This window comes from Devosia sp. (genome assembly GCF_036676215.1).
GTDB lineage: Bacteria > Pseudomonadota > Alphaproteobacteria > Rhizobiales > Devosiaceae > Devosia.
On record NZ_JAKFDJ010000077.1, the window covers coordinates 1 to 45,358 of the forward strand.

Sequence of the window (45,358 nt, forward strand, 5' to 3'; positions counted from 1 at the left end):
ATGATGCTGCCCATGGCCATGTTGGGATCGGACAGCCAGCCGAGCGGACGATCGATGATGCCGACGCCCTGCAGAATGGGATTGAGGCCACCGAACATCGGATCGTAGATGCTTTTCCAGGCCAGGGCCGTGACAATCTCGGGAACGATCCAGGGCAGAAGCATGATGCCGCTGAGCAGGCTGCGGAAAGGCAGGCGGCTGTTGAGGATCAGCGCCACAGTCATGCCGACGACGAATTTCAGGACGAGCGACCAGAAGGTGAACTGGATGGTATTCTGAATGGATTGCAGGAAGTCGCTGCTGGTCCATAGGCGCTGGTAATTGCGGAACCCTACATCGGTGGTTTCGCCGGTCAGGAAGTTCAGCGACGTGGTGCTGATGAAAATGGCACTGACGAAGGGCCAGAAGATCAGCAGCCCCATGATAAGCACCATAGGCAGTACAAACAGATAGCCGACCTTCCAGTCGCGGCCGAAAAGGTTCTCCAGACGTTTTTTGCGCGTCGTCCGCGGCTGTGCCAACCCTACCGTCAAGGTCATCCGATCTTCCATGCCCACACTCCATCGGGGCAATGTCCCCGGTCGAAAACGAGAAAGCGGCTGCACGGCCCGAGAGCAGCGCAGACACTGGTCGGTCGATAGCCGCGACGGGGCGGTGCATTCCAGCCCCGTCGCGCTGCCCCTATGGCTACATGATACCGCCTTCTTCGAAGATCTGGACGATCTTGTTGTGCGCGTCGGTCACGGCTTCCTGAGGCGTCATTCGACCGGCAATCACATTGCCCATCGACTGTTCCAGCACACCCTGAGCGCGGATGGCGTCGATCTGCGCGGCCGGCTGGGCTGGCCAAGAAGCGCCGATAAACGGCTCGGCAACGCTCACCTGGTCCTTGATGATCGCGTAGTTCGGATCGGCCGCGATCAGCTCGTCCGTCCACAGGCTTTCATAGGCAGGCATGAACAGCCCGCCGGCCAGCGCCGACATCGGGGTGAAGTTGGCCGGATCGAGCAGTTCGAGGGCCAGTTTCTTGGCCAGGTCGGCGTTGGGCGCACCCTTGAAGATGGTCAGCCAACCGCCGACCGCACCGCCGTCACGGCTGTCGCCGTTATTCGCATTGGGCTGACGCAACAGAACGGTGCCCGGGAAGACCGGGTTGTTGTCGCGCTTGGCCGCCGCATAGACCGAGAAGGCGTTGTGCGTATAGCCGATACTGCCGGCGAGATAGGCTTCGTTGTTGGAAATGTCGCCCCAGCTTTCAACGCCTGGGGGCAGCATGGCGGCATATTTGCCATTGCGATCATAGGTTTCGCGAATGAACTCGTAAGCCGCGACCGTCTCTGGCGAGTCGAACTCCACCTTGGTGCCGGTTTCGTCGGTAAAGTGCCCGCCAAAGGCGTTCAGAATACCAGACGCCACGCCCCAGCCGTCGCCGGACTGATTGACAGTGAGACCCCAGCCCCAGAATTCGTTGTCCGGATCGGAAATGGCAAGGGCCGCCTCGCGCCGCTTTTCCCAGGTGTCCAGGGTCTGCGGATCAATCCCCTTTTCCGCCAGCTTGTCGCCACGGAAGAAGGTGCCGGTGGTATTGGCAATGAAGGGGATTGCCATCCAGCGGCCGTCGACCTTGCCGATCTTTTCGGCATTGATGCCGCGCATGACGTTGCCGTACTTGCTGATGGCTTCCTCAACCACGTCGTTGACGTCCTCAAGCAAGCCCAGAAGGTGCATCTGGGGCACTGAAACGTTGCTGGTATAGGCCAGATCAGGCGGATTGCCGGCCTTAACGGCGGCCGACATCTTGCCCAGGAAATCGCCGAACGATTCCGGATTGGTGGTCGAGATATCGAGCTCGGTATTGTTGGCCGCAGCGAACTTGGTGACCGTGTCGCGGAACAGGTTCTGCGCCGCCTCGAAATATTCGGTGCGGTGAATGACCGTCAGCTTGCCGGCGGCGCCCTGCGGCAGATCCAGCTCTGGGGCAGGGGCGTCCTGCCCGAATACGGGCAAGCCATTACCTGCGGCCAATAGGCCAAGACCCGCAGCCCCGCCGGTCCTCAACACGTCACGGCGATTGAATTTATTCGACGTCATGCTTCCGTCTCCTCCTGTTGGAACATGGCGGCTGGGCGCGTGCGAACCCGTTGGGTGGGCGTAAAAACTGTCGCAATGCGCCTCGTCCTCCCGGGTGAGGGAGCCTCCCGCTCCGTCACACGCTCCACCCACCAAGCGGGTCTTTTGTCCCATCATTGGCGGTGGATAGACAAAGAACTAGGAGATGTACGGGCAACGAGTCAACCTTTTGTCCCACAAAAGACTTGATGAGGCTTTGCCATCGCATTAGACACAGGTCGGGATGCGGTGGCCTGCGCGATCTGCCGGGAGGGCGGAGGGCGATACTGGTGATTGCGTTGCATGCTGTTGAGCTCACCGGCCACGCCGGGGCGGGTGAGTGTCGACCATCGATCTGGGGAGGAAAAGATGGGTGCCGTGACGATCCGAGACGTTCGCAAGAACTATGGCAGCCTGGAAGTGCTGCACGGGGTATCCATTGACATTGCGGACGGGGAGTTCGTCATTCTGGTCGGACCGTCCGGCTGCGGAAAATCCACCCTGTTGCGGATGATAGCCGGGCTTGAGGACATCACCGGCGGCGAGATTGAAATCGCCGGGATGGTCGTCAACGATCTGGCGCCGAAGGACCGGGATATCGCCATGGTCTTCCAGTCCTACGCGCTCTATCCCCATATGACCGTCGAAGAAAACATGGCGTTTTCGCTGCGCCTCGCCCGGGTGCCCAAGGACGAAATCAAGCGCCGCGTGGCCAGCGCCGCGGTTATTCTTGGCCTCGATCCCTATCTCGAGCGCTATCCGCGCCACCTGTCCGGCGGGCAGCGCCAGCGCGTCGCCATGGGCCGCGCCATCGTGCGTAATCCAACAGTGTTCCTGTTCGATGAACCACTGAGCAATCTCGACGCCAAGCTGCGGGTGCAGATGCGCAGCGAGATCAAGCTCAACCACCAGCGCCTCAAGACCACCACGGTCTATGTGACCCACGACCAGGTCGAAGCGATGACCATGGCCGACCGGATCGTGGTCATGCATTCAGGCAATATCGAACAGATCGGCACTCCACTGGAGCTTTACGATCATCCCGCAAACCTTTTCGTCGCGGGCTTCATCGGCTCACCCGCAATGAATATCATCGGCGGCTCAATTGCCGGATCCGAGTTCCGCTTTGCCGACGGGACGAGTATCGATCTGGGAACCTTGCCACCCGGCGTAAAGGATGGCCCCATCACGCTGGGGGTGCGCCCCGAGCATTTGCGTCTCGATCCCACCGGAACCATGGCAGAAGTTGTCGTCATCGAACCGACGGGCTCTGAAACCCAGGTGACCCTTAGCCTGGGGGGGCAGGACCTTGTTGGGGTGTTCCGGGAGCGTATCAGCGCTCGTCCCGGTCAATCTATCGGCATTGCCTTCGACAATAGCCTGCTGCACCTGTTCGACGTTAAAACCGGAAGGCGCATCGTCCGCTGACGGCAGTCGGGTGCCGATGAATCTGCATTCTACACGGACCATCCCAGCAAGCATCGGGGTGGCCCCCCAATCTACCTACGCGTTTGGCAGCCTACGACAACCCACCGAGAGAACGGTACGGGCTGGCTTGCTGAATTGATCTGGCAAGCGGGGCGTTGGCCGCAACAGATCTCAGATCGCAAGCCGCGTTGCACCAAGACCGCCCCGCATCGTCAGGTGGGACGCCAAGCTGACGCCCCATGCTTTCGTTCGATGTCAGTGCGTTGCGGCAACAGGCGCACCGATGGTTGCTGGCTCGTGGAAGAGTGGGCAGATGAACTGGCCGAGATTCAACCGCGATAGCCGTCCGGCACTTTGCTCATGGTGCGAAACAGCTCTCTTGTCAAAACCACATTAGATGATAACGTTTCAACTTACTTGATGAAAACCGATGGGAAACGTCGGATCAAGGGAGGAGACATCAATGACCAAGTTTAGTCGTGATCTACGACGCCGGACGCTTTTGGCCGGTGTGGCACTGGCTGCGATGGCAGGCCTTGTGCCGACTGTGCTCGCTCAGGATCTCAGTGGTGAGCTAGTGATTCTGCAGTGGCAGGGCGGCACCGACGCCGAGATGTGGCAGAAGCTCGAAGCCGACTTCATCGCCCAGAACCCCGACGTCACCATCCGTGAGCTGGCGATCACCGCGCAGGGTGACGCCCGCGGTGGCATCCGCACCGCCATTCTCGGCGGCGAAAAGGTCGATCTGATCATCAACACCTGGCCGGCCTTCCGCAAGGAACTGGCCGATGCCGGCGTACTGCGGCCGCTCGATGAGCAGTGGGCTGCGCTCGGCCTCGATGCGGCGCTCAACCAGTCTTGGCGTGATCTCGGCACCACCGACGGCGTCACCTATGGCGTGCAGTATACCTACGGTGACCGCTCGGGCATCTGGTACAAGACCAGCCACCTCGCCGATGCGGGCGTCGAGCCGCCCAAGACCTGGGAGGAGTTCATCGCCGCCATCGAAACCCTCAAGGCCGCCGGCTACGAAACCCCGATCCCGATGCCCGGCAAGTATTGGGCGCATGGCGAATGGTTCGAGTCGCTGCTGCTGCGCGTTGGTGGCGTTGAAGCCGCCGCCAAACTCGCCACCCACGAAATCCCGTGGACCGACGACGTCGTCAAGACCACGTTGCGCAAGTATGCCGAAATGCTCAATGCCGGCTGCTGCGGCACGCCCGAGCAGATGTTCGCGGGCGACTGGGACCTCTCGGCCGACCAGATATTCAAGGCTGATGCCGGCAATTTCCTGCTGATCGGCATGTGGATGAATGCCCGGGCCATCGGCGACTACGGCCTGACCGAAGGCGTTGACTATTCGCTGTTCCAGTTTCCCGCCTTGGGTCTGGGCCATGACGACACCTCGAGCGTCGATGCCAAGGAGCTGCTGGCCACCGCAAATGGAGACAACCCGGCGGCGGCCGATGCCTTCATTGAATATATCGTCTCGCCCGAAGCAACCAAGATCCTGGCCGACTACGGCTACGCCTCGCCCAGCAACCATGCCGACCCGGCGCTGCTCGGGCCGGTGCAGCAGCAGGCGACCGCAGCCGTCGCAGCCAGCCAGGTACAGTTCGTGCTGGGTGACCTGCTGCCGGGCGATCTGGTCGATGAATACCGGGTTCAATTGCAGAAGTTCCTGCAAGATCCGTCCGACGCCAATATCGATGCGGTCACGGCCGCCATCGAAGCCAAGGCAGCGGAATCGTACTGATGAGCGTGTCCGCCGCAGATGCGGCGGCACGTCCGCCCCAGGTCTCCTCCCCCGTGGGCGGTGGCCGGCGTCAGCCGGTCGCCGTCCGCAGGTGGCGGCTGGGCGATGTGCCGGCTGCCTGGCTCCTGATCATTCCGGTGCTGATCCTTTTCGCGATCACGGTGATCTATCCACTGGTCGAGACCATCCGGCTGAGCTTTTTCGACATCAAGGGCCTGGGCAAGCCGAAATTCGTCGGCATCGGCAACTACATCAAGCTGTTCACCGACCCGGCCTTCCGCAACACGCTATGGACCACGCTGGTCTTCACGCTGGGGACCACCGCAATCACGGTGAGCCTGGGCTGGTTCCTAGCCATGCTCTGCTCGTTTGCGCCGCGACGGACACTGCCGTTTCGCGTCATGATCTTTTCCGCCTTCGGCGTCTCCGAGGCCGTCAGTGGCTATATGTGGATTTCCATGCTGCGCCCAGATCGGGCGGGGCTGCTCAATTCGGTCGTCGGCATCTTCTCGCCCGGCTTCGCCCATCCCTGGCTGGGTGACCCCGACACGGCTCTGTGGATGATCATCGTCGCCGCCTCCTGGAGCGGGGTTGGTCTGCCGCTGATGCTGTGCTTTGCCGCAGTGCAGTCAATTCAGCGCAGCGTGCTCGAGGCGGCCTACATGGACGGCGCCAAGCCGCTCTCCATCATGCGCTTCATCATGGTGCCGCTTTCCATGCCCGGCGTTCGCGTCGCGGTGTTCATCAACCTGTTGGGGAGCCTCCGCGCCTTCGACATCATCTATGTGCTGACCGGCGGTGGGCCCGTGCGCTCGACCGAGACCGTGGGCTATTTCATGTATCGGGAATCCATGACGCAGTTCAAACTAGGCTACGGCGCCGCCGCGACGGTGATCCTGCTAGTCGCAGTGCTGGTCATCTCCATTCCCGCCATCATCCAGCGCACGGCAGGTGCCAGATGATCGGCCGCGTTCCCAGTTGGACGGTCTGGGTGGTCGGCGTCATTGCCGTCATCTGGATCATCCCGATCCTGGGTATTGTCGTAACCTCGGTCCGCCCGCCACAGGACGTGACGCTGGGCTGGTGGCGGCCGGAAAACCTGCGTTTCACCCTCGATGCCTGGCAGCGTGTATGGGATGAATATCCTCTGGCTGACGCCTTCTGGACGACACTGATCGTCACCAGCATCGCCACGGTGGCGACCATGCTGCTGACGCCGGCTGCAGCCTACGCATTCCACTTTCTGAATTTCCCCTTCCGCAGGCTGATCCTGATCATCATCATCAATGCCTTCGTACTGCCGGTGCAGGTGGTGGTAATCCCGCTATTCCAGCTCTGGCGTGACACCGGGCTGATCGACAATATCCTCGCCGTCCTCATTCCCTATGTGGGCCTCTCGTTCGCCTGGTCGATCTTCCTCGTGAAGAACTTCATGGAGGATTTTCCCAAGGAGCTGATCGAGGCGGCACGGATCGACGGCTGCGGGCCGATCGCCACCTTCTGGTTCGTGGTGCTGCCCAACAGTCTCTCGGCGATCTTCGCGGTGGGCATCCTGCAATTTCTGTGGTGCTGGAACTCGTTGCTGCTGCCGATGCTTTATCTGCGCACCAACATTCCGCTGCCGGTGCTGCTGACCCGGGTGTCGGGCACCTATGACCTCAACTGGGACCTGCGCAGCGTGGCGGCCATCGTCACCACAATTGTCCCGCTCGTCGTGTTCCTCGTCTTCCAACGCCAATTCGCCTCCGGCTCGCAAACTCGCGCCGGCGCCAAGGACTAATTATGCAACGCACCAACAAGCCGCTCCGCTACCGGCAGATTCACCTCGACTTCCACACCTCGGAGCACATTCCGGGCGTCGGCGCGGCCTTCAATCCGGACGATTTCGTGCGGACGCTCAAGGCGGCGCACGTGGACTCGATTACTATCTTTGCCAAGTGCCACCACGGCTGGTCCTACTACCCCACCAGGGCCGGCGCGCCACACCCGCAACTGGCACGTCCGGACCTGTTGGGCGACATGGTCACGGCGCTGACGGCGGCCGATATCGAGTGCCCCATCTATATTTCGGTGCAGTGGGATGAACGGAATGCGCGACTGCATCCCGAGTGGAGGGTGCGCTCGGCCACCGAGAACCGCTTTGATCCCGGCCAGATGCAGGCGGGCTGGCACACGCTCTGTCTCAACCACAAGGCCTATCGCGACGAGCTGCTGGCGCAGGCGCGCGAAGTCGCCAGCGCCTACGATACGCCGGGCATCTTCTTCGACATCGTTCTGACACCCGATTGCGTCTGCCAGGAATGTCTCGACACGATGGCAGCGCAGGGGCTCGATCCGGCCAACCCCGAGCATCGCCTGCAGAAGGACGAGTGGGTCAACGAGGTGTTCCGCAGCGAAATGAGCGCGGTGCTCAATGCGGAATTCCCCGGCCTGCGCGTCTTCTACAATTGCGGTCACATCCACAAACAGGGCCCAAGGCGCTTCGCGCCCTATAGCCATCTCGAGCTCGAGAGCCTGCCGACCGGTGGCTGGGGCTATGACCATTTCCCGTCAAGCGCCCGTTACGCCGCGACGCTGGGTCTCGACTTCGTCGCCCATACCGGCAAATTCCACACCTCATGGGGCGAATTCGGCGGCTTCAAGCATCCCGACGCGCTCGAATATGAGGCGGCGCAGATGGTGGCGCTTGGCTCAAAGTGCCTGGTGGGCGACCAGCTTCACCCCAACGGCGCAATCAACCTCGACACCTATGCCTCGATCGGTCCTGCTTATGCACGCGTAGAGAAGCTCGAACCCTATCTTGAAGACGCCAGGCAAGTGTCCGAGGTGGCGATCCTGTCGGCCGAGTATTTCCACCCAATCGGCGCGCGCAACAACCATGCTGACGATGGCGCGGCGCAGATGCTGCAGGAGTTGAAGCGCCCATTCGACGTGATCGACCCTAGTGCCGATTTTGCCGCCTATCGCGTCATAGTCCTGCCCGACGAAATTCCGGTGGAGGGCAAGATCGCACAGCGGCTCAATGCCTTTGTCACTGCTGGCGGCAAGCTGCTGCTGTCGGGAACGTCGGCGATGGATGCCGATGGACGGTTCGCCGTGCCGGCCGGCATCCGCAGTACCGGGCAGGTGGCTTTCGATCCATCATATCTCCGGGCGAGCGCGGCACTGGACGTGGGAATGACAGCTTCCCCCTTCGTGGTCTATGGCACGGCGCAAGCTATCGTCAGCGAAGGCGCGTCCGTTCTGGCAGACGTGGTGCCATCCTATTTCAACCGGACCTATCAGCATTTTTCGTCGCATCAGCACGCCCCCGATAATCCGGATGCCGAACCGCTCGGCGCGGGCGTGACCCTCAATGGCGGCGTCGCCTACATCGCCTACCCGATCTTCACGATATACCACGCCATGGGGCAGCCACTCTATAAGTACCTCGTGCGCGGTTTGCTGGACAAACTGCTGCCCAGGCCGGCGCTCGAGACCGATCTTCCCTCAGCCGGCCGGGCGACGTTGACCTGGCAGGAGCCCAAGTCCCGCCACATCCTTCACTTGCTGTATGGTCCGCCGCAGGTTCGCGGCAAGTCTGTCCCATTGCCCAATGGCGAGGGAATCCGGATCATGGAGATGATAGAGGACATTCCCGCGATCGGGCCGGTGAGCGCCAGGGTGCGCCTGCCCGCCCGGCCGGCCCGCGCCTATGATGCGATATCGGGTGCGCCAGTGGCGATCGAGGACCTGGGAGATGGCCAATATGGCGTGACGCTCGACCGGCTGCGCATCCATGCCGCCGTGGTGTTCGAGCAAAATGCCTGAACTGAAGCGGGCACAAGGGCCGCGTGCTGTGGCATGCGGCCGTCGGGCCAGATATCTATGCGAACGGCGCCCGGCCAGTCCCGGACGGGCGCGTTTTCGCGGGACCACTTCATCTATGTCGGAACAGACCAGCAAATCGGAGATCCGGAGCCGGCGCCAAGCCACCATCGTGGACGTAGCGATGGCGGCGGGCGTCGCCATCGGCACCGTCTCGCGCTACCTCAACGGCCTCCCGGTGCGTAGCGGCAATCGCGAGCCGATCGAGCGCGCCATCGCTGAACTGGGCTATCGCCGCAACTCCATTGCCGTGTCGATGAAGACCAACACCACCCAGATCGTGGGGCTGATGGTGCCGTCACTGGGCGAATTCCATGCGGCCCTGCTCGACCACTTGACCCGCAAGATGCGGCAGGCCGGGCGAGCGGTGCTCTGCTACTGCCACGACATGGAACCGCGCTCGTTCATGGAAGGGCTCGAATTTTTCGCCAGCCATCGCGTCGATGCGGTGGTGATGGATGGCAATGAGGATCTACGCGCGGGTATGGCGCCCTATATCGACCAGGGCCTGATCGTCGTGCTCTACGACAATGACCTGCCGGGCCTCGCGGCCGACCGCGTGTTCGTTGAAAACCGCAAGGCCAGCAAGCGCCTGGTCGACCATGTGCTCGACCTCGGCCATACGCGGGTCGCCACGATTCACGGCAATCTCAAGAACTCGGTGGCGCGGGAACGCCTCGCCGGCTACCGCGACGCCTTCAAGGACCACGGGATTGAGGAAATCCCCGAGCTCATCGTCGACGGCGGCTGGAGCGAGACTGGCGGCTATGCCGGCATGCGCGACCTGTTGGCGCTGCCCGAGCCGCCGACAGCCTTGTTCGGCGCCAACTACAACATGACGATCGGCGCCCTGCGCTGGTTGCGCGAGCACGAACTGTCCATCCCGCGCGACCTGTCGCTGGTGAGCTTTGACGATGTACCGGCCTTCACTGTGCACCAGCCAGGGATCACCGCGGTGGGCCAGCCGGTAGAAAAGCTCGCCGAGGCGATTACTAGCGTCCTGGCGGAACGCCTCGACGATCCGGGCGCGCTGGGTCGCCGGACCCTGCGCATCGACAACGACATCATATTGCGAGGCTCGGCCCGCCGGCTGCGGCGGTAATCGGCTCGAAGGAGGATCAGTGGCCAAGGTTGAACTGGAAAATGTCAGCAAGTCCTATGGGACCGTCGAGGTCATCGAGGGGCTGAACCTGACCATCGAGGATGGGTCTTTCACGGTCTTTGTCGGCCCCTCTGGCTGCGGCAAATCCACCCTGCTTCGCATGATCGCCGGGCTTGAACCGATCACCCACGGCGAGCTGCAGATCGACGGGGCCCGCATGAACGACGCCGACCCCATCGAGCGCGGCGTGGCCATGGTGTTCCAGAACTACGCACTCTATCCCCACATGACAGTAGAGCAGAATATCGGCTTTTCGTTGCGCATGGCCGGGCTCGACAAGGCGGCGATCGCGGCGCGGGTGGCAGCGGCAGCGCAGACCCTGCAGATCGAACCGCTGATGGCCCGCAAGCCGGGACAACTGTCGGGCGGGCAGCGCCAGCGTGTCGCCATCGGCCGCGCCATCGTGCGTGATCCCGAAGTGTTCCTGTTTGACGAACCGCTCAGCAATCTGGACGCCGAACTGCGCGTCTCCATGCGGGTCGAGATTGCCAAGCTGCACAACAAGCTCGGCTCGACCATGATCTATGTGACGCACGACCAGACCGAAGCGATGACGCTTGCCGACAAGATCGTCGTCATGCGCGCCGGCAAGGTCGAGCAGTCCGGCACGCCCGAAGAGCTCTACGACAATCCGGACAATCTCTTCGTCGCCGGCTTCATCGGTTCGCCGCGCATGAACTTCCTGCGCGGACGGTTCGAGGGCGGGGCGCTCAGGCTTGATGCCGGCGGACAATTGGCCAATGCGCAGCAGGATGTCGGAGAGGTCGTGGTCGGCATCAGGCCAGAGCATTTTGCGGTTTCCGAACCCGGCGATGGACAATTGTCCGTGTTGGTCGATGTCGTCGAAAACCTGGGCGGCACCCGCTACCTCTATGGCAGCGTCGCCTCGGGCGAGCCGGTGGTGATCGAGGTACGCGACCGGCCGGGCATCAAGGCCGGCGACACTGTCAACATCGGCATTCGGGCCGACCGGGCCATGCTGTTCCACCCCAACGGCGAGCGACTGCGCCGGGCGCCCTGACTGGATCTCCAATGCACGACAATGAACTCTGGTACCGGGCTCCGGCTCGGGAATGGACTGATGCGCTGCCGCTCGGCAATGGTCGCTTGGGCGCCATGGTCTTTGGCGGGGTGGGTCGCGAGGAACTGCAACTCAATGAATCCACGCTCTGGTCGGGCGGGCCGTACCAGCCCACCAATCCGGACGCGCTCCCCAACCTGGCGGCGGTGCGCGAGCTGATCCTTGCCGGGCGCTATGCCGAGGCAGAGGCGCTGGCCAACCAGCATTCCATGGCCGTGCCGCTTCTGCAGATGAGCTACCAGCCGGCGGGCAGCCTGTTTCTCGATTTCGGCCACGAGGCTGTCGCAGGAAGCTATCGGCGCTCACTCGACCTGGACACCGCCATTGCCCGGTCCAGCTATGTGGCCAGGGGAATGGGCGGTGCCGACCGGTCATATGAGCGCGAGGCTTTCGTGTCGGCCGACGACGACGTGCTGGTCACTCGCGTAACTGGCTCGCGGCCAGGCACGCTGAGCTTTGATATCTGGCTTGACAGCCCGCAACTGGGCGCGATTGTGCCGGGCGAACCCACTGCCATTTCCTTTGCAGGGCAGAATTTCGGCACGCACGGCGTTGCGGGCCAATTGACCTTCGGCATCGGCGTCGACCTGCGCATCGAGGGTGGCAGCAACGAGCGACGCGGCAATCGGCTGGTGGTGCGCGACGCCGACGCGGCGGTGATCATCGTCGATATCGCCACCAGCTTCCGCCGCTTCGATGACGTTTCGGGCGACCCGGCTACGCTGCTGGCCGCGCGTCGCTCGGCCGTCGCTGGCAAATCCTACGCCGATCTTCGCGCCGCGCACATTGCCGAGCACCAACGGCTATTCCACCGCCTGTCCATCGACCTGGGAAGAACGCCGGCCGCCGACCTGCCGACCGATGGGCGCATCGCCAATTTCGCCATGGGCGACGATCCAGCACTTGCCGCGCTTTATGTGCAGTATGGCCGCTATTTGATGATTGCGTCGAGCCGCCCTGGCACCCAGCCGGCCACTCTGCAGGGCATCTGGAACAAGGAAACGCAGCCGCCCTGGGGCAGCAAGTACACCGCCAATATCAACCTGCAGATGAATTACTGGTTGCCCGATGCGGCCAATCTTGCCGAGTGCTTCGAGCCCTTGCTGTCGCTGGCCGAAGACCTGACCGTGACGGGGGCAGAAATGGCCCGCGCGCACTACGACGCGCGCGGCTGGGTACTGCATCACAATACCGACCTGTGGCGAGCTACAGGCCCGGTCGACGGCGCGCAATGGGGGCTGTGGCCGACAGGCGGCGCCTGGCTCTGCGCGCAGCTCTGGGACCATGCGGAATTCGCGGGGCGCCCTGAGGCCCTGGTGCGCCGCTTGCTGTCAGTGCTCGAAGGCGCCACGCGTTTTATCCTGGACATCCTGCAACCCTTGCCCGGAACCAACCACCTCGTCACCGTGCCGTCGCTGTCCCCCGAAAACGTCCACCCGCATGGCGCCGCGCTCTGCGCCGGGCCGACCATGGACAACCAGCTGATCCGCGACCTGTTCGATGCCTATCTCGCTGCGACGTCCCAACTGGGCGAGACCGACCCGATGCGGGACGAGGTGGCAGCGGCCCGCGAACGGCTGGTGCCGCACCGGATTGGCACGGCGGGCCAATTGCAGGAATGGATGGAAGACTGGGACATGGACGTTCCCGAAATTCACCACCGGCATGTCTCGCACCTCTATGGCCTTTATCCGAGCCAGCAAATCGAGCCCGGCACAGCGCTCGCGGCGGCGGCGCAGCGCTCGCTCGAAATCCGTGGCGACGACGCCACCGGCTGGGGCATTGGCTGGCGCATCAACCTGTGGGCGCGGCTCGGCGATGGCAACCATGCCCATGACGTCCTGGCTTTGCTGCTCAACCCCGATCGCAGCTACGCCAACCTGTTCGACGCGCATCCGCCGTTCCAGATCGACGGCAATTTTGGCGGGGCGGCTGGCATTCTCGAAATGCTGGTGCAGTCCCGCAATGGCGAAATCATCCTGCTGCCAGCCCTGCCGGACCTATGGCCGGAGGGGGCGGTCTGCGGCATGCGTGTGCGCGGCGGAATCGAAGTTGACCTGAAATGGTCCGGCGGGCGCAGCACCTCTATCGGCTTGCGGTCCGAGACGACGCAGCACGTCGTCGTAAGGGAAGCGGGTCGCAGGGTAGCGATAGTGCTACAGGCAGGGATGTCGACGGAGATTGCGATGCGTTAGCAATAGCTGGCGCATCGCAGTCCTTGCGTTCGTAGGCGCAGGTGGGAGGTAAAACTCCTGATTGTTGTCGACCCGACGTCCCCGGTCACAGAATGCGTGCCTCTAGTGACCCTGACAAATGAAGTCGGCCGCGCGTTCGGCGATCATGATCACCGGGGAATTGGTATTTCCCGAGACGATCGTGGGCATGATCGAGGCATCCACAATCCTGATTCCGCCCAGGCCATGGACGCGCAATTGGGCATCCACCACCGCCATGGGATCAGATCCCATTTTGCAGGTGCCAACAGGATGGAAGATTGTGGTAGCGATGTCGCCGGCCTTGGCCGCCAGCTCGGTGTCGCTGGCAAATTGCGGCCCCGGCAGCATTTCCTCCGGTTCATATCGAGCAATGGCTTTGGTCTGCATCAGGCTGCGGGCATGGCGGATTGAATTCGCCGCGACATGCCGGTCCGCTTCCGTCGAGAGGTAGTTGGGCCTGATCCTTGGGGCGTCGCCAGGGTCCGGGGTCGCCATATGGATACTGCCCCGGCTTTCCGGCCGCAGGTTGCAGACCGAGACCGTGACAGCGTCGAACTTGTGCAGCGGTTCGCCCAGGCGGTCCGTGGACAGCGGCTGGACATGATATTCGAGATCGGGCGTGGCCATGCGCGCGTCGGACTTGGCAAAGATCCCGAGTTGGCTGGGGGCCATGGAAAGCGGGCCGCTGCGTCGGAATGCATATTCGAGCCCCATGCCGGCGCGCGTCAGAAGATTGTGGTATCGCGTGTTGAGGGTGCGCGTGCTGCGCACCTTGAAGACAGTGCGGATCTGCAGGTGATCCTGCAGGTTTTCGCCCACGCCTTTGAGCTGATGCCGCACGGTAATGCCCAGGGCACCCAGTATGTCGGGCCGGCCTATGCCGGAGAGTTCGAGCAGCTTGGGGGAATTAACGGCCCCGGCCGCCAGGATCACTTCGCGCCCCGCGCTGGCGGTAACGCGCCTGCCGCCATGCTGGAAGACAATGCCGGTCACCCTTTTGCCGTCCATCAGGAGGCTTTCGGCTTCTGCGCCGGTCAGCACGCGCAGGTTGGGGCGCTGCATGGCGGGGCGCAAGAAGGCCTTGGAGGTGTTCCAGCGCACGCCGCTGCGCTGGTTGACCTCGAAATAACCCGAGCCGAAATTGTCGCCGCCATTGAAATCGGCGACGCGCGGAATGCCCATTTCCTCGGCCGCGGCCTGGAAGGCATCGAGAATGGGCCAGGAAAGGCGCTGCTTTTCCACCCGCCACTCGCCGCCGGCGTGATGTCCCTCGGAGGTGCCGGCATGGTGGTCCTCGGATTTGAGGAACCAGGGCAGCACATCATCCCAGCCCCAGCCCTGGTTGCCCTGCTGGCGCCAGCCGTCATAGTCGGCAGCCTGGCCGCGCATGTAGATCATGCCATTGATCGAGGAGCACCCGCCCAGCACCTTGCCGCGGGGATAGGGCAATGCCCTGCCGTTGAGACCCGGTTCCGGTTCGGTCTTCATCATCCAGTCGGTGCGCGGATTGCCCATGCAATAGAGGTAGCCGATCGGGATATCGACCCAGTGATAACGGTCGCTGCCGCCCGCTTCGAGCAGCAGCACGGAATGCCGCGGGTCTTCGCTCAGCCGGTTGGCCAGCACACAGCCGGCCGACCCAGCGCCGACGATGATGAAGTCATACTGGCCCAGTTCGGGGGTCATGGCTGGCCCATTTTGGCCCAGACTGGCGTCATGGCCTGCATCAGCTCGGTGTAGATGTGCCTGCGCGCTGCATAATGCGAGCGGCTTTCCGGTTGTGGCGCGTAGTGGCGGGCCGGCGCGGTCATCGCTCTGGTGCCCGCGGCATAGTCAGCGAAGAGGCCGATGCCAGTCCCGGCCGCTATGGCCGCACCCAGAGCGCCCGTCTCGCGACTGCGCGACACGGTGACCGGCACTTCAAGCACATCGGCGAAGATCTGCGGCCAAATGGAGCTGCGCGATCCACCGCCCGAGAGGGTTGCCGAGGAAATTATAGCACCGGCGCGCCGCAGCACGTCGATATGGCGCGCATGCTCGAAAACGACGCCCTCGAACAGGGCGCGCAGCATGTGCGCCCGGCTGTGCCAGCCACCAATGCCGTAGAAGCCGGCCCGCGCCCGTCCATCCTGCTGCGCCCCATAGAGGAAGGGGTGGTAGATCGGTGTGTCCTCTGATGGATCAACCGATGCGACCAGGTCGCTGGCCATCCCGAAGCGATCGCCTTGCACCTCGCCCATGAACTGGTGCACCAGCCATTCGAGGTTTGCCGCCGAGGTCGCGCTGGATTCAATGGCCAGCCACCGGGTGCGGTCAAAGCTCGACTGCATGAAGACGGGGGGCTGGTCGATGGGCTGGTCCAACACCACCTGATTGATGCTCCAGCTGCCGGCGATGATCGAGGCCTGGCCGGTTTCAGACACACCCGAACCGAGGGCACTCGCCACCACGTCGAACAGGCCGGCAACCACCGGCGTTCCGGCGACCAAACCGGTCAGCGCCGCGACGTCCGGCCTGACATGCCCGGCAATGTCGGCACTTTCGAGCAGGTCCGGCAGCATGGGCATGGCATCGCCCAGGCCGTAGAGCTCCATGAGATCGGCGTCATAGGTTCGTCCCGGTACAGAAAGCAGGCCGCAGCCGGACATATCGGTGGTTTCGCTGACGCGCGCGCCGGTCAATTGCCCGACAACGAAATCCTTGCACAGCAGCACCGTGCCGATCTGGCCATAGAGCTCGGGCCGGTGGCGCTTCACCCAGGCCAGCAGCGTCGGCGTTTGTGCCGACCACGGCCCCTGGCGGCATATCGCATAGGTGCGGGCACCCAGCTCCTGCGCCGCCCATTCACCCACCAGGTCGACGGCCCGCGTATCGAGCGACTGGATACCGATCAGCGGCTTGCCTGATCGGTCCAGGGCATAGAGCCCGTTGCCATGGCCAGCACAGCCGATGGCGCGGATATGGGCCGGATCAATGCCGGCCTTGGCGATGCAGGCCGAAATCACCGTGACCGCATTGGCCCAGAGTTCGTCGAGATCACGCTCGACATGGCCGGGGGCCGGCAGGCTGGCATGGCCATCCTGGGCAACGACGGCCAGTTCGCGTCCATCGGCAGCGTCGAACAGGGCGGCCTTGATGACCGTATTGCCCGCATCGAGTCCCAGCAGATAATCGGGCATCGTCCTATCCTCGCTCGTAGATTGACCAGGCATCGGCGCCGCTGGCGCCGTCATGAATCAGCGCCATCAGGCCCCGCACCACGGCGCCGGGATTGGCGTGCTGGTAGATATTGCGGCCGTAAACCATGCCCATGGCACCCTGCCCCATCAGCGCCGCCGACTTGTCGAACACGGCGCGGAGGTCTTCCTTGCCGCCGCCGCGCACCAGAACCGGGCAGCGCGCGGCCTCGACGACGCGATGGAAGTCTTCCGGGTTGGTGGTCGGGTCGGCCTTGACGATGTCGGCGCCCATCTCGCGGGCCAGTCGGGTCAGCGTCACGATCTTTTCGGCGTCGCCGTCGACCATGTAGCCGCCGCGGTCGGAATTGGGCAGCATCACCAGCGGTTCGATCATCAGCGGCATGCCGTAGCGATCACAATCGGCGCGTACGCGGGCGATATTGCTCACGCACTGCCGGAACAGGTCCGGCTCGTCGGGAAGCATGAAGAGGTTCACCACCACGCAGGCAGCATCCATCTGCAGGGCGCCGATCAGCGGATCCGCCTCGTTCTGCAGCAAAGCCCACATGGCGCGATGACGCTGGCGGTTATAGGGATTGCCCATGTCGATGCGCATGACCAAAGCGGGCTTGTCCCTGCCGGGTAGTGATTGCAGCAGGTCGGCCTGGCCGTAGTTCATCTGGATGGCGTCGGGTTGTGCTGCGACCAGGGCCCCGACCACGCCGGGCATGTCCTCGAGTCCGTCGAGAAAGCTTGGCTCGTTGCAGACACCGTGATCGATGGCGATGTCGAGGCACTTGCCCTGGCCAAAAAGGCGGTTGAAGCGAAATTTTTGGCTCATGCAGGGGTCCTTTGGTCACGGCGGGATAGGGATTCGACGCTCAACCCGTGGCGTGTGGTCAGCAGGGTGAGAAAGCTCTGCCGCTCGGCGTCGGCACGCTCCACCGTCCAGCCCCTGGCCGCTGACAACAGGTCGAGGCAACTGGCGATGACCGACAGCGACAGAGCGCCAGTGATGGCAATGGTGGTGCGCCGGATGAGCAGATCGGCCAGTGTCTCGACCTGCTCATGGGCAATGAGGTGGGCGAGTTCGGCCGCCGAGTGGCCGGCAATGTCCGCCTCGGGACCGAAGCCTTGCGCCAGTTCGGCGGCCCGGGTGCCGTAGCGGTCGAGCAGTGCGGAAATGCGTGGTTCCGGCAGCCCGGTCCTTGCGGCGAGGTCGGCAATCCAGCGCGTCGGGTCCTTGGGATAGTCGCGTCCGCCACCGATGGGCAGCGATGCGGTATCGAGGGTACGGGAGACGCCCAGCCGGTCCATGGCCGTGTCCGCGGCCAGAGCCCCGAAGGAGCGAAAGGTCGTCCACTTGCCGCCGATCATGCACAGCACCGGCGGGCTGCCCTCGATCACTTCACAGAAATGATCGCGCGGGATCCGCCCGGTCACCGCGGTAGCGCTGGCCGGAAGCGGCCGTACACCGGCAAAGCGGAAGACGATTTCGTCCGGCGCTACGACGATGCTGGGGAAGATCAGCGAGAGCGAGGCGAGGATATAGTCCTGCTCGGCCGGGCTGGCGATGGCCGCGTCCGGGTCGTCGATGCGGACATCGGTGGAGCCGACCAGCACTTTGCCGAGATAGGGAAAGACGATGCAGATGCGCCCGTCCTCGTTCTCGTAATAGATCATCTGCCCGTTCAGTGCCCGGTAGAGTGCGGGATTGTCGACGATCAGGTGCGAGCCCATCGTTCCGCCGATCAGACGCGGGGCGTCGGTGGCGATGGAGGCGTTGGTGAGATCGATCCAGCCGCCCGTTGCATTGATGACGAGGCGGGGGCGGATCGGGATGGCGGCGCCGTCGATCCCGTTGCGCAGCACCAGCCCCAAACCGTCCTGGCCAATCGACGCATGGTTGAGTGCCAGTCCACCAGCGGCGACACCTTCGCCGAGCATTTCGAGCGCCAGCCGTTCAGGGCGGCTGACCCAGGCGTCGTAGTAGGTCGCAGAGGCGCGGGCGCCGGGGTTGAGGGCGGGGAACAGCGCTCGGGTTTTGGCGCGGCCGTGAAAGGCGTGGGTGGGCAGTGCCCGGCGGCCAGCGGTGAAAAGGTCATATAGGGACAGCCCCAGCTTGATCAGCACGGCGCCGCGCCGGCCCTGCCGGCGAGACAGCCGCAGGAAGCGCAGGGCGCCGCTGGTCAGCCCGGAAAACACTCCGAAGATCGGCACCGTCGTCGGCAAGGGGCGCACATAATGGGGGGCATTGGCCAGCAGCAGGTCCCGTTCAAGCAGGCTTTCGCGGACCAGCTTGAACTCGCCGTTTTCCAGGTAACGCAAGCCACCATGCACCATGCGCGACAGCGCGCCGCTGGCGCCCGAGCAATAATCGGCCTTTTCGGCCAGAACTACATCGACGCCGTTGAGCGCCAGCTCGCGGAACACCGAAATGCCGTTGATCCCCCCGCCGATGATGAGCACGGCGGGCTCGGGCCGCGCCTTGAGCCGCTCTATTATGGTCTGGCGGTTCATGGAATGGCGGCGAGGTGAGTGGCGCGGGCAGCATCGATCTGGGCGAGGTCGGCGGCGTCAAGGCTGAGGCGGGCGGCCTTGGCATTGTCGAGCGCCTGCGCCGGGTCGCGGGCGCCGCAGAGGGCGAAGGTGATGCCGGGTTGGGCCAGCGTCCAGGCGATGACGAGCTGGGCGACACTGGCATTGTGCTGGTCAGCAAGCGGCAAGATTGCTTGTGCAAAGCTTGCAGCATGCTGGCGGTTTTCTGGTGAAAAGCGCGGATCGGCGGCGCGCTGGTCATCGCCCGCGAAGACACGCGAGGCGGAGACCTTGCCAGTCAGCAGACCGAGCGCGAGCGATGAGTAGCTCAGCGTGGCGACACCGGCCGGTTTGGTCATGGGCAGCAACGTCTCCGCGATGCCCAGGTCGAGCATCGAGTAGCGTTCCTGGATGGCGTCGAGTTGTCCGGCTGCGAGGTATGCCGCGAGGTCGTCCGGCGCGACATTGCTGGCGCCGATGGCGCGGATCTTGCCCTGCTGCTTGAGGCGCAGCAGCGCTTCCATGGTTTCGGCAATCGGCGTCGTCGGATCCTGCCAATGGGTGATGTAGAGATCGATATGGTCGGTGCCGAGGCGTTTCAGACTCCGTTCGACTTCGTGGGCGATGCCGTCGGCCCCCAGGTAGCGATGGACCGGGACGCCGTCTTCCTCGAAGAAGCGATTGCCCTTGCCGCTGTGCCAGTCGAGACCGCATTTGGTGGCGATCACCACCTTGTCGCGCTTGCCGGCAATGGCCTGGCCCACCAGTTCCTCACTGCGCCCCAGGCCATAGGCCGGGGCGGTGTCGATGAGGGAGATGCCGGCGTCGATCGAGGCTTCGATGGCCCGGACGGAAACGGCCTCGTCGGTGCCGCCCCACATCCAGCCGCCGATGGCCCAGGTGCCGAGGCCGACCGCAGATGCCTTTATGCCGGATCGGCCGATTTCGCGCGTCAGCACATCAGGCGACATTCTGTTTGCTTTCCATGGCAGTCAGCACCGCCGCAGCGGTCACTTCGTCAACGACAAGGGACTTGAGGAAGCGACCGTTCAGTGCCGCCTGGATCGGCAACACTTTCTCGGTGCCTGCCGCGACCCCGATGACCTGCGGACAGCGGATCAGTTCGGTCGGGTCGAGCGCCACCAGCCGCGAATTGAGCGGAAAATCGGCCACGCTGCCGTCGGCATGGATGAGATGGGCCATCATCTCGCCGCTGACGCCCTGGCTGAACAATGCATCCCGGTCGGCGGCGGAAATGGGGTGCAGGTCGTAGTAGCTCGAGCCGGGCGTGCGGATGGAGCCGATGCCGACCAGCGCTACGGAGGCCTTGCGGGCGAGATCGAACACCTCGCGGATCGAGGCCATATCCATGAGCATGTCGCGCTGCTCGCGGCTTTCGGCAAAGAGCGGCGCGTGGACCAGCATGGTCCGGCCGCCCAGTCGGTCGGCCAGTTGCGTCGCAAGGTGATTGACGTCGGTATAGAACTTGCCCTGCACACCGCCCGTGAGCGGCACGACCGTGACATCGAAGGCGCGTTCGGGCTGCAGGTTGTCGACAACCGCACTCACCGCCTTGCCGCCTGTGATGGCAATGATGTCCCCGTCCCGCAGGGTTTCGAGCAACTGGTTGGCGGCGGCGCGCCCGACCTGTTGCAGGGTCGATTCTGCGCTGCCCGGCACGGTGGGGGTAACCACGGTGCTGACCAGTCGCGCGATATCCATCAGGCGCTGCTCCAGTTCGACGAGCCGCTGAAACGGGCTTTCGATGTCGATCCGCACCATGCCCAGCTTGCGCCCCTGGGTGATCAGCCGATTGACCTTGGAGGTGGACAGATTGAGTTGGCTTGCAATGGCCTGCTGTGTCAGCCCATCCATGAAATGGAGCACCAGCACCGTGTAGATCTGGCGGATGGCTTCGAAGTCTTCTTTTTTCTCGGTCATGAAAATACCCACAGCTGTCGCCCGATAGAACAGAACTAGCCGCGTCTCTTGTTGAGGTAATGGTCGATGGTTACGGCGCTGAGCAGGATGGAGCCGCGGATGATGTCCTGCCAGTAGACCGAGACATCGAGCAGGGCGAGGGAACTGGAAACCACCGAGAGCAGGATGGTGCCCAGGATGGCACCAAAGATCGTCCCCGTCCCGCCCGACAGACTCGCCCCGCCGATCACGGCCGCAGCGATGACATTGAGTTCCATGCCGATGCCGAAGGTCGGCTGGGCCGAGCCGAAGCGGGCCATGTAGATGATGCCGGCAATGCCGCATAGCGCCGAACACAGCGTGGTGGTGACAAAGACCACCTGCTTGGTCTGGATGCCGGAATAGGCGGCAGCCTTGGGATTGGAGCCGGTGTAGAACACCTTGCGGAACATGGTGGTGCGCCGCAGCATGAAGTCGAAGGCCACCACGACGACCACGAAAATCACCAGCACGATGGGGATGACGCCGATCGAGCCCTGACCGATGAACTTGAAGCTCTCGGGCAGTTCGAACAGACCCAGTGGCCGTCCACCGGTCCCCAGCAGGCAAAGACCCCGCGCGATCACCATCACGGCAAGCGACACGATGAAGTGGTGCAGGCCCACCTTGGTGACGAAGAAGCCCATGATGGCGCCGGTGGCCGTGCAGGCCGCGATGGCAATGCCGGATGCCAGCCAGGGGTCCATGCCGTTGAGAAACAGCAGGCCCGCGATGACCATGGCCAAGGCCGTCACCGAGCCGACCGACAGGTCGATACCGCCCGAGATCAGCAGGATGGTCATGCCCACCACCACGATGCCTTCCACGGCAAAGGCCATCGCCATGGCGCGCATGTTGGTCCAGGTCAGGAAATAGGGCGAGGCGAAGGACATGGCGATAAAGAGCGCCAGGATGATCAGGATCAACCCGGTTTCGCGCATTCGCAGCGCCTTGCCTGCCACGCCCAGCACGCCGGATGTCCCCCCGTATTCGGTCTGGGACGGCACCTGCGCCAATGCCACGGGCTTTTCCATCATCACGCCACCTGCTGCTGTTCGTTGCCGACGGAGGCCAGATAGATAATCCGGTCTTCCGTCATGTCATCTCCGGATACCTCGCCGGCAATCCGCCCCTCGCGCACCACCAGCACCCGGTCACAGACCCCGATCAGTTCGGGGAGCTCCGAGGAGATGACGACGACGCCCACGCCCCTGGTTGCCAGTTCGCGGATGATGCGGTGAATTTCGGCCTTTGCGCCCACATCGACGCCACGCGTCGGTTCATCGAGAAAGATCACCTTGGGATCGACCGACAGCATCTTGGCAATCGCCACCTTCTGCTGGTTGCCGCCCGAAAGGGCAGATACCGGCTGCCCGATATCGCCATATTTGAGACTGAGCCGGGCGCCCAGGCGTTGCGCCTGTGCCGCCTCGCGCCCGTCATCGATGATACCGGCGGCGCTGGCGACCTGCCGCAGCCGCAAGGCAGAGACATTCGATGCAATAGACATGTCCAGAAACAGGCCATCACCCTTGCGGTCTTCGGATAGGTAGACCAGCCCTTCGGCAATGCTGTCGCCGTAATGACGCAGGGCCAGCGGACGTCCCATCAGGCTCACCTCGCCAGTGACCTCGCCCTCGAGGCGGCAGATGCCCTTGACGATCTCGCTGCGACCAGCGCCGATGAGCCCAGCCAGCCCCACAATCTCTCCCTTGCGCACTGCAAAGGAAATGTCCCGGAAGCGTCTGGCTTCAGTCAGTCCGCGCACATCGAGGATGATGTCGTCAGAGCGATCCTCGGGACGCTGCTTGGGCGGATAGAGATCGTCGATCACCCGGCCAACCATGGCGCTGACCACCGCGCCGGGCGAGGTTTCGGCCACATTCATGGTGGTGATGTACTGCCCATCGCGGAACACGGTCACCCGGTCGCAATTATCGAATATCTCGGCCATGCGATGCGTGATGTAAATGATCGAGATGCCCTGCACGGCGAGCTTGTGCATGATCTCGAACAGGACCTTGGCCTCGCGCTCGGTGAGAGCGGCGGTGGGCTCGTCCAGGATCAGCACCCGACAATCCAGCGTCAGCGCCTTGGCGATCTCGACCAATTGCTGCTGGGAAATCGAGAGCGTGCGCACCATTGCGGCGGGATCGATATCCCCCAACCGGCGCAGGATCTCGGCCGCCTTTGCCTGCAGCGCCGAATAGTTCATCAGCGGCGCGCGGCTGGAATTGGTGGTGGCCATGAAGATGTTTTCAGCCACGGTAACATCGGGGCAGAGGGCAATTTCCTGGTGCACGAAACCGATGCCCAGCTTTTGCGCCATGGAAGGGGACTTGATCGTCACGACCTGCCCATCCAGCTGGATTTCGCCGCTGTCCGGCGCGAGGATGCCGTCGATGACATTCATCAGCGTCGACTTGCCGGCACCGTTCTCGCCGGCCAACGCATGGATTTCGCCCCGGCGCAGTTCGAAGTTGACGCCGCGCAGCGCGCGGATCGGCCCGAAGGATTTGACCAGGCCAGTGATCTTGAGGATCGGTACTTGTGCTGCGTCCGCAGACATGTCCGCTGACCTTGTTCTGGTGGATATTGGGGACCGCGCCGCCCAGAGGCGACGCGGCAGCTCGGATATTGAGCGTCAGGTGGGGTCGCGGCCATCCATATAGGTGTTGAGGTCGAAGGAGTCGGCATTCTCCTTGGTGATGACCGCAAAACCGTTGTCGACGAAGGGCACCTGCATGGGGTTGAAGCCCGACACCTTGTAGTCGTTGAACGGATCGAACAGCTCGGGATGCGCGCCCATGAAGGTGACCATGAAGCCCATGAAGCCCTGCACGCCCTGGTTGGGGTTGAGGGCCATGTGGATATTGCCGGCCTTGATGTGTTCGAGTGTCGTCGGCGTCACGTCGGCATGCATGATCAGCACATCGGCATTGGCCTCGAGCACTGCAGTGACGGCGCCTTCAGCCGAGCCGGCCTCGGGAATCCAGAGGGCAGCCAGTTCGGGATTGGCCTGCAACATGGACGCGGTAGCGCGATAAGCCGCATTGCTGTCCTGGTTGCTGGCCTGGCGACCAACCAGCTTCATATTGGGATAGTTGGCTTCCATGTAGTCGATCAGTGCGGTGACGCGCAGGTCGTGGTTGGACTGCCCCGGGTTTTCCAGCACGGCATATTCGGCCGCGTCCCCGACCTGGGCGACAATCTCCTCGGCTGCGAACTTGGCTTCGGCCAGATTGTCCGACGTAATATAAGCGGTGCGCTTGGAATTGGGCGAATCCGCTGCAAAGGTCGTGACCGACACCCCGCTGTCGATAGCGCGATTGATCGGCTCGATGAACGGGTCCGACTGCATGGGATGCAGCAGAACGCCTGCCGGGCTTTTCACCAGGTCCTGCTCGAACGAAGCGATCTGCTTGGTGATGTCATAGTCCGGCGTGCCCGAGAAAATGGTCTCGCAGCCCATGGCTTCGGCGGCCTGCTTGAAGCCCTGGTAGACAGGCACCCAATAGGGGTGCGCCGACACCATGACATTCATGATGTAGGTCTCACCCGGCGCGCACTTGAACCCCTCCTGCGCGGCTGCGCCGCTGGGTGCCAAGGCAAGGCTCATCAACACCGTGGCTGCGGCCCCGGTCAATCCGATGGTCTTCATACGTGTCCTCCTCTTTCCTCTGCGCCCAGGCCGACCTTGCGGTTCATGTCCTGCTACGCAAGAAATTTCATATCGCGAATTTTTTCGCAATGAACGGATACAAGCAGGCGTTCGTGGCAGAGTCAACAACCTTGCAAGAAAATTGCTGCACTGAAATTAATCTCACCGTTGGCCCTGGATGCTGAGCAAGGCGATCCAGTTGCGGTCACACGGCTCTCGCCCAAGCGTGACGAATCCGTGCACTCGACAGGCACCACAGGTCACGGCGGTGATCATGATTTGCTAATATCACTAATAATTCCCCTTGCTGGAAGCAAAACTGTGCTTTATTGATAAAATACATGTTCAGGGAGCGACGCAGGTCGATAGACGGTGAGCGGACACGAAACCATACTAGCGGGACAATCGCGGGAGCCTGCAGCCGCCTTGTCGATCTGGCTCAAGGTGCTCAGCGCCGGCCCTATCGCCATTCTGATCATCCTGCTTGTCGTGCTCAGCATCGCTTCGCCGCATTTCCTGACACCACGCAATGTCTCCAACATCCTGGCGCAGACGGCAGTCATTGCCGTCGTGGCCATGGGGCAACACCTGGTGATCCTGACCCGCGGCATCGATCTGTCGGTGGGTTCAAACCTTGCGCTGGCCACTGTGGTCGGTGCGCTGGTTTACAAGGCCACCGGATCCGACGTTTTGACGGTCCTGGCCATGCTGGTCAGCGGCGCAGGCGTCGGCGCCATCAACGGCCTGATCTACACTTTCGGGCGCCTGCCTCATCCCTTCATCATCACCCTGGCAACACTCAGCATCGCCAAGGGGACGGCCCTGCAACTGGCCGATGGGCGGGCCATTCCCGGCATGCCCGAGGCCATAAGGTTTCTCGGGGGCGGTGCATTCCTGGGCGTGCCGGCCTCGTTCTTCGTCGTCGCCGGAGTGGCGGCGCTGATTCTGGTCATGGCGCGGTACCTGGTCTGGGGCCGCTGGATCTACGCGGTAGGTGGCCAGCCTGAAGCGGCAGCCCGAATGGGCATTCCGGTGCGCGGCGTCCTGATCTCGAGCTATGTCATCGCCGGGCTCTGTGCCGGAGTCGGCGCGGTCCTGCTGGCCGGACGAACCGATGCTGGCTCGCCGCTGTTCGGCAACCTGCTCGAGCTCGACACGATCGCCGCGGTGATCATCGGAGGCGCGAGCTTTCTGGGCGGACGGGGCCATATCGGGCATGCCCTGGTGGGCGCCATGATGATCGGTGTCATCCGGAACGCGCTCAACCTGCTCAATGTGGACATCTTCTTCCAGCTCATCGCCATCGGTGTGGTGATCGTGCTGGCGGTCGAGGCTGATGTGCTGCGCAACTATCTTGAAAGTCGCGTCCGCACCCTGCGCGCTGCGAGGCTGCAATGACCAATCCTGTTATTCTCAGCGTCCGCAATGCCACCAAAAGGTTCGGCCCGGTCCTGGCGCTCGACGATGTCAGCCTGGAAGCTCGCCGCGGCGAGGTGCTGGCGCTGCTCGGCGACAATGGCGCGGGCAAATCCACGCTGATCAAGTGCATCAGCGGCGTACACCAGATCGATAGCGGGAACATTGCGATCGATGGCGTGGCCACCCTGCTCCGCTCGCCTGCCGACGCTCGGTCGGCCGGCATCGAGACGGTCTATCAGGACCTTGCGCTGTTCGACAATCTGACCCCCGCGCAGAACTTCTATGCCGGCCGCGAAATCGCGGTGCCCGCCTGGTTGCCGCGCGGATTGCGCTTCCTCAAGTCACGCCAGATGGATGAGAAAACCGCCCGCGTGCTCGACCGGCTCAAGGTGATCCTGCCCAAGCAGGACGCGACCGTCGCTCTCATGTCGGGCGGCCAGCGACAGGCCGTTGCCGTGGCGCGGGCCAGCGTTTTCGCCCGCAAGGTGGTGATCCTGGACGAACCCACGGCCGCCCTCGGCCTGCGCGAGGCCCGCAAGGTGCTCGATCTGGTGGCGCAGCTGCGCGACGAGGGCAATGCGGTGATCCTCATTACCCACAATATGGAGCACGTCACCGAGCTGGCCAGCCGCGCCGTGGTGCTGCGGCAGGGGCGCAAGGTCGGCGAGATCGTACCCACCAAGACCAACCAGCAGGAGCTCGTGGCGATGATCGTCGGAGCCTGACGCTGTCAGCAAATCGGCGCTCCGGGAGGGAGCGTTGATATCGGCCGGTTGCCTTCGCGACGGGCCTCAAGGAGGACACAATGAAACTTAGACGCATAGTAGCGGGAGCGCTGGCCCTGGCTTTGGCCGGCATTTCCCCGGTCATCGCACAGGACAGTATCAAGATCGGCTTTATCACCAAATTCCCGGTCGAGTTCTTTTCGACCATGGAGAATGCAGCCAAGGCTTACGCCGAGACCAATCCGGGCGTGGACATCATCTATGGCCAGGGCGCATCGGGTACCGACATCGAAGGGCAGATCGCCCTGATCGAATCGATGGTCACCCAGGGCGTGCAGGGCATCGCCATCACTCCGGTCGATCCGACTGTGGCACCAGCCCTTCAGAACGCCGTGGACGCCGGCATCAAGGTCGTGCTGATGGACAACGATATCCCCGACTGGACCGGCAAGACAGCGCTTGCCACCACCGACAACTACAATGCCGGCCGGATCGCGGGCGAGTACCTCAAGACCGTGCTGAAGGATGGCGACACGCTGGGTATTCTCGAGGGCGTTCCTGGCGTTCCGGCGCTTGATGACCGCGTCACCGGCATGCTAAAGGGGCTGGCAGGTGGACCCAGTATCGAGATCGTTGGCAAGAACAGCACCAATTGCACCCAGGAATTGGGCGTATCGGCCGCTGAGGATCTGCTGACGGCCAATCCCGATCTGAAGGCCATCTATGCAGCCTGCGGCCCGCCGGCCGTTGGCGCCAGCCAGGCCATCGCGAATGCAGGCATTGCCAATGACGCCATCGTTCTGGTCGGGTTCGACGCCTGCTGTGGCGAGCTCGACAAGATCGTTTCCGGACAGGAAGACGCCACCGTCGCCCAGTACCCCGCCAAAATGGGCGAGCTGGGCGTGGATACCCTGGTCAGGGCCATCCGCGGCGATGAAGTTCAACCTCTCGTCGATACTGGCGCCGGGCTGGTGACCACCGCCAACGTGGCCGACTTCCAGTAGGTCAGTTCGTTTGCGGAGGACGGGACACCCCTGCCCTCCGCATCTCTCCTTCCACGCACTAGGAATAAGCCACATGGACTTTATGGAAGCGCTCGAATGCACCGAGCCCGGCATACTCAACCTCGTCCGCCGACCGGTGCCGGTTCGCGGGGCCGATGAAGTGCTGGTCCGCCCCCGCCGTATGGGCATTTGTGGCACCGATTTCCATATTTACGAAGGCAAGCATCCCTTCCTCGCCTATCCGAGGATCATGGGGCATGAACTGGCCGTCGAAGTTGTCGAGGCGCCTAGCGCCTCCGGCTTTGCGCGCGGCGAAATGCTGGTCGTCAACCCTTACATTGCCTGCGGCTCCTGCGTGGCGTGCCGCCGCGGCAAGCCCAATTGCTGCACCTCCATCTCGGTACTCGGTGTGCACCGGGACGGCGGGATGGCAGGTCTGCTGACCCTGCCCGCCGTCAACTTGATACGCGCCGAGGGGCTGAGCCTCGATGCCTGCGCCACCGTGGAATTCCTGGCTATCGGCGCCCATGCCATTCGCCGCGCCAGACTGGACGGCGGCGAACGCGTGCTGGTGATCGGGGCCGGCCCCATTGGCCTCGGTGTTTCCCTGTTCGCCGCGCAAAAGGGCGTCCACCTCACCGTCATGGACCGTGACCAGGCTCGCCTCAACGTAGCCTCAGGCATTGTCGCCGGGATTTCGACCATCGTGGCCGGTGACGAGTCATTGGCAGCGATCCACACGCTCACTGATGGCGACGGCTTCGATGTGGTGTTCGACGCCACGGGCAACGCACAGTCGATCGAGAGCGGCTTCAACTTCGTGGCCCATGGGGGCAGCTACGTATTGGTCAGCGTCGTCAAGGGTGACATCCGCTTCGTCGACGCCGATTTCCACCGTCGGGAGATGTCCCTGCTGGGCAGCCGCAACGCCACCGACGAGGATTTCACCACCGTAATCAGCGCAATCCGGGACGGATCGGTGAACCCCGATGCGCTTATCACCCACCGCACGACTTTGGCTGCAGCAGCGCAGGATATGCCGCGCTGGGCGTCCGACAAGACCGGATTGATCAAGGCTATTGTCGAGATAGACTGAGCGACGGGTGGTGCGGCGATCAAGCCGCGCTCGCGTCGGCCGCAGGTGTTGGTCTTCGATCGCGAGCGACGACGCGGTCAATGCCCGACAGCTGCGGCAGTGGTCTTTTAGGGGACAAGATGAAAAGCGATGCGGTCTTCAAGGCGGCCTTCAATGATGCCCTTGGGATTGTCGCGGCCGCCGGGGCAGGCGCTTCAGTCCCCGCAGAGACCGAATTGAGCCAGCGCCTCGGTGTGAGCCGAACCACGGTTCGCAAAGTGCTGGTGACCATGACGGAGCGCGGCTACCTGGTTGGCGAGGGTCGCAATCGTGTCGTCGCCCGGGATGTGCAAATCGACGCGGGATTCCCCGTCGAGGAAACGATGGCGGCCTCCACGCAGGTGGAGCGGCAATTCATGGAATGGATGCTGCGCGGGGACACCAAGCCCGGCACGCTGATCAACGAACTCGAACTGGCGCGCGTCTTTGGCGTGGGGACCACCGGCATCCGCGAGTTTCTCAACCGCTTCAGCCGCTTCGGCCTGATCGAGAAGCGCCCCAATTCCGGTTGGCTGTTCAAGGGCTTCACGACGGCGTTCGCATCTGAACTGTTCGAAATCCGGGAAATGTTCGAACAGAGGTCGGCAATGGCCCTGCTATCGCTTCCCCCGACAGCGCCCATCTGGACCCGACTGCGGGCCATGGAGCGCGAACACCTCGATCTGCTGCGTGACATCGATGAGCGCTTTCATGACTTTTCCGATCTCGACAACCGGTTTCACAGGCTGATCAACTCGGCCGCCCCAAACCGCTTCATCGACGACTTCTACGATATCATCACGCTGATCTTTCACTATCACTACCAGTGGAACAAGCGCGACGAGCGGCACCGAAACGAGATCGCCATCGGCGAGCACCTGGACTATATAACCGCGTTTTTTACCCGCGATCCGGGGGCTATTCGGCGGGCTTGCGCCCGACATCTGGCGTCGGCTCAGCGGACGATGATGGGTTCACTCACGCCCTCAGACCAATAGCCCTGTCGCTTAGCCGGCTGCGGCTTTGGATGTGACGGCGTATCCATGGCGGGTCGAGTCTCGTTCGACCAGCTTGCACTCTACCTTGATGCTGCTTGGCGAGGAGTGCAGGCCACTTGCGTCGTCCAGCAATAGCTCGACGGCCACCCGTCCCATTTCATAGAGGGGGAGGACCAGGGTACTCAGCGGCGGGTGCATGTATTGGGCAATTTCGCGGTCGTCGAAACCGATGACGGCTACGTCGCTCGGCACGTCCAGACCCAACTGCCTCAGCGCGTCGTAGCACCCGAGAGCCATCATGTCGTTAGCGCAGAAGATCGCGTCAGGCGGATTGGCCAGCGCCATGAGTTCAAGCGTCATGTCGTAGCCCGCTGATGGCTCCCAATTGCCGGGACGCACGAGCGCTGCGTCAAAGGGAATGTCGTTGCTTGCCAGCGCCTGTTTGTAGCCCTTTAGACGGTCTCGCGCGCCATCAACGCCTTGTTGGCCATTGATGAACCCAACACGCTTTCGCCCCGCCTTCAGCAAGTGCTCAGTGGCTGTTCGCCCTCCCAGCACATCCCCGGGCAGGACGGAATGATGGGCGCGGCCCTCGTCGTAGCAGTTCAATAGAACCATCCGCCGACTGGCCAGCGCAGCGGGAACCTGCACCAGCCGGGTCAGGATGGTCCCGTAAACCAAGCCCAGTATGGGCACTTTATCAAAGCCGGCCAGGATATTGGTCTCGACGTCCGCGTCGGCGTGACTGACGCACATCAGCACATTGATTCCGACCTCGAGGGCCTTGTCGCGAGCGCCTTCGAATGCCAGCGACATCCAGGGGTCGGTGATTATCTCGTCGGCCACAAAGATGATGGTGCCCTGTCCGCCTTGTTCCACGCGCGTGCCGCGGCGCACGAACTTGTAACCGAGGTCCTGGGCGGCCTGCAGTACCCGACGGCGGGTTTCGTCGGTGAGCCTGGCTCCCTTGCTGCCGCTCAACACCAGGGAGACGGTGGCTTGGGAAACCCCGGCCGCGGCGGCCACCGCCATCATTGTGGGCCGGCCACGCGCTGGTCGCTTCAAACCTGTCACGGGCCAATTCCCACAAGATGGGACAATGTCAGCAGGCCTGCTTGGCCGAACGGTCTTGAATTCATCATAGTTCGCCTCGGCGTCGACGCACTCTCGACTGCAAAAGCGGGGTGATCCGGAGCTTGGCAGCAAGAAAAGTTGTTACAGATCATAGCCATCCCGGACGTCAGGCTCAATGGCGCCGCTGCCCGATGGGGCGTATGGGCCGCATTGTTCACTTTTTCTTTTTTGGATCCGGAGGAACGGCAGCGCCATCTGTCCGACCCCGATCCTGCACCTCGCAACGCGTGATAGTAATTAGTAATATCATTGATAATTATCTTGATGGCAGCGGCACGGCGCTTTATTGACAAAGTACATTCAGGGGGCGACGCAGACAGCCGAGGGAGTAGCTGCTGCGGCATAGCGGCTTGGCCTGAATTCTTGGGAGGAAACCGATGAATTTGTCTGCATTGCTCAAACTTGCCGGCGGCACCGCTTCTGCGCTTGTGCTGTCCACGGCTCTCAGCACCGTCGCCATGGCCGAGCCCGCCGTCGTGGCCGGCCCCGCCAGCGACCCCGAATGCCATGTGCCGTGGGCAGAAGACACCCAGTTCTTCCAGTTCCCGGCCAAGGAAGGCCCGTACCGCGTCGCCCTGGCCAACGGCTATATCGCCAATACCTGGCGCATCCAGATGATCCAGACGGCCAAGGCCTATGCCGCCCAGCCCGAGGTGGCCGCACTGCTGTCCGAGTTCAAGGTGGTCTCGACCGGCGAAGATGTCGCCGCCCAGATCTCGGCCATCAACAACTTCATCGACAGCGGCTATGATGCCATCGTCGTCAACGCGCAGAACCCGCAGGCTTTCGCCCCGGTGATCAAACGGGCAAAGGAAGCGGGGGTCGTGCTGGTCGCGTTCGACAACATCCTCGACACGACTGACGCGATCAACGTCAACGTGGACCAAAAGGGTCTGGGCGCCCTGTGGGCCGATTGGCTGGTGAACCACCTGCCCGATGGCGGCAAGATCCTCGAAGTGCGCGGCGTGGCCGGCACATCGGTCGATACCGACCGTCACAATGGCATCCACGAGACGCTGACGGCCAGCGGCAAGCCCTTCGAGATCTTCGAAGTGGTCGGCAAGTGGGATGACGGCACGGCGCAGAAAGCCACGGCCGACGCCATCGCCGTGCAGGGTGCCTTCGACGGCATCACCGCGCAGGGCGGCGATACCGGCGTGGTGCAGGCCATGATCGACGCCGGTCATGCCTTCGTGCCGTTTGGTGGCGAAACCGAAAACGGCTTCCGCAAGTTCTGCGCCGCCCACTCGGCCGATGGGCTCAAGTGCTCGTCTGCTGGTACCGGCCCGGCCCAGGTGGCCGTCGCCATCAAGACCGCTATCGATGCCCTCCAGGGCAAGGTCGTGCCCCAGTCGGTCAAGTTGCCGCTGGCCATCGTCGAAGACCCGGACTTCAAGGACGGCGAGAACTTCTACGCCGACCAGTCCGACAACTTCTTCGTCGGGAACGCCTTCCCCACCTGCGGCATCAACTTCACCGCCCAGGAAATCATGGGCCAGTCGGAGGCCAACCAGTAGGCTTGCGGACGGAACACGGCCGCGGGGGCATCTCCGCGGCCAACAGGGCAAAGGTATCTCTGGTATGAGCGATGCAGCTCCGCTCTTCCGCATGGAAGGCATTTCCAAGCGCTATGGGGGTGTGCACGCCCTCGACAAGGCGGACCTGGTGGTCCGGGCCGGCAAGGTGCACGCGATCCTTGGCGAAAACGGCGCCGGCAAATCGACACTGATCAAGATCATGTCGGGCGTCGTGGCCCCGGATGAAGGCCGCATGCTGCTTGATGGGCAGGAGGTCAGCTTCGCCGATCCCGCCGCGGCCAATGCCGCCGGCATCGTCTGCATCTTCCAGGAATTGTCGCTGATCCCCGATCTCTCGGTGGCCGACAATATCGTCATTTCCAATCCGCCGACCCGCTTCGGCATGATCGACCGCAAGGCGCAGCTGGCCATTGCCATGGAGGCACTGGAGCGCGCCGGCGGCGGTGACATCCATCCAATGGAACTGGTCAAGAACCTGCCGCTGTCGCGCCGGCAGATCGTCGAGATCGCCAAAGCGCTGGCGCGCAAGCCGCGGGTATTGATTCTCGATGAAGCGACCTCGGCGCTGACGGCGGCCGATGTCGAGACTGTGTTCGGTGTGCTCAAGCGTCTGCGCAGCGAAGGCATCGCCCTGCTCTACATTTCCCACCGCATGCACGAGATAGCCGAACTGGCCGATGACTGCACGGTGTTCCGCAACGGCCGCAAGATCGCCACCTACCCTGCCGGCAGCAAGACCGACGACGAGGTGGTCGAGCTGATGATCGGCCGCGAATACAATTCCGTCTTCCCGCCCAAGGCCGATAATGTCGACCGGACAGCGACCCCGGTGCTGGAGGCGCGAGACCTCACCTGGATGCAACGGCTCAACGGTGTGTCGCTGACGGCGCGAGCCGGCGAGGTGGTGGGCCTGGGCGGGCTCGATGGACAGGGGCAGCGCGAATTGCTGCTGGCTTTGTTCGGCGTGCTGCGCGGGGTCTCGGGCGAAGTGCTGATCGACGGCAAGCCGCGGGTGATCAACGGGCCGCGGACGGCCAAGGCGCCAGCTATCGGCATGGCGCTGATCCCGGAAGATCGCAAGACCGAGGGGCTGATGCTGCCCATGTCGGTGCGCGACAATCTCTCGTTTGCCGCGATGAGCCAGATTTCGCGCGGCGGCATCGTCGACCGGCGCGCCGAGAGTGCCGCTATCGACCGAATGATCAAGCTGCTCGCCATCAAGGCGGCGAGCCCCGCCAGTCCGGTGGGATCGCTGTCGGGCGGCAATCAGCAGAAGGTGGTGATCGCCAAATGGCTGATGGTGGAGCCGCGCATCATCCTGCTCAACGATCCGACGCGCGGTATCGATGTCGGCACCAAGCAGGAGATCTATGCCCTCCTGCGGCAGCTCGCGGCAGAGGGTGCGGCAATCATCCTCTATTCGACCGATTATGACGAACTGATCGGCTGCTGCGACCGCGTGCTGGTGCTCTATAATGGGGCGGTCAAGCGCGAGCTGGTCGGGAGCGAGATCACCGAACATGCGCTGATCGCATCGGCGCTCAATATCGACCATCAGGAGGCCGTGGCATGAACGGGCTGCGTTACGGCTTCGTCGAGCAGCGCGGCATGCTGCTGGCGCTGGCCATCTTCATCATCATGTTCGCACTCTATGTCGCCAACCACCCAGCGGGGTTCACGCCCAACGTGGTGCAGACCGCGGCCAACAAGGGGGTGCTGTTGGCGCTAGTCGCCATGGCGCAGACCTTCGTGGTGTTGACCGCAGGCATCGATCTCTCGGTGGGCATGATCTTCATCCTCGCCAATTGTCTCGCCTCCTACCTGCTGGTGGGCACGCCGCTGACGGTGGCCCTGGGCGTAGGCGGCGTACTGCTGACCGGCCTTGCCTGTGGCGCACTTAATGGCCTGCTGGTCATCTATGGGCGGCTGCAGCCCATCGTCATCACCATCGCCACCGGAGCGGTGTTCTTTGGCATCGCGCTATGGATCAGGCCCTATCCAGGGAGCGCGGACGCGTTTTCGTCGGACTTGGCGGATGCGCTGACCGGCAAGGTGTTCGGCGTGTTTCCGGCCAGCCTGCTGGTCCTCATAGTGCTGGTTCTCGTGGTCTGGATGCCGTTCCGCCGCTCGGTGATCGGCCGGGCCGTCTATGCGGTAGGCTCGTCCGAACAAGCCGCCTATATGTCCGGCGTGCCGGTGATGCGGGCCAAGTTCACTGCCTATGTGCTGAGTGGCCTGTTTGCCGCCATGGGCGGGTTGTTCATGACCTTCTTCACCTATTCAGGCGAGGCGTCGCTGGCCAATGGCAATACCTACACGCTGAGCTCGATCGCTGCGGTGGTGCTGGGCGGCGTGTCGCTATTCGGTGGGCGCGGCAGCGCCATCGGTGCCATCTTTGGCGCGCTGGCCTTCCGCGCCATCGGCGACCTGCTCTTCGTCTTTGACTTTGACCCGCTGTGGCAGCCCTTGTTCCAGGGTGTGGTGCTGCTGCTGGCCGTATCGCTGGGTTCGGCCCGCCTGTTCCAGGTGCGCAACCGGCTCGACCTGTTCTCCTGAGGCCTTGATGACCACCGAAAAACTCGACGCCACTCCAGTGCCCCGCTCCAGCTGGACCAGCCGCATCGATCTGCCGGTGGCGACCGCCTTTGGCTGCATCATCCTGCTGCTGCTGATCGGCAGCCTCTATTCTCCGAACTTCCTGTCGCCCGAATACCTGCTGCAACAGCTCAAGGTCGGCGCCTTTCTCGGCGTCATCGCCACCGGCATGATGCTGGTGATTCTCTTGGGCCAGATCGACCTGTCTGTGCCGTGGGCGGTGACACTGGGCGCCATGATGGCTTCGGCCGCCACGGCCTATGGGCCGATGGGCGAGGTCTTCGCCATTCCGTTCGGCGTGCTCTGCGGCGTGCTGATGGGTCTGGTCAACGGTATCGGCGTCGCCTATCTGCGCATCCCCTCCATGATCATCACACTGGCGGTCAACGCGGTCGCGCAGGGACTGATGGTGGCCTATACCGGTGGCTTCGCCCCGCAGGACAGCGCCTCGCCCGCCATGCGCTATCTCGCAGCTGGCACGATACTGGGCGTTCCCAACGCCGTCATCGTCTGGGCCATCACCGGTGCCCTGGCGGTGTTCCTGCTCGGCCGCACCACCTTTGGCCGCGCCATCTATGGCATCGGCAACAAGGAGGCCGCCGCCTACCTTTCGGGCGTGCCGACCCAGCGGGTGGTGATGCTCACCTTTGCCCTCTGCGGTGGCCTCGCGGCATTCGGCGGCGTGCTGCTGGCCGGCTATGCCGGCAAGGCCGCGCAATCGATGGGTGATGCGTATCTATTGCCGGCCATTGCCGCCGTGGTGCTGGGGGGCACCTCGATCCTGGGTGGGCGGGGCAACTATCTCGGCACCATCGCCGGGGTAGTCCTCATCACCCTGCTGCAATCGATCCTTTCGGTGATGCAGATCGCCGAGTTCGGCCGTCAGATCATCTATGGCGGGGTGATCATCGTCATGCTGCTGCTCTATGGGCGAGAGAAGTCCGGCAGATAATTCAACAGTGACCTGATTGCCCTGTGGGGGCGACCTAGTTGTCGTTTCCAAGAAGAGGCGCCCAGGCTGATGGCCTCCCCCAGGTCTGGTTTTGGGGAGACCCCGACAACTTAACGTCCGACTCGGGGTCGGTATCTGCCCTACGGTCTCGCACGCCCGTCTGCGCCGATGTCGTTTACTGCCCCGCACAGCCCCACCACCGTCGAGCTGGCCGGACAGAATACCCCTACATGCGCGCTGCCGACCCCGATCTCCGAGCTAAATTCTACGTCTGCTTTCGCTTTGTTGAGCCAACAACAGGAGGAACAGTTGTCCAAGTTTACAGCTCTCAAGTCCAGCGTCGCACTGGCAAGCCTCATGGTACCTCTCGCCTGGGGCGGCACCGCCTAGGCGCAGGATGCCGTCAATCTGCGCATGACGATCTGAAGCGCTAACGAGGCGCACCTGGCCATGTTCACCGAGATCGCCGAGGGCTTCAAGGCGAGCCACCCCAATGTGTTCCCGGTCATCGTGTCCCTGGCGCGGCACGAGGCCTTGATCATGGAACTTGAGGATTATAGATCGCCGTTCTGCGCCTACCTGTCGAAGCGAGCGGATTTCGATAGCCTGCCTGTCGTCAAACGAAATGCTTACAACCCCGGATGCGTTGATGAGGAGCTGACGAGCGAGTTGTCGGGTGCGATCTGGAACGGATAGGAATGAGTTGTCTTGTCCCAGACGATCGGCTTTCCCGTTGCCTTGTGGCGCGCGAATATGGCGGCGGCGCGCAGCGTGGCGAAGAAGTTCAGCAGGTTTGAAACGACCATTCGCGGTCCCGCCATCAGCCCCTGCCAGATCCCGTAGATGCGGGTTGTAAAGAAGGTGCGTTGCGCCAGCCGATTGCCGAGCAGAATTAGGTTCACCCATAAAAGCGTCCTGTAGAGCTCGGAATCGAGCAGCGCATAGGGTGGCCGTTCGGTCGCGGGCAGGAGTTGGAACAGGCCATGCGCCACAAGGAGGCTGAACATAGCGAAATAGGCAAGGATCGCTGCCGGCGCCGTGATCAGCCCCTTGCGGTCGCGCAAGAAGAAGTATTTCGCGCCGAGATTCCCCTCCCAGCCATGCTGCGTCCACCCCTGGAAGGCGATGCCCAATAGCCAGCGCGCCCGCTGCCGGTAGGCAGCGCGGAAATCCTCGGGAAAAAATTCGCGGGTGGCAACCGTCATGCTGCGCCGGGTGATCTCGGGCATTCCGCCCGGCCCCACCGCCTCGACCACCAACGAAATCGGGAGGCGCACGAAGATCTCCCGCATGCCCATCTTGGCCAGGCGGAAGGCGATGTCGTAATCCTCGGTCAGGCTGGTGGTTGAGAACACCTCACCGGCCCGCTGGTGCCGCAGGGCATCAATGGCGCGATGCGAAAAACAGGCCGAGACCCCGGCGCAGGGCACAACCCCGGTCATGTCTTCGCGCACCACCAGGTCTTTGGAATGCCATTCGGCAAATTCGTCCATATAGGTGCCTGCCACCAGTTCATGCAGGCCGCGCGGAAACGAGAAGACCGGCAGCTGGATCAGGTCCATGCGGTCGAGCAGGTAGTTGAAGAGTTTCAGCTCGTAGGGATGGATCACGTCCTCGCTGTCATGCAGCGCAATACCAAGAAAGGGGGTCCCGGTCCGGCGCTCGTAAGACAGGATGCCGGCCAACACCACATTGAGGCAATCGGCCTTGCTGGTCGGCCCATCGCGCGGCACCACCGACATCGAAACATTGCCGAAGCGCGCCATCGCCGACTCGACTTCGGCAATGGTCTCGGCATCGTTCTGGTAGACGCCCACGAAGAAGTGGTAGTTCGAATATCGGATCAGCGTATTCGAGGTGGTAAGCATGGCCTGGATGACCTCGCTCTCCTTCCATGCGGGCACCATGATAGCGATGGGGCGCTCCGGCTTGGCGTCCAGCGTTTCTGCCTTCAGGCGCGGAAACCGCGCGTGAATCCAGAACCAGCGGTAAAGGCTCCTCAGCCAGTACCAGACGTCGACAAGCAGGTCGTCTAGGCTGGCGACCAGGATCAGAACCGTGATCCCCACCGCCAGCATCTCAACGACGCGCTGATAGGTGGCCAGCGCCAGCAGCAGGTCAATCATTTTGAGGCTTCGCGGTGGGAAAAGCGCTTGAGCAGCGCCCGAGCCATCACCACCACCACGGCGATCACCATCAGTCCGATCAGGCCCCAGAGTGCGCTCTCGGTGCGAAGCACGTCCACGAGATCGCGCCAGAGTTCGCGCGCCCGCTGCAAAATCGAAGGATCGCTACCGGCCGGCGTATCCTGCCAAATCACCCCCTCCGGCCCAACCAGCGCAGCGCTGCCATTTCCCAGGTAAATTCCGGCCGGATCCGGCGGTTCCTGGCCTTCGAGCACGCGGATATCAAGCCTTTGCCGATCCGCATCGGCGGTAAGGCTGGCCAGCGGCTGGTCAGTCGAAAGCGTCACGTCTGGCTGGCCCATTGGCAATACCAGGCCGTCGGCGCCGGCGGGAGTGATGGACAGGATCGGGCCGGCAGGCATGGAGGTTTCGCCGAAACGCACCTCGACTGGGGCCGCGCCCACGCCGAGCCCACTCAGCACGCGGGACGCCAATGTCAGGTAGGCGAGCCCGCCCTCATCCTTGGCCGCCTCGGGCAGAACCAGCGTGCCGCCCTGGCGCAGCGCGCCAGCCACGACGGCAAAGCCCCCGGTGGCGCGCCCTTCATAGTCGATCCCCGTGCCGGGCAGCAATTGCACGGCATGGCCCGGATTAGGGCCGGGGCAATAACCCTCGGCGTGGGCCCGGTCCACCGTCACGCTTAGCCGGTTCGACAGCCGCAGCAGGTCCGCGGGCAGGGTGGTGGTCAGAATGTTCTCGCCGATCTCCGCCCGGCTCGCCGCGATCAACTGGCCATTGAGATAGAGCGTGATCACCGGATTGGCATCCGACCAGTCCGGCGCCACCGTCAGGCGGAGCTTGGTCTGACTGGCGCGGCGACCACTGCCGTCGAGCATGGGGAAATCGAGTCCCAGCTCGCCGGTCTGCACCACGCGCAGTGGCTCCGGCAGCGCGGGGAAGGGCCAGAAGCCGCTCACGGGGTCGCTGCTTGCGACGACCGCGCCTTCCACCCGCAGAGCCTCGCTGGACAGTGCCAGGGGCGCCGCCTGCCAGAGCCGGGCAAAAGCGGCGATATCGGCGTTTTCGGGCACGTCGATGCGCAGCCTGCCCGTCTCGTATTCAAGCCGGATCGTCCCATCCGTGCTGGGCGCAACCAGGCGCATGCCAGCCGGGGCATCGGCATCCGCCTTGTCGGTGAAACGCGCGCGATAGCCCCCTTTGGCGAGCATGGCCGAGAGCTTCAGCGCCGCCGCGCTCGCGCCCGGCGTTAGCGGTAAAGCCACTTCCACCTCCGGCTGCCCCGGCAGCAGCGCCAGTGCATCCTTGAGCGTGGTGATCGCGTTGAGATCAACGTCATAGGCAATCGTGGTTTCCGGCAGGACCTGCAGGGTGTCGGCCGGATCGAAATGGTCGGCGCAGAACTCGGCATGGGCAATCAAGTCGGCGCGAAAGCGCAGGTCGAGCGCCGGCGCACGAAATGCACCGCCCTCATTGATCACGGTATCGAGCAGCACGATTCGAGCGCGCGGGTTCTCACTGAGCCGCAGCGCGTCAACAGGCTGGCCATTGACGATGATGACCACGCTGCCGCGCTGCAGGTTTGGCACCACCGCCCGCGCCTTCATGCCAATGCGCATATTTGCTGCTCCCGCCGGAAGCGGCAGGTAAAAGCTCGACGCCCGGCGACCCGACAACAGGAAGCCCTCGGCAAGACCGCGTTCGCCCAAGGTCGTCACCACCGTCACGGTCTCGGCCATGGCAGGGCCGGTCAGGGCAAGCAGCGTCAGGACAGGCAGCAGGGTCTTACGCATTGTCGAACTCCTGGCGCCGCGGGCAGCGCTCAACCTTCATTCACTACGACGATGCGCTGCCGAATCGCTGCGGCAATTCGCTCCGCCGCTTTACCGTCTCCATAGGGAAAGACCGGCTTTGCCATGCGCGCATACGCCGCCGGATCGGTATAGAGTTTCTCGATCGCCCGGAGGATCCGGCTCCGATCGGTGCCCACCAGCTGGACTGCGCCGCTGGCTATCGCTTCCGGCCGCTCGGTGACATCGCGTAATACCAATACCGGCTTGCCAAGGGCCGGCGCCTCCTCCTGTAGGCCGCCGCTATCGGTAACGACTATCCAGCTAGCCTGCATGGCTGCCACCAGCTGTGGGTAGGCCAGCGGCCGCGTCAGAACGATGCGATCATGCCCGCCGAGCAGCCGATGCGCCAGTGCCAGGGTGTTGGGATTGGGATGGACCGGAAAAAAGAGGCCGATATCCGCGTATTGCTCTACCACCGCGCGAAGGGCGCCGAAAGCCTCTTCCATCCGCAGGCCAAAACTCTCGCGTCGATGCGCCGTTACCAGAATGGGGCGCGGCACCTTGAGAAAATCGGCCGGCAGGTCAGGCCTTTGCGCGGCGGTGGCGAGCAGGGCATCGATGACCGTATTGCCCGAGAGCAGGATATCGGCCTCGGGGACGCCCTCGGCCAGAAGGTTTTGCGCTGACCCCTCGGTTGGCGCGCAATGTAGGCGCGTCCCTAATGCCGCCACCCGGCGGTTGAATTCCTCGGGGAATGGGGCCTGCATGTCCCCCGTGCGCAGCCCGGCCTCCACATGCACAAAGGGCAATCTTCGGTAGAAGGCCACAAGTGCGGTTGCCATCACTGTGGTCGTATCGCCCTGGGCGATTACGCAAGCGGCATCCATGCCGTCGAGTAGCGCATCGAGGCCGTCCATGGCCTGCGATGCCACTTCGAGGATCGAGCCGCGTTGCCGGTCAATGAAAACGTGGTGATCGGCCACCAGCCCAAAATCAGCCATGGCCCGATCAAGCAGTTCGGCATGCTGACCGATGCTCACCACGAATGGCCGGGCCCAGTCGCTACCATCGAGGCGCGCGATCAGGGCCGCCATTTTGATCACCTCGGGCCGCGTACCGACGACACAAATGCAATGCGCCTTGTGTGTGATCAGCGCCCCGCCCTCCCCGCCATCAGCAGGAACGCCAGGAATATCCCCACAACCATGCCCAGCACCGCTCCGGTTACGCCTGCGAAATAGGCGCCGAGCAGGCTCAGGAGCGTGGTGGCCGCAAAGCTGGCAAAGAGCGCCAATATGGGCAGAAGCATACTTGACCGGTCCGGTTCGGTTCGCTTTCGGACACGGCTTGCTCGCCAACACCATCAACCCGTGTTCGAGCAAACGCAGATGACGAGCTAAAGGCTCCAGACAAAATGTCCTGCAATTAACAATACCTTGCTGGATCCACTAAAATGCAGGTCCGCGTTTCAAGCCGGACGAAGCTTTTGCGCGTCATGGTCGCCTTGATCAAGCGAGGCGGTGATGGCTTTGGAGCAATCTTGCGTGGCGACGCTGCAACCGGCAATTGCCAATGCCCCGGCTGTTCTCTGCCAGGGGCGCGTCCTGTCAACCGCCGAAGTGTTGGGGCTTCCCGGAGAGCAGCCGCAGTCCCGCCGCGCTGTGCCGCTGCTGCTCTCCGCCTGGATCGGCCTCTTGCTGATCGCTTCCAACCCATTGGCGGGCCTTGCGACGCTCCTTGCCGCACCGTTGCTCCTGGCTTACATCAATCGACACCAGCTCGTCTGAACGCTATCGGTAGCTTGGCGCTCTGTAGTTGCATCGGACCTTAGCTTCTTGTCCGTCTTGCGCCCGCTTTGGCCAGCTAGAGACCCAGGCATATCGGGTTGAACGTCCGCCGTTCGCTGCGCGTGTCCAGAAGCCCGACAGAATTCGAATCTGCGGCCTCTGCCTTCGGAGAGCTAAATGACCCTATTTTACCACTTGGTTGAATTTTGTAAGTGCCTGAAATATAACAGATGTTATTGTATAACGGAAGACGGTTTTGTCGCTCTTGGTACGGTGTTTTGTCCCAAAACTGTCCCAAACGTAACCTCTGCCTTCCTGGCGGCGATCAAATGCGGTGAATTGGCAGCGGATCGACGCGTGCTCGGGACCAGGTTGAAAGACGACAGAACGACCCAAGCTTGAGCATCGACAGGCGAACGTCATCGATCGCTATCCGAAACACGTCGCCAGCAGAGGACGTCGGCGATTTCCTGCCGGCCTGCACCTGAGCTATGGGCGGCACGGCGAGGCCGTGGATTGAATGACAGCCTTGACCCCTCTTGCGGCTGAACCTGCTATCCAGTTTTGACGGAGAGCCGACGACCCGCTATTGGACGAAGCCGGTGAACGGGTGATCGCTGGTCGATTGCCGGATAACAGCAGGATCGACCAGTGCCTTCCAGCCTTGCCAGCGCGCTCCTGGTGATTGCCATTGCCGCGACCATTCTGCCACCGGGCTATCCAGCCTATATCGGTGCCTATATCGCCCTGCTCGCAGCAATTCTGGCGCTCCTGGGATATGGCTGGCGCGAACGGACAGCTTTTTTGCACCCCACTTCGCTGGCCATTCTTGGCGCCATTGTGCTGGTGGCAGGGGTCCTGCCCTTTGTCTATCGCAGCCCGCAGGACCTCTTGGCGCCTGTGCTGATCCTGCCCATGCTGACCACCATCGCTTTGGGCGTGCTGGCGCGACCAGCAAGGTGGATCCCCAGCCCCACCGTTTTCGCATTGATCTGCCTCGTCGGATCATTCATTGCCCTGGTCGGGGGCGGCTATGAGTATTTTGTGCTCGGCCTCTATCGGCCGGGTCTTGGCAACAATCCCATCCACTATGCGACACTGGCCGCCATGTCGGGGAGTCTGGCCATGATCGGGGTCGTCTCAAGCACGGCTAACTGGCGTTACCTCTTCCTTCTGGGGCCTGTCTTCGGGCTTGGCTGCGCTGTGATTGCCGATTCGCGCGGGCCGATGCTGGGCGCGCTGGCTATGTCGGCCGTTGGCATGCTGGCGCTGACCGTGTGGCTGTGGCGAGACAAGCTGTTTCGGGTTGCTGTCCTAGTCAGCATTGGCATTGCTCTCTGCATCACCGTCTACCTGGTGGGCAGTGGTAACGCCCGGGTCGTGGGTATCATGCAAAGCGGGTTGGATATCTTCCGCTTCACCGGCGGCTCCGACGATATCCGGGCGGCGCTCTATGCGTCAGCCATCGAAATCCTCAGGACGTCACCCATTGTCGGCGTCGGCCTGGGGCAGATCATGGTGACGGCAGAAACCATGTTTCCCGACCTTGTCGTCGGCACGGGCCTCGAAAACCTTCATGCCGACTGGGCCAACTTCGCCGCCATGGCGGGGACATTGGGATTGCTGGCCTGGCTGCTGCTGTTGGCCGCGCCCCTGCTCCTGCTGGTTGACCGCCAGGCGCGGCATGATCGGCCAATCGTGTTGGGCGCGATACTGCTGACGACTGGCCAGTTTACCCTCGGGGTCAGCAACGCCGCCTTCGGCATCCTGCCGCAGACGGTGATCTATGCGGTCGCATTGGGCTATTTCCTGGTCCGAGCGGGACGCCTCTCCTTGTAGCAGTCTACCTGCGACTCGATCCGCGAGCCTTCCATGTAGATGTTTCGACTGCCATCTCGCGTGATACCGCCTACGCAGCGGTGACGGCCCTGCTGAGGCCGCTGCCCTGCCCGGCATCGGATGACTTGAGCCCCGCGTCCATGACGTAGCTTGCGCGTTAGGCGGTGGGCGAGGGGCGAGGGGCGCAGCGTTATCGAGCATTTGCCGCAAACCGAGGGGTTGCCGGAGGGAATTTCGGCTCAACACTGTCGCTGAGCCAGTCATGCTGGCCGCCGGCAGGGTCGCCCTGCCCGGCGCACCAAATCCACCTTCCCACCATGTCCGCCATGACGCTCCGTCAGCGTCCCGTTATCGATCATCCATTGGGGTTTTCGAGCATTCCAGCGTCGTCGCGACCTGCTGGTCGAAATCCTGGCATCCTTCGGCGCCGAGATCACGCGCCTCGGGCGCATCGATGGCTTTATCGCCGTCGACACCGAGGCGCTTTCCGACCCGTGTTCCAGCCGCTCGAAGGCTGGGTGCGCCAGCACAGGCTCGATGCGATCGCCTCCACCGATGGCGACGCCGACCGTCCCCTGCTGATAGACGGCGCAGGCCGTTTCGTGCGCGGCGACGTGCTCGGGCTGCTGACGGCAATCTTCGTTGCGGCCGACAGCGTGGTAACGCCGGTCACTTCCAATACCGCGATCGAAGCCATTGGCTGCTTCGGGGACGTGTATCGCACCCGCGTGGGCTCACCAAGCTATGACCGAGGTCATCCAAGCAGGCGGCCAGCGCGTCATCGGCTTTGAAGCCAATGGCGGAACGCTGCTGGGGAACGATCTGGCGAGCGGCCCCAAGCTGGAGCGTCTGATGACGCGGGACGCCGTGCTGCCCCTGCTCGGCACGATAGGACTGGCCGCGCGTCAGAAAAAGTCGGTGGCCGACCTGGTCGACAGCCTTCCCCTGCGGACGGCCCGCAGTGACAGACTCGAAAGCGTCCAGCAGGCGCACAGCGCCGCCTTTCTGGAACAGCTGAGGCAACCGGAAGCCGCGGCTGCGCACTTTCGACCCCACGGCGTTACCCGTACCGCGCCTCCGGAAATGCGCCCGAGCTGCGTTGCTATGTCGAGGCAGACAACCGGGCTGCCGCGGAAAATGCCCTGGAATGGGGACTGGATGCGGCCCTGCATGCACTCAAGAAGGTCGGCGCTTGAGCCAGGTCAACACTCATTCGCTCTATCTTTACCCGGATTGGCGAGGCAATGCTGCGGCAAGCGGCAGGTAGATCGCGCCACTTGCCCTGACGTCCTTGACCCCGCTGTCCGCGCATGCGACGCCCGTTCGGTGCAGGGATGGTGATAAGGCGAGTTCCGGTCTA

Annotated in this window: 37 protein-coding genes; 21 read left to right on the forward strand and 16 right to left on the reverse strand. The window is 63.1% G+C overall.

Going from position 1 to position 45,358, the window contains the following annotated elements:
- Window positions 1-539, reverse strand: a 539-nt coding sequence (locus tag V6M52_RS08580) for a carbohydrate ABC transporter permease (RefSeq protein WP_332700716.1), incomplete at its 3' end; no start/stop codon positions are given.
- 148 nt (window positions 540-687) lie between these two features.
- Complete coding sequence (locus V6M52_RS08585) at window positions 688-2,091, reverse strand: ABC transporter substrate-binding protein (protein ID WP_332700717.1); 1,404 nt, start codon at window positions 2,089-2,091, stop codon at window positions 688-690.
- 387 nt (window positions 2,092-2,478) lie between these two features.
- Between V6M52_RS08585 and V6M52_RS08590 the strand changes: the two genes are divergently transcribed.
- The 8 genes from V6M52_RS08590 (at window position 2,479) to V6M52_RS08625 (ending at window position 13,598) form a co-directional block, all read left to right on the forward strand.
- Complete coding sequence (locus tag V6M52_RS08590) at window positions 2,479-3,537, forward strand: ABC transporter ATP-binding protein (protein WP_332700718.1); 1,059 nt, start codon at window positions 2,479-2,481, stop codon at window positions 3,535-3,537.
- Between the two features lie 463 nt (window positions 3,538-4,000).
- The gene (locus V6M52_RS08595) at window positions 4,001-5,293 is read left to right on the forward strand and encodes an ABC transporter substrate-binding protein (RefSeq protein WP_332688214.1); all 1,293 of its coding nucleotides are present in this window, start codon (window positions 4,001-4,003) and stop codon (window positions 5,291-5,293) included.
- Window positions 5,293-6,255, forward strand: a complete 963-nt coding sequence (locus tag V6M52_RS08600; protein ID WP_332688213.1) for a carbohydrate ABC transporter permease — start codon at window positions 5,293-5,295, stop codon at window positions 6,253-6,255. Before V6M52_RS08595 ends, V6M52_RS08600 begins: the two co-directional genes overlap by 1 nt.
- Window positions 6,252-7,073: a carbohydrate ABC transporter permease gene (locus tag V6M52_RS08605; protein WP_332688212.1), complete on the forward strand. Its 822-nt coding sequence runs from the start codon at window positions 6,252-6,254 to the stop codon at window positions 7,071-7,073. The genes V6M52_RS08600 and V6M52_RS08605 overlap by 4 nt, the downstream gene beginning before the upstream one ends.
- A gap of 2 nt (window positions 7,074-7,075) precedes the next feature.
- Window positions 7,076-9,103 carry an alpha-amylase family protein gene (locus tag V6M52_RS08610; protein ID WP_332688211.1) on the forward strand — a complete coding sequence of 676 codons (2,028 nt, stop codon included), beginning with the start codon at window positions 7,076-7,078 and terminating at the stop codon, window positions 9,101-9,103.
- 115 nt (window positions 9,104-9,218) lie between these two features.
- Window positions 9,219-10,262 carry a LacI family DNA-binding transcriptional regulator gene (locus tag V6M52_RS08615; RefSeq protein ID WP_332700719.1) on the forward strand — a complete coding sequence of 348 codons (1,044 nt, stop codon included), beginning with the start codon at window positions 9,219-9,221 and terminating at the stop codon, window positions 10,260-10,262.
- 19 nt (window positions 10,263-10,281) lie between these two features.
- A complete protein-coding gene (locus tag V6M52_RS08620; protein ID WP_332688209.1) occupies window positions 10,282-11,343 on the forward strand; it encodes an ABC transporter ATP-binding protein in 1,062 nt (353 codons plus the stop codon).
- A gap of 11 nt (window positions 11,344-11,354) precedes the next feature.
- Window positions 11,355-13,598, forward strand: coding sequence for a glycoside hydrolase family 95 protein (locus tag V6M52_RS08625; RefSeq protein WP_332700720.1), 2,244 nt, complete (start codon window positions 11,355-11,357; stop codon window positions 13,596-13,598).
- A gap of 102 nt (window positions 13,599-13,700) precedes the next feature.
- On the opposite strand, the gene V6M52_RS08630 is transcribed toward V6M52_RS08625, so the two are convergent.
- From V6M52_RS08630 to V6M52_RS08670, 9 genes are all read right to left on the reverse strand, one after another.
- The gene (locus V6M52_RS08630; RefSeq protein WP_332700721.1) at window positions 13,701-15,305 is read right to left on the reverse strand and encodes a GMC family oxidoreductase; all 1,605 of its coding nucleotides are present in this window, start codon (window positions 15,303-15,305) and stop codon (window positions 13,701-13,703) included.
- The gene (locus V6M52_RS08635; RefSeq protein WP_332700722.1) at window positions 15,302-16,798 is read right to left on the reverse strand and encodes an FGGY-family carbohydrate kinase; all 1,497 of its coding nucleotides are present in this window, start codon (window positions 16,796-16,798) and stop codon (window positions 15,302-15,304) included. The genes V6M52_RS08630 and V6M52_RS08635 overlap by 4 nt, the downstream gene beginning before the upstream one ends.
- Before the next feature lie 4 nt (window positions 16,799-16,802).
- A complete protein-coding gene (locus V6M52_RS08640) occupies window positions 16,803-17,639 on the reverse strand; it encodes a class I fructose-bisphosphate aldolase (RefSeq protein ID WP_332700723.1) in 837 nt (278 codons plus the stop codon).
- Window positions 17,636-19,318 carry a glycerol-3-phosphate dehydrogenase/oxidase gene (locus V6M52_RS08645; RefSeq protein WP_332700724.1) on the reverse strand — a complete coding sequence of 561 codons (1,683 nt, stop codon included), beginning with the start codon at window positions 19,316-19,318 and terminating at the stop codon, window positions 17,636-17,638. Before V6M52_RS08645 ends, V6M52_RS08640 begins: the two co-directional genes overlap by 4 nt.
- Window positions 19,315-20,307, reverse strand: coding sequence for an aldo/keto reductase (locus tag V6M52_RS08650; protein ID WP_332700725.1), 993 nt, complete (start codon window positions 20,305-20,307; stop codon window positions 19,315-19,317). The genes V6M52_RS08645 and V6M52_RS08650 overlap by 4 nt, the downstream gene beginning before the upstream one ends.
- Complete coding sequence (locus V6M52_RS08655; protein ID WP_332685814.1) at window positions 20,297-21,277, reverse strand: sugar-binding transcriptional regulator; 981 nt, start codon at window positions 21,275-21,277, stop codon at window positions 20,297-20,299. Before V6M52_RS08655 ends, V6M52_RS08650 begins: the two co-directional genes overlap by 11 nt.
- Window positions 21,278-21,312: 35 nt before the next feature.
- Window positions 21,313-22,236, reverse strand: a complete 924-nt coding sequence (locus tag V6M52_RS08660; protein WP_332700739.1) for an ABC transporter permease — start codon at window positions 22,234-22,236, stop codon at window positions 21,313-21,315.
- A gap of 95 nt (window positions 22,237-22,331) precedes the next feature.
- Complete coding sequence (locus V6M52_RS08665) at window positions 22,332-23,864, reverse strand: sugar ABC transporter ATP-binding protein (RefSeq protein WP_332700726.1); 1,533 nt, start codon at window positions 23,862-23,864, stop codon at window positions 22,332-22,334.
- A 75-nt stretch (window positions 23,865-23,939) separates the two neighbouring features.
- A complete protein-coding gene (locus V6M52_RS08670; protein WP_332685810.1) occupies window positions 23,940-24,956 on the reverse strand; it encodes a substrate-binding domain-containing protein in 1,017 nt (338 codons plus the stop codon).
- A gap of 426 nt (window positions 24,957-25,382) precedes the next feature.
- Here V6M52_RS08670 and V6M52_RS08675 point away from each other — a divergent pair, with 426 nt between their 5' ends.
- The 5 genes from V6M52_RS08675 to V6M52_RS08695 all read left to right on the forward strand — a co-directional run bounded on the left by V6M52_RS08675 (window position 25,383) and on the right by V6M52_RS08695 (window position 30,216).
- Complete coding sequence (locus tag V6M52_RS08675; RefSeq protein ID WP_332685807.1) at window positions 25,383-26,354, forward strand: ABC transporter permease; 972 nt, start codon at window positions 25,383-25,385, stop codon at window positions 26,352-26,354.
- Window positions 26,351-27,100: an ATP-binding cassette domain-containing protein gene (locus V6M52_RS08680; RefSeq protein WP_332685805.1), complete on the forward strand. Its 750-nt coding sequence runs from the start codon at window positions 26,351-26,353 to the stop codon at window positions 27,098-27,100. Before V6M52_RS08675 ends, V6M52_RS08680 begins: the two co-directional genes overlap by 4 nt.
- 80 nt (window positions 27,101-27,180) lie before the next feature.
- Window positions 27,181-28,104: a sugar ABC transporter substrate-binding protein gene (locus V6M52_RS08685; protein ID WP_332700727.1), complete on the forward strand. Its 924-nt coding sequence runs from the start codon at window positions 27,181-27,183 to the stop codon at window positions 28,102-28,104.
- Between the two features lie 73 nt (window positions 28,105-28,177).
- Window positions 28,178-29,200: a zinc-binding alcohol dehydrogenase family protein gene (locus tag V6M52_RS08690; protein ID WP_332700728.1), complete on the forward strand. Its 1,023-nt coding sequence runs from the start codon at window positions 28,178-28,180 to the stop codon at window positions 29,198-29,200.
- Between the two features lie 119 nt (window positions 29,201-29,319).
- Complete coding sequence (locus tag V6M52_RS08695) at window positions 29,320-30,216, forward strand: GntR family transcriptional regulator (protein ID WP_332700729.1); 897 nt, start codon at window positions 29,320-29,322, stop codon at window positions 30,214-30,216.
- Between the two features lie 9 nt (window positions 30,217-30,225).
- Here the strand turns inward: V6M52_RS08695 and V6M52_RS08700 are convergent, their stop codons facing one another.
- Window positions 30,226-31,251, reverse strand: a complete 1,026-nt coding sequence (locus V6M52_RS08700; RefSeq protein WP_332700730.1) for a LacI family DNA-binding transcriptional regulator — start codon at window positions 31,249-31,251, stop codon at window positions 30,226-30,228.
- Window positions 31,252-31,808: 557 nt separating this feature from the next.
- Here V6M52_RS08700 and V6M52_RS08705 point away from each other — a divergent pair.
- The 5 genes from V6M52_RS08705 to V6M52_RS19965 all read left to right on the forward strand — a co-directional run bounded on the left by V6M52_RS08705 (window position 31,809) and on the right by V6M52_RS19965 (window position 37,131).
- On the forward strand, window positions 31,809-32,867 hold the full coding sequence (locus tag V6M52_RS08705; protein WP_442881835.1) for a sugar ABC transporter substrate-binding protein: 1,059 nt from the start codon (window positions 31,809-31,811) through the stop codon (window positions 32,865-32,867).
- A gap of 64 nt (window positions 32,868-32,931) precedes the next feature.
- Window positions 32,932-34,461 (forward strand): sugar ABC transporter ATP-binding protein, encoded by a 1,530-nt coding sequence (locus V6M52_RS08710; RefSeq protein ID WP_332700731.1) that lies wholly within the window; start codon window positions 32,932-32,934, stop codon window positions 34,459-34,461.
- Window positions 34,458-35,444, forward strand: coding sequence for an ABC transporter permease (locus tag V6M52_RS08715; RefSeq protein ID WP_332700732.1), 987 nt, complete (start codon window positions 34,458-34,460; stop codon window positions 35,442-35,444). Before V6M52_RS08710 ends, V6M52_RS08715 begins: the two co-directional genes overlap by 4 nt.
- A 7-nt stretch (window positions 35,445-35,451) precedes the next feature.
- Complete coding sequence (locus V6M52_RS08720) at window positions 35,452-36,435, forward strand: ABC transporter permease (protein ID WP_332700733.1); 984 nt, start codon at window positions 35,452-35,454, stop codon at window positions 36,433-36,435.
- A 450-nt stretch (window positions 36,436-36,885) separates the two neighbouring features.
- Complete coding sequence (locus tag V6M52_RS19965) at window positions 36,886-37,131, forward strand: hypothetical protein (RefSeq protein ID WP_442881834.1); 246 nt, start codon at window positions 36,886-36,888, stop codon at window positions 37,129-37,131.
- Here the strand turns inward: V6M52_RS19965 and V6M52_RS08730 are convergent.
- From V6M52_RS08730 to V6M52_RS08745, 4 genes are read right to left on the reverse strand one after another with little or no spacing between them, the layout of a single operon-like run.
- Entirely contained in the window at window positions 37,065-38,561 is a 1,497-nt protein-coding gene (locus V6M52_RS08730) for a glycosyl transferase family protein (RefSeq protein ID WP_332700734.1), read from the reverse strand. The genes V6M52_RS19965 and V6M52_RS08730 overlap by 67 nt on opposite strands.
- Window positions 38,558-40,372 (reverse strand): hypothetical protein, encoded by a 1,815-nt coding sequence (locus V6M52_RS08735; RefSeq protein ID WP_332700735.1) that lies wholly within the window; start codon window positions 40,370-40,372, stop codon window positions 38,558-38,560. The genes V6M52_RS08730 and V6M52_RS08735 overlap by 4 nt, the downstream gene beginning before the upstream one ends.
- Before the next feature lie 29 nt (window positions 40,373-40,401).
- On the reverse strand, window positions 40,402-41,565 hold the full coding sequence (wecB, locus tag V6M52_RS08740) for a non-hydrolyzing UDP-N-acetylglucosamine 2-epimerase (RefSeq protein ID WP_332689161.1): 1,164 nt from the start codon (window positions 41,563-41,565) through the stop codon (window positions 40,402-40,404).
- A complete protein-coding gene (locus tag V6M52_RS08745; RefSeq protein ID WP_332689164.1) occupies window positions 41,523-41,681 on the reverse strand; it encodes a hypothetical protein in 159 nt (52 codons plus the stop codon). The genes wecB and V6M52_RS08745 overlap by 43 nt, the downstream gene beginning before the upstream one ends.
- A 235-nt stretch (window positions 41,682-41,916) precedes the next feature.
- Here V6M52_RS08745 and V6M52_RS08750 point away from each other — a divergent pair, with 235 nt between their 5' ends.
- The 3 genes from V6M52_RS08750 (at window position 41,917) to V6M52_RS08760 (ending at window position 44,789) form a co-directional block, all read left to right on the forward strand.
- Window positions 41,917-42,159: a hypothetical protein gene (locus V6M52_RS08750; protein ID WP_332700736.1), complete on the forward strand. Its 243-nt coding sequence runs from the start codon at window positions 41,917-41,919 to the stop codon at window positions 42,157-42,159.
- Between the two features lie 651 nt (window positions 42,160-42,810).
- Window positions 42,811-43,998, forward strand: a complete 1,188-nt coding sequence (locus tag V6M52_RS08755; protein WP_332700737.1) for an O-antigen ligase family protein — start codon at window positions 42,811-42,813, stop codon at window positions 43,996-43,998.
- Window positions 43,999-44,492: 494 nt separating this feature from the next.
- Entirely contained in the window at window positions 44,493-44,789 is a 297-nt protein-coding gene (locus tag V6M52_RS08760; RefSeq protein WP_332700738.1) for a hypothetical protein, read from the forward strand.
- The last annotated feature ends 569 nt before the right edge of the window (window positions 44,790-45,358 follow it).

Bases quoted from the DNA above. Each gene is read 5' to 3' on its own strand.
- V6M52_RS08585 (WP_332700717.1), bottom strand. From the start codon at position 2,091: ATGACGTCGAATAAATTCAATCGCCGTGACGTGTTGAGGACCGGCGGG.
- V6M52_RS08590 (WP_332700718.1), top strand. From the start codon at position 2,479: ATGGGTGCCGTGACGATCCGAGACGTTCGCAAGAACTATGGCAGCCTG.
- V6M52_RS08595 (WP_332688214.1), top strand. From the start codon at position 4,001: ATGACCAAGTTTAGTCGTGATCTACGACGCCGGACGCTTTTGGCCGGT.
- V6M52_RS08600 (WP_332688213.1), top strand. From the start codon at position 5,293: ATGAGCGTGTCCGCCGCAGATGCGGCGGCACGTCCGCCCCAGGTCTCC.
- V6M52_RS08605 (WP_332688212.1), top strand. From the start codon at position 6,252: ATGATCGGCCGCGTTCCCAGTTGGACGGTCTGGGTGGTCGGCGTCATT.
- V6M52_RS08610 (WP_332688211.1), top strand. From the start codon at position 7,076: ATGCAACGCACCAACAAGCCGCTCCGCTACCGGCAGATTCACCTCGAC.
- V6M52_RS08615 (WP_332700719.1), top strand. From the start codon at position 9,219: ATGTCGGAACAGACCAGCAAATCGGAGATCCGGAGCCGGCGCCAAGCC.
- V6M52_RS08625 (WP_332700720.1), top strand. From the start codon at position 11,355: ATGCACGACAATGAACTCTGGTACCGGGCTCCGGCTCGGGAATGGACT.
- V6M52_RS08630 (WP_332700721.1), bottom strand. From the start codon at position 15,305: ATGACCCCCGAACTGGGCCAGTATGACTTCATCATCGTCGGCGCTGGG.
- V6M52_RS08635 (WP_332700722.1), bottom strand. From the start codon at position 16,798: ATGCCCGATTATCTGCTGGGACTCGATGCGGGCAATACGGTCATCAAG.
- V6M52_RS08640 (WP_332700723.1), bottom strand. From the start codon at position 17,639: ATGAGCCAAAAATTTCGCTTCAACCGCCTTTTTGGCCAGGGCAAGTGC.
- V6M52_RS08645 (WP_332700724.1), bottom strand. From the start codon at position 19,318: ATGAACCGCCAGACCATAATAGAGCGGCTCAAGGCGCGGCCCGAGCCC.
- V6M52_RS08650 (WP_332700725.1), bottom strand. From the start codon at position 20,307: ATGTCGCCTGATGTGCTGACGCGCGAAATCGGCCGATCCGGCATAAAG.
- V6M52_RS08655 (WP_332685814.1), bottom strand. From the start codon at position 21,277: ATGACCGAGAAAAAAGAAGACTTCGAAGCCATCCGCCAGATCTACACG.
- V6M52_RS08660 (WP_332700739.1), bottom strand. From the start codon at position 22,236: ATGCGCGAAACCGGGTTGATCCTGATCATCCTGGCGCTCTTTATCGCC.
- V6M52_RS08665 (WP_332700726.1), bottom strand. From the start codon at position 23,864: ATGTCTGCGGACGCAGCACAAGTACCGATCCTCAAGATCACTGGCCTG.
- V6M52_RS08670 (WP_332685810.1), bottom strand. From the start codon at position 24,956: ATGAAGACCATCGGATTGACCGGGGCCGCAGCCACGGTGTTGATGAGC.
- V6M52_RS08680 (WP_332685805.1), top strand. From the start codon at position 26,351: ATGACCAATCCTGTTATTCTCAGCGTCCGCAATGCCACCAAAAGGTTC.
- V6M52_RS08685 (WP_332700727.1), top strand. From the start codon at position 27,181: ATGAAACTTAGACGCATAGTAGCGGGAGCGCTGGCCCTGGCTTTGGCC.
- V6M52_RS08690 (WP_332700728.1), top strand. From the start codon at position 28,178: ATGGACTTTATGGAAGCGCTCGAATGCACCGAGCCCGGCATACTCAAC.
- V6M52_RS08695 (WP_332700729.1), top strand. From the start codon at position 29,320: ATGAAAAGCGATGCGGTCTTCAAGGCGGCCTTCAATGATGCCCTTGGG.
- V6M52_RS08700 (WP_332700730.1), bottom strand. From the start codon at position 31,251: ATGATGGCGGTGGCCGCCGCGGCCGGGGTTTCCCAAGCCACCGTCTCC.
- V6M52_RS08705 (WP_442881835.1), top strand. From the start codon at position 31,809: ATGGCCGAGCCCGCCGTCGTGGCCGGCCCCGCCAGCGACCCCGAATGC.
- V6M52_RS08710 (WP_332700731.1), top strand. From the start codon at position 32,932: ATGAGCGATGCAGCTCCGCTCTTCCGCATGGAAGGCATTTCCAAGCGC.
- V6M52_RS08715 (WP_332700732.1), top strand. From the start codon at position 34,458: ATGAACGGGCTGCGTTACGGCTTCGTCGAGCAGCGCGGCATGCTGCTG.
- V6M52_RS08720 (WP_332700733.1), top strand. From the start codon at position 35,452: ATGACCACCGAAAAACTCGACGCCACTCCAGTGCCCCGCTCCAGCTGG.
- V6M52_RS19965 (WP_442881834.1), top strand. From the start codon at position 36,886: ATGTTCACCGAGATCGCCGAGGGCTTCAAGGCGAGCCACCCCAATGTG.
- V6M52_RS08730 (WP_332700734.1), bottom strand. From the start codon at position 38,561: ATGATTGACCTGCTGCTGGCGCTGGCCACCTATCAGCGCGTCGTTGAG.
- V6M52_RS08735 (WP_332700735.1), bottom strand. From the start codon at position 40,372: ATGCGTAAGACCCTGCTGCCTGTCCTGACGCTGCTTGCCCTGACCGGC.
- V6M52_RS08745 (WP_332689164.1), bottom strand. From the start codon at position 41,681: ATGCTTCTGCCCATATTGGCGCTCTTTGCCAGCTTTGCGGCCACCACG.